Raw genomic sequence first — 40,549 nt, 5'->3', positions numbered from 1 at the left:
GTGTTGCTCGGTGAGGTCGGCGAAATCGGTCGAATGCACCTGGAAGGCAGCGTTGTTGACGAGCACGTCGAGCCTGCCGAAGGCCTTCAGCGTCCGCTCCACCGCCTTGTGGCAGAAGGTCCGCCTGGCCACGTCGCCGCGCATGATGATGCAGCGCCTGCCTTCGGCCTCGACTGCCTGCTTTGTCGCCTTCGCGTCGCGATCCTCGCTGAGATAGGCGATGGCGATATCCGCCCCTTCCCGGGCGAACAACACGGCAACTGCGCGGCCGATGCCGGAATCGCCGCCGGCGATCAGCGCCACCTTGCCTCCCAATTTGTTCGACCCCTGCCAGAACGGCGCGTCGTAGAGCGGCGCGGGCTCGATCGCCCATTCCTCGCCGGGTTTGGGATGATGCTGCTTCGGGAAAGGCGGCACCGGGTATTCCCGTGCGCCGGCCTGCATGGCGCCTTGTGATTTGGATTTGCCGTTCGACTTGGCGCGATCGGTCGCGTCGACCTTGCGTTGCACGCTCCGCTGCTTGCTGGCCGCCTGCTCGGAGGTGGATTTGGTCCGCGGGGCCGATTTCATCGGTGTGGCGGAGTCGGTCATCCTGGCGGATTTCGTCGGCATCGGTGTCTCCTTCGCTTTCGAGGGACAACGCACGCGAACAGAAAAGGTTGGCCTCGCTCCGAAGCTGCCGGCTCTCAATCCGGACATCGGTCGCGACATCCGTCGGGACCTCAATCATGGCCGCCACAACCGCCGGCGCCGCTCGCCGGGACAGCGATCAGTAGGAGCAGGTTTTTTGACCGCCACGGGCCGGCTGAATGCAACTACCCGGCGGCAGCTTCGTTTTATGCGATCTCAAACAGGCGGTAGCACCATGAAATCCTTTCGGACCGATAATCCCCTTGGCGGCGGCGCCGACCGCGGACCTCTTCGTCGGGGCCGCCCGGCCTGCGTGCGAATGGCTAGGACGGTGAAAGAGCCTTGAGCAGATTCCTGCCCCTCACCATCCACTTCGTCAACGGCGGCACGATGATGGTGTCGTCGATCGCTGACGCCAAGAATGCGCTTGGTCGGAAATGGAAGAGCAAGGACTCACCAGCCTATCGCAAGGCGGTTCGGCTGGTGGAAGACGCGACCAACGGGATTTGCCGGCCGGCAATCGCCTTTGCCGCCTTCAAGAAGGCGGCCGCCGAGCAGGGTCTGCTGGAGCATGCGGGTCCCAGTGCAGCGCTCAGCATGCTCGACCAACTTTCGTCCCGCAACGGCAAGGGCACGCCGAAGTAACGCTCGCGCACCTCGGCTCGTCATCCCGGCTTCAAAAAATATTTCGCGGGAACATCGGTCGATCCCACCGGTTTTGTTTGGTCAAGAAAGTCGAACGAAGGAGACGTCGATGGCAAAGAAAAGTTCGTCCGGCGCGGCGAACGGCTTGGAAAGCCTGTTCGTGGATGGCCTGAAAGACCTTTATTATGCAGAGAAAAAGATCCTGAAGACGCTGCCTAAGATGGCCAAGGCGGCGCAGTCACAGGAAGTGGGCGCGGCCTTCGAAAAGCATCGCACCGAGACTGAAGCTCAGGTCGACCGGCTCGAGCAGGTTTTCGAAATGCTGGGCAAGCCGGCGCGCGGCAAGACGTGTCCCGCGATCGATGGCATCATTGAAGAGGGTTCGGAGATCCTCGAGGAATACAAGGACGAGCCGGCGCTCGACGCGGGCCTTGTGGCTGCCGCCCAGGCGGTCGAGCATTATGAAATAGCGCGCTACGGCACGCTGATTGCCTGGGCGGAGCAACTGGGCCTGAAAGACGCCCTCCCCTTGCTGCGCGACACCCTCAAGGAAGAATCCGCTACCGACGAGACACTTAGCAAGCTCGGCGAAAGCGGTGCGAACAAGCGGGCCATGCAGGCGGCCGCGTAAGGCGCCCGATAAACGCTTATTCGCATGCCAAAAGTCGACTTGGCGACGCGGCCCCGGTCTCTTTGACCGGGGCCGCGATTACGGGGCCCGCCTCCTCGCGAAACGCTGCAAGTTTTTTCAGCGGAGCGGTCGCCTTCTTGGCGTCGCGCCCGCCTTCAGTTGATTTCTTGCCGGTGCCCAGCGCCAAGGACAGGATAAACGGCTGCATTTCGGTGCAGTTCATCCGGCACACTATCCTCAGGCTGGCTTGGCGGGAAATTTCGTCAGGGTGAAAGTCCGGAGTTCAACATTGGAAAAAGCATTCAATCGGCTCGCGGAGAATGTCGCCCATGCCGCGGGTCGTGCATGGGCCTTCGTCTTGTGCGTGGTTTCGGTGGTCCTCTGGGCCATTGCCGGCCCGGCCTTTCATTATTCCGAGCAGCTGATCATCAACACCGCGACGACGATCGTTACTTTCCTGATGGTTTTCCTGATTCAAAATACCCAGAATCGCGACGGCGTGGCCATTCAGGCGAAGCTCGATGAGCTCATTCGCTCAGGCCGCGCAAAAAACGACTTCATCGGCATCGAGCATCTCACGGAAGCGGAGGCCCAAGAATTCATAACCAGGTGTGCCCAAACCAAGACCGCCAGCAAGGGGACGATCGCATCTCATGTCGAAAGCCGCCCTGCCTAAAACATATCCACCGAAAGTCGAAACCGGCTTCGGGACCAAGACGTGCGTGACAGGCTTTAGTCGCCACGATGCTTGTTGTGGCCGCTTTCCTGATTCTTGCCGCGAAGGATGTTGCGATCATCGGGGTCGACGAGGTCGGGCGTGTCGCTCCTGAGGTCCGAACCTTTCCGCCGCGCTTCGCGCTCCGCGGCCGGCTGCTTCAGCTCCGCCTTGGCGTCGAATTCCTTGGGCGCGTTCTTCGTGTTCTCACGTTCTTCCAGGATGCGCACTTGCTGGTCATGGGTTCTGCGTCCGCTCATCGGTTCCTCCTGTTCTTTCGTCGGTAACGGCAGTTGGACTCGATCGTTCCGAACATGCGCAAGGCGTTTCGGGTGCCTGAAAGTCAGGGCGCCAGATGACCTAATCACGCGGGAAATCGAAACCGACTGCGAGGTGTCGAGGAGGTGATCCGGTCGATCGAGGAACGCTGCTGAGGAGCCGCCATTCCTGCGCTAAGCGTTCCAGATCGACTGGAGGGCGCAGCTTCCCGTCGGGCCGTGGATGAGCGATCCCGTCTGCCGCGAAGATCCTCGTTGTAACCGCTCAGACGAAAGACGCGGCAACGCAAGCCCCGCCAGAGGAACATTGGCAGACGGCGGCCGTTCTCAGCTCGAAGGAGGCGGCTCATGAGTGCAACCAAGGAGTTCTTTCGAAGCTGGCTCGAGGAGAACGTCGGGAACTTGCCTGCCGACACACAAGTCAGCGTTCCGGTGCTTGTGCGACAGTTCGAGCAGGACGCCGACGCCGCGGGCTACGGGCACGAGGTTCGCGAGGAGGAAATCGGCAATATCGAAGATGCAATCGAACGGGCGCTCGACATGACGGCCGAGCAGGAGGACCCGACAGAATCAAATCATCGGAAAGAGACCTCGCTTGCCCCGGTCATTGAAGCTCTCGAGGAGTCGGAACCGGCACAGGCGGAAGACCATGAGGATCGGGACTGACCAACTGCCGCACGGGATAGCCGGAACAAAGAAACAGCTCGCCTGTTGGGCTGCTTGTGAACAGATCGGCACGTGATCCGCCGACGTGGCAGGCCAGATAGGTAAGTAAGCCAATGACGAAGCATTCTGCAAAGGACGATCCGTCCAAACTGGGATCGGACAGTGACCGGGCGAGCGAGCAAGGCACAAAGCGAACAGATAAGCGTCTGCCGCAGGAAGATCCTGTCGAGGGCGCGCGTGACACGGTGGAACGCGAGCTTGAACGGCAAGATCGACCGGTCGACGCTGAGGGAAGAGAGCGCGAACGCAGGGCTCTCCAGGAACAGGTCGATGAGGAGACGAAGCTGCCTCAGAAGGGCTCGGCCTGAAAGCTCCTTCTTTGGAAGCCAGCGCCTGGGTACATCCGCCGCTTCTCTCAACAGCGGCTTGTGCCATGGCTCCGTAGCAGCACGGGATCATGCCTGACATCGCCACGTTCAACGACGTGGTCCTCCTCCTTGCCGCGGCAGCGGCCGGGCTTGCCCTCTACAATGGCCTGCGGGCGCGGCGGGCGTTACGCGGCCGACGTTTTGGACGCTTCGTCGAAGTCGACGGAGCGCGGCTGCACCTGATCGAGGATGGCCAGGGCATGCCGCTGTTGTTGCTGCATGGCAACGGCTCTTCGGCCGAGGATTTCACGACAAGCGGCATCGTCGACAAAGCGGCCGCAGACTATCGTGTTCTGGCTTTCGACAGACCAGGCTTCGGCAGGAGCTCGCGCCCGATCGGCAGGATCTGGTCGGCCGCCGCGCAGGCCGATCTGATCGATGCCGCGGCCGCCAAACTCGGAATTGGACGCTATATTGTTCTTGGCCACTCTTGGGGTGCCGCCGTTGCGCTCGAGATGGCGCGACGGCGCCCTGGGCGCGTTGCCGGGGTCGTGCTTCTCTCCGGCTACCACTATCCATCGCCAAGGTTCGAACTCGCCCTGTCGGGGTTGCCGATCTTGCCTTTGATCGGAACGGCCTTCCGCCACACCTTGCTGCCGCCGCTGGTCAGGCTTGGCTGGGCTTGGTCAATGCGAAAGATATTTGGCCCGGCGGCGATCTCGGCGGCATTCACCGCAACGACGAGGGAGTTGGCGAGCCGCCCCTCGCAACTGCGGTCGATCGCGGCGGAGTCCTTCCTGATGTGGATCGCAGCGGCGTTTGTGACGCCTCGGCACAACGACATTTCCGTTCCTGTTGGGATAATCGCCGGCGCCGGCGATCAGCTTTTCGACGCGCCGGCCGAGGCGTTTCGGCTGCACGCGGATCTCGCAAACTCGGTAGTCGATATCGTCCCCGATGCCGGGCATATGGTGCACCTGTCAGCCCCGCAGGCGGTGCTCGCCATGATCGACAAGATCGCTGCCCTTTCGACCACCGAGGACGCGCAGCGGAGCGACCGATAAGCGGCAGTGCCGTGCAACCGGCCTACGGCGGGGAACCTTCCGATCCACGCCGCTTTATCTCCATGTTCGAAGCAGCAGCAGTGAGAGGAAGCATTGCGCAGCATCGCTCGGCGAAAACTGCCTTTACTGCAGGTGCTTGCACTGACACTTGCTTCCTGCTCCTCGTCTGAAACCGTCGAACAGCAATCGAAGCGTGCCGCCTCGACCGCGCAGGCGGCGGTGCTGGTCACCGATGCCTGGCTCTCCGGCGCCGCGCCGTCCCACTACGCGTCCTCTGCCCTACAATCCTTCGCCGAGACACTCGCCGATGCCGGCCGGCAAGTGGAATCGGCCTCGCCGTCCGATCCTGCGACGCGAGACACGCTGAAGGCGGCGATCAGCCGGCTGTCCACCGCGGCAAGCGGGGCCGACAGCGCGGTCGAGGCCGGACAGCAGGCGCAGGCCAGCCGGGCACGCAACGAGCTTCGCGCCGCGCAGGCGGATCTCGCCACGGCCTATCGCGGCTATTTCGCGCCGCAACGATGAAGAAGCTGCTGGAAATTTCGCTTGGCGTCGTGACCAGCGTTGGTGGCTTCCTGGAGGTCGGTTCGATGGCGACAGCGGCGCAGGCAGGCGCCCTGTTCGGCTTCCAACTCATCTGGGCGATCGTGCTCGGCACCATCTGCATCATCTTCCTGGTCGAGATGGCCGGTCGCTTCGCCGCCGTGAGCCATCACACCATCGCCGACGGCATCCGCGAACGCTTCGGCTTCAATGCTTTCCTTTGGCCGCTGCTTGCAGTCCTGCTGGTCAATTTCCTGGTCCTCTCGGCAGAAATAGGCGGGGTTGCCATTGCTGCCGAGCTTGCCACCGGGATCGGCTTTCAATGGTGGGCATTGCCAGCGGCTTTCCTCGCATGGCTGCTGCTGTGGAAAGGCACGTTCGGCCTCATCGAGAAAGGCGTGTCGATGCTTGGCCTGATCACGCTCTGCTTCGTCGTCGCAGCGGTGATGCTAAAGCCCGAATGGAAACAGGTGGCTGCCGGTGCCGTGCCCAGCCTGCCGCAACACGATACGGCGAACTACTGGTTCATGGCCGTCAGCATCCTCGGTGCTTCCATCTCGCCCTACCTTTTCATGTTTTATTCCTCGGGCGCGGTCGAGGATCAATGGGACAAGAGCTATCTCGGCACCAATCGGGCGATTGCCGGTCTCGGCATGAGCTTCGGAGGAACGATCTCCGTGGCCGTGCTGATCGTGGCCGCGCTTGTGCTCGGCGCCCATGGCGTGAACCATGTGGACGACTACAACCAGCTCCCGCTGATGCTGATCTCGGTGTTCGGCTTCTGGGGCTTCGTCCTTTTCGTCGCATCGCTCGGCATCGCCTGTTTCGGAGCCGCTCTGGAAGTGGCGCTGCAGCAGGCTTATCTCGTCGCGCAAGGGTTCGGCTGGATCTGGGGCGAGGATCTCAAGCCGCGCGACGATCCCGGCTTCAGTCTCGTCTACACGCTCACGCTTTTTCTTGCAGCCGTTCCGATAGCGCTTGGTCTCGACCCGCTGAGGCTCACCATCTTCTCAATGGCGTTGACCGCCGCCAGTCTGCCGCTGACGGTCGTGCCGTTCCTCTTCCTGCTGAATGACGAGCGCTATGTCGGCCAGCACCGCAACGGCGTCATCTCCAATGCCGCCGTGATCTTCGTCATCGCGCTCGGCTTCGTGCTGGCGGTGGTGACTATTCCCCTGCAGATATTCGGAGGCACCTGATGCAGCTGCTGCGCGATATCCTGGACAAGCAGGTCGTCGACCGCGAGCAGGTCAAGATCGGCAAGGTGGATGGACTGGTCGCCGAGCTGAGGCAGGGCAAGCCGCCGAGGGTCGTTGCGGTCGAGCTTGGCGCGATTGCGCTGGCCCGACGGCTTGGCGCTCGGCCTGGGCGATTAACGGCGCGGCTGGCCGCAAGGCTGAGCGGGAAGCAGCAGGCACGGCCGCATCGCATCGCTTGGACCAAGGTGCGCGACATCGGCGTCGACATCGAATTCGATATCGACGTGCGCAGGACCAAGATCTTGGCCTGGCAGAGCTGGCTGCGCGATCGCATCGTCGGCCGAATCCCGGGAGCCTGAGGATGGCAAATGTGAATCTCGAGCATCTGGCTGGCCGGCGCGTTCTCACGCAGGGCGGCAGGAGCATCGGCCATATCGAGGAGGTCATCGCCGAGCAGGACGACGACGACCTCGTCGTCACCGAATTCCATGTCGGCATCTTCGCAGCTTTTGAACGCCTGTCGGCCTCGGCCATCGGCACCGCATTGCTCGACTTTTTCGCGCTGCGCTGCCGCGAGGGCCTCTACCGCATACCTTGGGACAAGCTCGATATCTCCGATCCGGCGCAGCCGCGGCTGCTCTGTTCGGATGACGAGCTTGCCGGCTTCGGAGGCGCCGATCGGGGTAAGTAGCTACTTACAAAAAATCCTGGTCGCGAAAGGGAACATCGCGGCCAGCGCGAAGTTGGAACAGGCAAGGAGGAGCCTGCGCCATGAACAGTGTCATCTATCTTATCGGTCTCATCGTGGTTGTGCTCGCGATACTCTCCTTTCTCGGCTTTCACTAGGAGGCGTCATGCAGCGCGAAAATAATCAGGGCCGCGAGCCGGCCGACTTCGCCAAGGCGAAGACCGAAGTTTCCGATCGAGTTAAGAAAGAAACCCAAAGCGCCGGCGAAGCGCTCCACGATGCCCGCGACGAGGTCGCTCGCAGGGCAGTCGACTATGCGTCGGAAGCACAGGAGGTCCTGTCGGAGAGGGCCGAGGAAACGCAGCGCGACATCGGATCGAGCCTGGCGGCATTCGGCGGCGCTCTGCGTGCGGCAAGCGACCATCTGGCAAACAGCGACCAGAGCTCGGCGTCGAATTTCATGCGGGATGCGGCAGGCGGACTGGAGAGGCTGTCCTCCTCGTTGAAGCAGAAGCCCTTCGGCGAGGTGCTTGAGGAAATTCAGAACTTCGGCCGCCAAAATCCCGGCACTCTGATCGCTGGTTCGGTGCTGGCAGGACTGGCGCTCGGACGGTTCATAAAGGCTTCTCCCCCGGAAACACGCCGCGCGGGGCAGAGCGCAGCGACGCCACGGAAGACTGGTAGGGAAACGAGCAGGCAGACTGGTGCGCAGGCGAGCGAGCCATGGGATGACGCGACGACCAATTGGGGCGTCGACGGCGGCGCTCCCAGGAAGGCAGCGGAGCTAAAGAAATGAACACTCAAGACAACCAAAGCCTCGGCACTCTGGTCGCCGATCTGGCACAGCAGGTGAGCACGCTGGTGCAAACGGAGGCCAGACTCCTGCGGGCGGAGCTATCCGAGAGCGTGACTAAAGCGGAGGCCGGCGCCGTCGGGGTTCTGGGCGGCGCGGTATGTCTTCTCGCCGCGCTGATAGTGCTGCTGCAAGCGCTCGTCATTGCCCTGACCCGCCTCGGCCTGGGCGCCGGCTGGTCCGCCTTGCTCGTCGGAGTGGTCGTTGCCGTGCTGGGTGTCATCCTCCTGCGGACCGGCATGGCGAGCATGTCGCCCTCCGAGCTCGCGCCGGACCGTACGCAGGAGCAACTGAAGCGTGACGCGAACGTAATCAAGGAACAAGCGAGATGAGCGACAAATCCGCAGCCGAACTCGAACGCGAAGCCGAGGCCACGCGCGCAAGGGTGGTAGCGACCGCCGAGTCCATTCGAGGCAAGATGACGCCCGGCCAGCTCTTCGATGAGTTCACCGGTATTTTCAGCCGCGGTGCAGGCTCCGACATGCTCCACAACCTGAAGGCTCAGGTGCGAGACAATCCTCTGCCACTGACTGTAATCGGCGCCGGTCTGGCCTGGCTGATGCTGGGCAGCGGCGCTTCCGCCGCCGCGCCCGGCTACGCGACCCGTCGCGGTTCCGACGGGCATGACGGCACACCCACGGCGGGAACCGGAGCCATGACTTCGGACACCTATGCCTCTGTCGGCGACATGGCCAGCGGTGCGGCCGGCACTGTCTCGGGAATGGCCAGCAGTGCGGCCGGCACCATGTCTGACATGGCCAGCAGCGCAGCCGGCAGCGTATCTGGCATGGCAAGCGGCGCGGCGGAGACGCTGACGAACTCGGCGACAGCCACCGCCGACATGGCGACGAGGGCCACTCGTTCCGCGCAGCAGTTGATGGAGGATCAGCCTCTGGCAGTTGCTGCTGTCGGTCTCGCGATCGGAGCGGCGATCGGCGCGATGCTGCCCCACACGCAACTCGAAGACGAGCGGCTCGGCGGCTATCGCGAACAGCTTCGCGAAAGGGCCGAGGACGCGCTCGAGAAGGGCGTCGACCAGGTGAAGCAGGTTGCAGCCGAAGCCTACCAGGCGGCCAGCGAGGAAGCAGGACGGCAGGCGTCGAGTGAAGGCACGCTCGCTGACAAGGTCAGCGATGTCGTCAAGTCCGCTGCCGACAAAGCCGAGCAGGCGGTGCACCGGAGGCTGTCCGATACCGAACCGTCGACAACGAACAAGTCCTGATCTGAACAGACCGGATCGGTTTGCAATCGCGTTCGAGGACCATTTCGGGTCGGGCACGTCTGGTGAACCATTCGAGCCCGACCCGTTGGATGGCTGTGGGTAGAAGCCGCGCCACAGGCTCGGGCGCGCCATCGCGGCTCTCTCGCCGGAGCGAGCCTTTTTAGCTTTTTGGGGATGGCTCCGCGAAACTTCCCCTGCAGACAGCGTAAATCCTCGCCAAGATTCCTGCAGCATCGCCACCAACGCACACCGACTGCATTGGACGTTGATCCCATTTGTTCGGTGAATAACTGGCGGCGCCCAGTCTCTGCACGGTCATACCTGCCGCCGGGCCGTCCTCCAATACGACGATCGAACCGGATCGGGTGGCGAATAAGTGCGGGTCGGTCAGGTAGACTGCGGCGCTGCAGTCGTGCACAAGCATACCCGCTTCGCCCCATTGCAGGTAGAAGTCGATGTAGCCTTGGGACAGTGCGGCTACCATTTGCATGGCGGCATCGGCACCTTCCGAGGCCGCGGCGAGATCCTGTCGCGTCATCACCGTTCGATTTGTGAGATTGAGCGGAACCGCGGTCACTTTCCACGAGGCTGCAAACACTCGATCGGCTGCCTTCGGATCTGCATAGATATTGGCCTCGGCAACGGGCGACACATTGCCAGGGACTTCGAACGCGCCACCCATGACGACGACGTCCTGCACCAGATCTGCTATCGCCGGATCGGCCTCCAGTGCCCGCGCCAAGTTGGTCAGGCCTCCGACAGCAAGCAACCGCACCTGACGCGGATTCTGCCGGACGGTATCGACGATGAATCGCGCGGCAGTGTCCTTCTCCTCCCGCGCTTCCTGGGCAATAGGATAATCCCCCAGCCCGTTCGCGCCATGAACATGGACAGGATAGGGGTGCGGCGCCCCGGACCAGTTTAGCGGAACGGAAGCACCGGCGTGAACGGGCGCTTTGATCCCCCAAGCCTCGGCGAGGAATCTGGCATTGCGCGTTGTAACCGATATCGATGCGTTGCCGAAGACAGTTGTGATGCCGAGCAGTTCGATGTTCGGATGACGGTGCAGGTAAAGCAGCGCGAGGGCATCATCTACGCCAGGATCGGTATCAAAAAGAATTCTCTGCTTTGTCATGTCTCTATGGTCACGCTCTTTCCCACACTGCCGCCAATTATCTTAGCCAGCCTTCTTCGAGAGGCGAGGCCGACAGAATCGTGGCTCCGAGTGTCACCACCGAAGGGTATCGTGAATATGTCGCCGGGTGACGCGCTTGGCGCGTTTCTCGTCGGCGCGCCGGTCTCCTCGCCGCCCGGTGGGGACCGCGAGGCCGACATCGCTGTCCTCAAAGGGCGCTGCGGTCCGCCCAAAAGATGACACGGCGCTCCCTACCTCAGCGGAGGAGCCCGTTGCGCTCGAAGTCTTCCCAGCCGCGCAGGTTGGAGTGGACTGCCTCGCTTTGGCTGTCGTCGGTTGCGGCCGCGCCGCGGCTCTTTTGCGAGCGCTTGAGCGCCGCCTTTGCAGCGGCTCGGCGTCGGTTCTCGGCGGCTCTCGCAGCGTCTTCCTCGCGCCAGACCGCTACAAGGTCACGGTCGAGCACATCCTCGATCAGGCGCGGATCAAAAACGTGGAAGGTGATCTTCCTCGCGCGGCCACGCAGTTTCACCGTCCGCGTCCCGGCGCTCTGCAAGCGGCCGGCCTTGAGCCAGCGGTGACGCTCGCCCGCCGAGATCGTCAGAATGTCCTCGACCTCGCGAGGCATGACGGGCAGGTCTTCGATGTCCTGCATGGCTTTGGACACGATCGCCGATGCGGCCTCAACATTGGCATGGGAGCCCTCCGGCAGACGCAAGGTAAGCACCCGGGACTCGCTATGGAGCAGGCTTCTCAAGTCCGTCGGAAGGCGAGCGCGCATTTCAAGAAAAATGCCCCTCGCCCGCACCGACGATCCAAGCGTCGCCGCCGGGGATAGCGGCCACTCTGCAACCAGCCGTGCAGTCGAATCGATTTTTCTGCTCGCGGGCATCCCTTTAAGTAAGAGTCCTGCCCTGCGAACTCAACGCGAAGCGAGCCTGCACCGGTCTGCAGCAACCGCTGTTGCATCGGGCAGGATCGTCGGACAAGGCGCTCGTTCGGCACTCTGGACAGCGGTGAAATGGAGCGAATTGCCAAATAGCGAGTTAGGCTGCCTAGACGGGAGAGACAACAATGAATCCCAAAGCCGCCCCAGAGGACCAGGGCTACGCCACTCCGACCACGCCGGCGGCGGAAGGCCTCGCCCCTGCCCTGGCGCGGAACATCGAGGCACTGGTCGAGAGGCGGAAGCGCGATGCCAAGGCAGCATCGCTGGAGCAGCGCGCGGCGGCGGCAATCAGCAGGTTTGCCGGCAGCATGATGTTCGTCTACATCCACCTCGCCTTCTTTGGCGGCTGGATCGGCCTAAATTTCGGGATCGTGAACTTTATAAAACCCTGGGATCCTTCTCTGGTTATCCTGGCCATGTTCGCCTCGGTCGAGGCGATCTTTCTCTCAACGTTCGTACTGATCAACCAGAACCGCATGGCCGCCCAGGATGATGCGCGGGCAGACCTCGATCTGCAGGTGAGCCTGCTCAACGAGCATGAGACGACCAAGCTCATCAAACTGGTCGAGGAGATCGCGAAGCGCCTGGATGTTCCGACGGAAGCAGACAATGAGTTGAAGGAGCTGAAGCGCGACGTGGCGCCTGAAGCGGTCTTGGACAAGATTAAGGAGGCAACGGGTCAAGCGACGGTCGACTGACCGATCCGTATCCACCGGACGCCAGCAGAAGCTGCTGATCTTGAGGCCTGTCGCGCACTCCATGCTCCCGCCGGGCGCCGCCATCATCCCGCCTGCGCAAATAGCTGGGAGACGCCCGAACGCCATTTGCCAGAGCTGGTTTATACCGCATGGGGAAGTCATGGCGGACGCGCTCGGACTGAGTGTGCCCCATCTCAATCGCGCAATTCAGCATTGCGTGTCGAACAGCTCATCACCAGCAACTCGCGCGTCCTACATCTGACTGACCTCGCGGGCCTGCAAGGACTCGCTCAGTACGAGCCGATGGCTCTTACCCCAATCCCAATTCTGAAGCATCAGATCGACGCCCCGAGCGCGTCATTGGGCGTGACTCACCAATGGATTTATTACAGCCGCACAGGCATACTATGGATCGGGCGCGCAGTGGTTGAAAATGATTGCGCCGCGTTATGTTATTTACAGGCTGCGCCGGTCCCTGTCGCTATCGTTTGTGGCGTTGGCATCCGGCTGGAAACGACTGCGAAAAAGGAGGCAGCTCTGGTCCCACAAGAACGGGACATCCTTTGCGTCATTGATTTTGCGATTTGAGACCGGCGACGGGCCCATCATTTGCCCGCTTGCCGAACAGGGAGGAAAGCAATGGACGGAGAATCGCGTTCCCAATCAAGGCGAAAGTTTCTGAAGACGAGTGGACTTGTCGCTGGGCTAACGGCGACGGCGGTCACCGCGCCCTGGGTTCGAAGGGCCGGAGCCGCAGACGCAATCACCTGGAAAATCCAAACCTCGTGGCCGGCGGGTGTCGGACTTGAAACCTTCCAAAACTGGTGTGGCACCATCAAGGAAAAAACCGGAGGCCAACTCGAATTTCAGCCGTTCAAGGCAAAGGATATCGTTGGTGACTTCGAACTCCTCGACGGGGTGAAGAACGGCGTACTGGAAGCGATGAACTCGTTTTCACTTTATTGGGCCGGCAAGCTTCCCGCTACGGCGTTCCTGTCCTCTTACACGTTGGGGCTACGCTATCCGCACGAATGGGATATCTTTTTCTATTCAAAAGGTGGTCTGCAGGCCGCGCGCGACCTTTATGCGAAACAAGGCCTTTACTACGTCAACCGCATTCATCACGGCCCGAACATCATCCACTCAAAGACACCGATCCGCTCAATCGAGGATTTTAGGGATCTGAAACTGCGCGTACCGGGCGGCATGATCGCCGAAACCTTTGCGAAAGCCGGTGCCAAGACGACGTTGCTGCCGGGCGGCGAGGTGTTCTCCGCGCTGGAAAAGGGCACGATCGATGCCGCCGACTACACCGGTCCGGCCGTAAACTGGGCCCTCGGTTTCCAGCAGGTGACCAAGTACATTTCCATGGGTCCAGCCGGTCTGATGTCCGTATACCAGCCCGTCGACCTGATGGACTTTGCCGTCAACATGAATGTCTGGAACCAACTCCCGGACAACCTCAAGAAGTTCGTGGAAGACGAGATCCAAGTCTATTCCAATGCCCATTTCGGCTCGATCCAGAAGGCCGACATGGAGGCTTGGCAAAAATTCCTTGATGCCGGCATTGAAATCAATCGGCTTGGACCGGAGGACCTCCAGAAGTTCCAGGAAATCGCGGTGCCCATCTGGTTCGAGTGGGCCAACAAGGACAAGGACGCAGCGCGCATCTTCAAGTTGCAGCTCGAGGTCATGGAGAACCCGACAGTCGGTTATGTCACTCCGGACATGTACCAGGGGCTGACCATCAACCTGTGAACCCTCTTTTCGCCCGTCCTGAGCCGGACGGGCGCTCGCTCCTGCAGCAGGCGTTCGCCGATGCCTTCCCTAACATTTGTGCTGCCGCACTGGCTCTACTGGTTAACCCTCGCGGTCTTTCCGCTGGCCGCCGTTCATTTTGTCCATCGAGAACGGGCACAGCGTGATCCCGGCCGTCCAAACCTGTTTCTTGCCTATCTGTTCCTGGTCACAGCCGGCTTCCTCGGCATGCACCGCTTCTATCTGAAGAGCAGGTGGGGATTCATTTTTATCCCGTTCTTCATCGCGGTACTTTGGACAAGCACCCAGGTGCGCGATGGACGCGAGGCAGTTTCACTCGCGCGATCCCAGAGCGAGCACGCCGAGAGACTGTTGCCGCGTGCCAAGGCAGATACGGCAGCCAACAAGCAGGGGGCTGCCGATCGACTTGCAAAAGCTGAGGCTGAGGCCGCGGCGGCGCGCAACAATCTGACGGCGGCCGTTCACGGGCTCGAGTGGGACAGCAGCATCAGCCGGATTGCGGGACTTCTGCTCGGTCTCATTATTGTCGGCGACGCCCTTCTCATACCCGGTCTTGTGCGGCGCGCCCGCGCCCGTGAGACTGGGCGCGCCGCAACCCACCATGAGATCGTCGTCGATGTGCCCGCGACGCCCGTCAAACAGCCTCTTGCGCCATTTAGGCCGGTCGACTGGCTTGTAAGAGTGACAGGCGAGTTCGTCGCCTATTGGTCGGTCCTCGCGGTCATGGCGTACTATTACGAGGTGGTCGCCCGCTTCGTTTTCAACTCCCCTACCAACTGGGTGCACGAGAGCATGTTTCTGATGTTCGGCATGCAATACATGCTGGCTGGGGCCTATGCCTATCGCGATGAGACCCATGTCAGGGTCGACATCGTGTACAGCCACCTCTCCGAGCGTGGCCGGGCGATCTGCGATATCATCACCTCGGCATTCTTTTTCCTGTTCGTGGGTACAATGCTCGTTGCCGGCTGGCGTTTTGCCAGCGACGCGATGGCGGTGGGCGAGAGTTCTTTCACCGAGTGGGGTATTCAATATTGGCCGGTGAAGCTGGCGATTCCTGTTGGCGCCGCGCTGCTGCTGCTTCAAGGCGTGTCTCGCCTGATGCGTGACATCGCGACCGCAACAAGAAGGCTCCGCTAAGCCATGGGTCTCGAGCTTCCAATCCTGTGGCTGAGCATCCTCATGTTCGGCGGACTGGGCGTTCTTTTATCGCTCGGGCTGCCAATGGCCTTCTGCACGGGCAGCCTCGCCGTTCTCTTCCTCTTCTTATTCGGTAATGCGGCCATGCTGAACATGCTGCCGTCGCGGATTTTTCCCTTCATGACGGATTATCAGCTCTCGGCGGTGCCGCTTTTTATCTTCATGGCCGCGATCCTTCAGAAAGCGGGGATCATCGAGGAACTGTTTGACGTCGTCTATAAATGGCTGGGTGGGCTGAAAGGCGGACTTGCCTCGGCCACCATAATCTCGTGCACCCTGCTCGCAGCAATGGTTGGGGTCGTCGGTGCGACGGAAGTGACAATGGGCATGATCGCTCTGCCAGCGATGCTCCGCCGCAACTACGACGCAAAGCTCGCCTGCGGCTCGCTGCTCGCCGGAGGAACGCTTGGCATCCTCATACCGCCTTCGGTGATGGCGATCGTCTACGCCGTCGTCGCGCAACAGTCGTTAGGCGAGCTTTTGATCGGGTCGGTATTCCCAGGGCTGCTGCTGTCGGGGATGTATGTCGTCTATGTCACGGCGCGCTGCTACATCAACCCCAAGCTCGGCCCGGCTTTGCCGCCGAGCGAGCGCATCGGCTTTGGGGAGAAGCTGAGGCTTCTGCGCCGCACGTTCATGCCCATTCTGCTCATCCTGCTTGTGCTCGGGGTCATCTTCCTTGGCATAGCAACGCCTGTTGAAGCCGCCGGCATCGGCACATTCGGTGCTTTCATCGTCTGCGCCGCCCATCGCCGCCTGACTTGGGACACGATCCGGGAAGCCGGCGTGGCGACCCTCAAGGCGACTGCGATGGTGATGTGGATATTCTTCGGAGCCACCATGTTCGTCGGCTTCTTCATCCTGAAGGGCGGGCAGAACTTCGTCGCCGAATCCATTCTCGGAACTGGATTCGCGCCTTACGGCATTCTTGTTCTGATGATGATCATCCTGTTCGTCCTGGGCATGTTTCTGGACTGGGTGGGCATTCTCCTTCTCACCGTACCGATATTTCTGCCCATCCTTAAGTCCCTCGAGTTCGGCGGTACGTTCGGCTTAGCCGGTGTGGCTCCTGAAGACGTGCCGCTGTGGTATGGCGTCATTTTCATGGTCAACATGCAGATGGCATTCCTGAGCCCACCGTTCGGCTATTCACTGTTTTACTTGAAGAGTGTCGCGCCACCGGAGATATCGATGGCGACGATCTTCCGATCCGCCGTTCCCTTCTTATTCCTGCAGGCAATCGGAGTAGGGTTGTGCATCGTGTTCCCCTCGATCGTCATTTGGCTGCCGAAGCTCATGTACGGAGGCGGTTGACCGCACACGTCTTTGGCGGTTCGACGCCTCAACAATCGAAGGTTCAGCGCGTCAGAGGCGCCGCTCGCCTGCAGAAGCTGCTGATCTTGAGGCCTGTCCGCGCACTCCATGCTCCTGCCGGGCGCCATCATCCCGCCCACGCAAATAGCTGGGCGACGAGACATCCCGCTTTGGATTGCGTATCTTGACGTTCAGCTTTTCCTGAGCCTGCCGTCTGGTCGACTTGGTGTTTGGACAAACTGAAGAGCGACAGAGTTGTACGGCCCCAATGTATGGGTGGTCAGCGGGCACTTCGCCGGCTTCGTGTCCTCACCTGCAACGCAAAGCAGTTTAGCATCCGAGGATAGCGCTATGTCGATCGGCACGGGGGTCAGGTTGGCCGCCAGCACGCGGATCGTGTTGCCGCGACGAAAGGCAATTGCTGCCACGCCTGGCCAATCACTCGAAATCCGATAGCGTTCGACGCCGGCGGCCTCAGCGATTTGGGCATGGACGGCTTGCAAAGGTCGTCGGGAGCCGTCCTCGTTCAAGAGACCGAAGGGGCCAGTCGGTGCTGCCAATATCAACCGCTCGGCGGCGGTCTCAGCGGCCCGGGCCGCGACGCCGACGGCAAAGGCGGCACCGAACAATGCCCGCTGACGCGGGTCGGTGCCGGCGGCGGGCACCCGGGTATTTCCGGGATTGGCTGCGACCGCCTCACCATAGGGATTGTGCCGCAAGCCGATCGTGCAAGGCCCAAGCCAGATCGGCTTTCCGGGACACAATTGCCGTGCTGTCTCCATGACTGCAGGATAAACGGTCAGGGTTTCCATGACCGACTGCTCATCGGCGGCATGCACGATGGCGCTGTTGCCGAAGAAGACGAAATCCGCATCGTCGGTCGGCGGGTTGCGGTTGAATTCGGTGAATAGGGAGGGCGTACCAGCCCCAATCGGACAAGCGAGACCGACAGCCCGCAATGCCTGCACGATCTCGTCAATCGGTCGCTCACCGTTCGGCAAATGGTTCGAGGGGCGTGTCTTGAATTCGCGCCGTGGTGAAACCAGAATGGCGCTCGGTTCGACGCCCGCCAAGCGAACCATAGCTGCAAGACCCTGGGCCTCGACCCCGGGGTGGATCGCATCAAAGATCGCCTCGACCGCCAGCCCGCCGCCAAGCGCGTTCGCAAGCTCGGCCGCCTTTTCCAGCACGCGTTGATCATGCCCGCGCGCGCTGTCGAAGCGCAGTATGATCTCCGGCACCGGGCCAAGCGAAGCCGCGCCGGCGATGGCTGCCGGCAGTTGGTCGGGATCGACGAACAGCGCTATCGACGACATCCGCCCGGCAGGTCCGCCAAGGGTCAGGGTTGCTGGACTGCTGATAGCCGGTCCAGGCGCCGATGTCTCGGCGCGCACGGAAACCGTGACGCGCTGTATGTCCTTCACACCTTTGCCGATGACATAAGGTCGGGGCTTTGAGAGCGGCCGCACATAAGTCTTGAACGAGGCGTCCGTCCAGTTGCGCTGGTCCTCCATCTCGAAGGCATCGCCTTCCATGGCGACGGCGCAGACCAGGCCGGGTGCTGGCTCGTGCGTCAGCGCTGAAATGTCGAAGGCAGGCTGGTCCGGGCTGATCAATTTGGGAAATGTCGTCTCCTCGATGCTTCCGTCGCTATGCCGGATGGTCAGCCTTTTGCCCGCCGCCTCTGAAGGATGAAGCACCACGAAACCGGTGCGGTTGGTGGGAAAATCGGTGAGCGCCACGCCATCCGCTTGCAAGGTCAGCTCGCCCGAAGCGTCGCCACGAATCTTCATGCGATAGGCGAAACGTCCCTGCGGGCCGGCGCAGAGTCCGTCATAGCGAAGCTCGAACGACGTGCCGTCCTCGGAAATGCGCATGTTGGACAGTTCGGCCTTGTAAGTCCCCCAGGACGCATCGCGCGCAAGATAGTTGATCGCCCGAACCACCTCCACGCCGGCAAAACAGATCGTCCGCAGATTGCCGTCCTCGAGAACGGCGGTCAGCGGTCCGGCGGCAAGAAGCCTCCGTTGCGGAAGCGGCTCGTCGGTGCCGTAAAGCGCAAGGAGATCTTGAGGTCTGTAAACTCCGCCCTATGGAAACCGACCCGGAATCATCCGCACGCAAAGCTCCCCCGGCTGTTCGCTGGGAGGACCTGGCCGACCTCATCCTCATCATTGCCCGTGAGATTCAGTTTCGCGGTTACAGGGACGAGAGAGCGCTGTCGCTGTCACAATCGGAGGGCATGGTGATGCGCCACCTGGTTGCGCACGCTTCCGCAACGCCCAGCCAGATCGCGACGGCGACCGGGCTGCAGCGCACCAATGTTTCCACCGTGCTGCGCGACCTGGAAGGCAAGGGGCTGATCGAGCGCCATGTCGACCCGCAAGATCGCCGGGGCGTCAGCGTCCATCGCACCCGGCGGGGAGCCCACAATTACGCCCTGGTGCGCAAGGAGTGGGCAACTGCCGTATCCGAGGCCGCCGGCGGCGACACACGCAAGCTCAATGCCGCGCTTGAGCTTCTCAGGTCCATCGAAGCCGGCCTGACCGCAACGCGACCGATAGACAGCGACGGTCCGGGGCGAATGTCCGCCCGCCGCCGGAACGTCTAGTGCCGAACGGCGCGTGGAGACAAGCAATCTCGACCGCAACTCGGTAGCGGCCAGCCCTGTATCTCGTAAGGCTGCAGGCCGTCAGGACATCTTCAACAAGCGCACGCCCTTAGCAACATGCTCAGGTAATACCCCCCAACCTATGCAATCCAGGAGCGCCTCACGAAGGTCGAAATCGGGTCTCAGTGGTCGTGCGCACCATGCTCCTGCAGCGAAAGCCCAAAAGTCCGCACCAGGTCGCTGACCTGCTCCGGTGACAGATAGCGGGGGTTGAGGCCGCGCAGAAGCAGATAGAGCTTTGCCGTTTCCTCCAGCTCTTCGGTAGCGAATACCGCTGCCTCGAGCGTCTCGCCCGCGACAACGGGACCATGGTTGGCGAGCAGCACCGAAGAGTAGCGTCCAGCGAGCCCTTTGATTGCATCGGCTACCGCAGGGTCTCCGGGACGGAAATATGGCACCAAAGCCGTCTGTCCGGCGCGCATGAGATAGTACGGCGTCATTGGCGGCAGGACCGACTTGGGATCGATCTCGGGAAGCATGGTGACGGCCACCGCATGGGTTGAGTGCAGGTGCACAATCGCACGCGCTGCTGCCCGCGTCTCGTAGAGGGCGGTATGCAGGGGGATTTCCTTGGTCGGCGCATCGCCCGCGACGAGCCGCCCTTGCGCATCGAGCCTGGCAAGGCGAGCCGGATCGAGAAAGCCCAGCGATGCGTTGGTCGGCGTCACAAGCCAGCCGCCGTCATCGAGCCGCAGACTGATATTGCCCGATGATCCCGGTGTCAGCCCGCGCTCGAATAGGGAACGGCCGAAGCGGCATATCTCTTCGCGAAGTTTGGCCTCGCTCATGTTGTGGCTCCCTCGATCAGTTCGAACCCGAGATCGATCTTCGTCGGCGGCCCGTCGGAGCAGACCAGCCGGGCGCCGGTCTCTCCGACCGCGACGCGTGGCGTCCGGATGGTGGAAAGCGGTTGCGGCGCCGCGCGGGCGACGTCCAGGCCGTTATAGCCGAAAATCGCCAACCGGCCGGGGATGGCGATGCCGCGGGCAAGGCAATGGAAATAACCGCCAATCGCCATGTCGTCGTTAGAGAAATAGACGGCATCGAGATTGGGGGCGCGCCCGAGCAGCCGGCCGAGACCCTCGCGCCCGGCCTCGATCGACGAAGATGAGGGAATGATTTCTTCCGCGGCGACTTCAAGGCCTGCCTCTGCGAGCGCCGAGCGAAATCCGGCGAACCGTTTGGCGGCGCGCAGATCGCGGCTGAGATCGTGGCCCACATAGCCGATGCGCCGATAGCCGCGCGAGACCAGATGACGCGCGCTCGCGCCTCCCGCCTCGCGGTTGGAATAACCGACGACGATGTCGATGCCATCGCCATCGGAATCGAGCAGTTCGGCGACCCTGATGCGGGCGTGCCTGAGCATGGCCACGGTACGCTCGGTGTGTTCGAGCCCGGCCACCATCATGCCCGCCGGACGCCAGCTAAGCAGCGACTCGACGAGGGTTTCCTCGCGGCCCTGTTCGTAGTCCGTCACCGCGACGACAGGTTGGAACCCGGCGCCCACCAGCACCGTGTTGGCGCCGCGCAGCATGTCCGGAAAGACGATGTTGCTGAGCGACGGTATCACGATCCCGACCAGCTTGGAGCCGGTCGAGGCCAGCGTGCCGGCGATGCGGTTCGGCACATAGCCGAGGCTTCTCGCGGCATTGAGGACGCTCTCGCGTGTCTTGGCCGAAAATGAACCGTGCCCGCGCAACACGCGCGAGGCGGTGCTCTCGCCGACGCCGGCCGCGCGTGCGACATCGGTAAGGGTCGTCGTCCCCGTCGGCGTGCCGTCGGCCAGCTCGTCGGCCACTTTCGATCTCCCCGCTGGAGCGCGACGTCGCACTGGACCGTCCTCGCTTCCGTCCATCTCTTTTGCCATGTCGCGGCAACCTTTTCAAACAATTGTTGGCAGCGCTGCCACTTTTTCGTTGGCAGCGCTGCCAATCCATGTTATCCGGTTACGCAAGCGCTGCCAAAACCGCCACCGGCGGGGCGCGCTGACACCCCATTCACAGTCAAGGGAGGAACCAATGACCGTGCTTACACCTGCGCTACCGGCGCAAGCCGTAGCTGAAATCGAAACGAGGAGGACCGCCTACAGCAAGGTCTTCTGGCGCATCGTGCCGTTCCTGATGCTGTGCTACGTCGTTGCCTATCTCGACCGCGTCAACATCGGCTTCGCCAAGCTGCAGATGTCGGCCGACCTCGGCTTCAGCGAGACCGTCTACGGCCTCGGCGCCGGCATCTTCTTCATCGGCTATTTTCTCTTCGAGGTGCCAAGCAACGTCATTCTTCACAAGGTCGGCGCGCGCATGTGGATCGCGCGCATCATGATCACCTGGGGTTTGATCTCAGCTGGCTTCATGTTCGTCACGTCCGCGCCGACATTCTACCTGTTGCGCTTTCTGCTGGGCGTCGCCGAAGCCGGGTTCTACCCGGGGATCATCCTTTTCCTCACCTACTGGTATCCCTCGCATCGCCGGGCCAAGATCATCGCGGTGTTCATGTCCGCGATCCCGGTCTCTGGCATATTGGGCAATCCTCTTTCCGGCTGGATCATGGATTCGTTCGATGGCGCCCACGGCCTCGCCGGATGGCAATGGATGTTTCTTATCGAGGCGGTTCCAGCCGTCCTTCTCGGCATCGCTGTCTTGTTCTTCCTCGACAACGGCATTCGTCAGGCCAAGTGGCTGAGCGAAACGGAAAAGCAGGCCCTGGAAGAGGAGATCGCACGCGAGGAGCGTCACAAGGAGAGTGGGCATTCGGTAGCCGGTATCTTCCGCGATCGCCGAGTTTGGCTGATGTGCCTGATCTACTTCACCTTCGTGATGGGCCAGTACGGGCTGACCTTCTGGATGCCGACCCTGGTCAAGGCGACCGGCATCACCGGAAACTTCAATATCGGACTGATCAGCGCGATCCCCTTCATCTGTGCCGTCGTGGTCATGAATCTGTTCGGCCGCAGCGCTGACAGGCATCGCGAGCGCCGTTGGCACCTGGTCGTTCCGGCACTGCTCGGGGCCGTCGGTTTCGTCGTCGCGGCCGCCAGCTCGAATCTGACGATCGCCATCGCCTTCCTGTCCGTTGCAGCGGCCGGAGCGATCACCTGTGCGCCGCTGTTCTGGTCGCTGCCGACGTCATTTCTCGCCGGGACAGGTGCCGCGGCAGGCATTGCGCTCATCAATTCGGTCGGCAATCTGGCCGGCTTTGTTAGCCCGTATCTCGTCGGCTACCTGAAGGATTTGACCGGCGCAACGCAGGTCGGCATGTATGCGCTCGCCGCAATCCTGGTGCTCGGCGCGGTCCTGGTGCTGACGACGCCACCCAAGCTGGTCAATCGCTAAACCGGATTGCGTTTCGAATAAGGATCTCCGTGATGACCGTTTATGATCGAAGCAAGGAAAACCCCGCCGGAGCAAGGACGAACCGGGCCGCCCTGATCGGCATCGGTTCCATGGGACTTGGCATGGCCATGTCGCTCAGGCGGGCCGGGTTTGAAGTGGCTGGCTTCGACGTGGACGCCGCGGCCATCGCCCGGCTCGTCGACGCGGGCGGTCGAGGCGCGGCAAGCCCCGCCGAGGCCGCTGAAGGTGCCGACGTCGTCGTGTCGGTGGTCGTCAACGCCGCGCAAACGGAGGCCATCCTGTTCGGTACGAACGGCGTCGCCGAAACCATGGCCGAGGGCGCGGTTTTCGTCTCCTCGGCCACGATCGATCCCGATGCGGTGCGCCGCCTTGCCACGCCGCTCGAAGCGACGGGACGGCTCTATCTCGACGCGCCGATCAGCGGCGGGTCGGTGCGCGCCGCCGAGGGTGCGCTCACCATTCTGGCCTCCGGCAGCCCTGCCGCCTTCGCCAGAGCGCGGCCGGCACTGGATGCAATAGCCGCCAACGTCTATGAACTCGGTGACGAGCCGGGCGTTGGTGCAGCCTTCAAGATGATCAACCAGTTGCTTGCTGGCGTGCATATCGCGGCGGCCAGCGAAGCCATCGCATTTGCCGCCCGGCAAGGGCTGGACATCCGCAAGGTCTACGAGGTGATAACTGCCTCCGCAGGCAATTCGTGGATGTTCGAGAACCGGGTGCCGCACGTGCTGGACGGCGACTACACACCGCGCAGCGCGGTCGACATCTTCGTCAAGGACCTCGGCATCATTCAGGATATGGCCCGCAGCGCCAAATTCCCGGTGCCGGTGGCCGCAGCCGCGCTACAGATGTTCCTGGCGACCTCGGCGGCTGGAATGGGCCGGGACGACGACGCATCCGTCGCCCGGCTCTACGCAAAGATCACCGGCACCGAACTGCCTACAACCCGCAAACCTAGCCAAACCGGCCTGACATCGGCCTGAGGAAGACTGGATCGCCCATGCCCCGCTTTGCCGCCAACCTGACAATGATGTTCAGCGAGTGGCCGTTCCTGGATCGGTTCCAGGCGGCCGCCGATGCCGGCTTCCGTGCGGTCGAATTCCTGTTTCCTTACGAGCACACGCCCGAGGTGATCGGCGAGCGACTTCGCAGATACGGTTTGACCCAGGCTCTGTTCAATTTGCCGCCTGGCGATTGGGCCGCCGGCGAGCGAGGACTGGCCGCCTTGCCCGATCGGTTCGCCGAGCTTCAGGCCGCCGTGGCATCTGCCCTTCCCTACGCGGAGGCCACGGGCGTGAAGCACCTGCATTTGATGTCGGGGCTCGCCGCTCGCGGGGACAGGGCGGCCATGGATGCCTATCGCAAAGCGATCCTCTGGACCGCCGGCAAGCTTGCCGATCGCGGCATCGATCTGGTGATCGAACCGATCAATGGTCGCGACATGCCGGGCTATTTCCTCAATGACTTCGACTTTGCCGAACAGCTCATCGGCGAACTGGCGCTGCCCAACCTCAAGCTGCAGTTCGATGTCTACCACCGCCAGATCCTGCATGGCGATGTCGTCATGGCGTTGCGCCGGCTGCTGCCGATCATTGGCCATGTCCAGATAGCAAGCGTGCCCTCCCGCCATGAGCCGACTTCGGAAGAGCTCAACGACCGGTTCATCTTCGCGGAACTGGACCGGCTGGGCTATGATGGTTTCGTCGGTTGCGAATATCGGCCCAGCGGCACGACACTTGAGGGGCTCGGCTGGTTCGCCCCCTTTGCCGGCGAGCCCCTTCCCCAGGCTGGCATCGGAGTTTCGCCATGAGCCTTGCCCTCGGCGCAATTGCGGACGACTACACAGGCGCGTCCGACCTGGCCAACACGCTCGCCAAGGAAGGTCTTCGCACGGTTCAAACCATCGGCATTCCGGCCGCAGGTCTGGATCTTCCCGAGGTCGACGCGGTTGTCGTCTCGCTCAAGATCCGTTCGGTTGCGGCAGCGCAGGCGGTGGAGCGCGCTCGCGCGGCCGACCAATGGCTGCGCGCCCGCGGGGCAGCGCATGTGATGTACAAGATCTGCTCGACCTTCGATTCCACCGATGCCGGCAATATCGGCCCGGTGCTGGACGCCTTGCGTCACGACGTGGATGAGAAATCGGTTTTGGTGACGCCGGCCTTTCCGGAAACCGGCCGAACCGTCTACCAGGGGAATCTTTTCGTCGGCGCGGTGCCGCTCAACGAGAGTCCGCTCAAGGATCACCCGCTCAATCCCATGCGCGATGCCAATCTGGTGCGCGTACTCGCCCGGCAGAGCATGGCAGCGGTCGGGTCGGTCGACCTCGCGACGGTCGCGCGCGGCGCAGACGCGATCCGCGCGCGCAACGCGGCGCTTTCCCAAGATGGAGCCGGAGCGGCAATCGCCGACGCCGTCTTTGAGAGCGATCTTGAAGCGATCGGCGCGGCAGCCTTGGCACAACGCCTGTCGGTCGGAGCGTCCGGCCTGGGACTGGGTCTCGCCCGCGGCCTGGTCGCCGCCGGCACCGCGCGGCGCCATCAACGGACGGTGCTGCGGGAGCGGCCGGTCGAGGGGCCTGCGGCGTGCCTCGCCGGCAGCTGTTCGCGGGCGACACTGACGCAGATTGCCCGCGCCGAAGAGACGATGCCGGTGCTGAGGCTCGATCCGGAAAGGCTGATGAGCGGAGTGGCGGAGACGCACCGTGCGCTCGCCTGGGCCGCCGCCCGCTTGGCCGATGGCCCCGTCCTCATCGCCAGCAGCGGATCGCCCGAGGTGGTTTCGGCGCTGCAGGCGCGGCATGGACGCGACGCTGCCGGTCATGCGATCGAGCAGTCGTTGGCGACCATCGCCGAAGGTCTGGTCGAACTCGGCGTGCGCAGGTTGGTCGTGGCGGGCGGCGAGACGTCCGGCGCCGTCGTGGACCAGCTTGCCATTGCCGCCTTCGAGTTGGGCCCCGAAATCGCCGCGGGTGTCCCAGCGCTGCGTGCACTCGGCAGCCCGCACGGCGAGCTGCTGCTTGCCCTGAAATCAGGCAATTTCGGCGGCGACCGTTTCTTCGCCGACGCCTTGGCCGTTTTGGCATGAGACGGAGTCTTGGCTGTACAAGAATAACTGAGAAGGTCGCGCCAGGGTCGAATGCAGCGATGGATTGCGAAGAGGCCGCTCCTTTTTGGGTCGAAGAAGGTGACGGTCAATCTCGTTAGCACCGATCGCCGCCAGCGGCGCGCCGGGCCGCCGCAGTGGTGCCCTCGAGCGGCAATTCGCCCCTTCATAAATTCGTAGATGAAACAGGGGGGCTTTGTGTAATGCCACTCTCTGGAAAAGGATGGAAAATGTCCAAGATCCCCGGCAAGACCGAAACGATCGAAAACGCGGAATCCGCTACTTACGAGCCGTACAAGGTTACCGAGCAGGTTCGCGCTGTCGCCGAACAGGGCATTGAGCAGGCGAAGGAAGCATTTTCCAAATTGGAATCGAACGCCGAGACGACTCAAAAGGCTTTTGAGTCGACCCTTGAGGTGGCCAAGACCACCCGCAACGAGGTGTCGCTGAAGACGATTGCAGCTCTGCAAGCCAATGCCGAAGCCGGCTTCGCTCACCTGGAAGCACTGGTTGCCGTGAAGTCGCCGTCCGAGTTCTTCGAGCTGCAGGCCGCTTTCGTGAACAAACAGATCGACACTTCCGTCGAGCAGGCCAAGACCCTGCAGGCGGTGATGTTGAGAGCCACCGAAGACGTATCCATGCCGATCAAGGATGCCTTCGAAAAGGCCTTGAAGAACCTCAAGGCCGCTTGACTGCTCAGGCAATCCGAGACCGGAGGTCGCCGACCTCCTCTGCTCGTTACGACATCAAGACCGGCACCTTCGCGCCGGTCTTCTTCCATTCGGCCGGCGCCCTTTTGCACGAACCTCATCCATCGGCCAAGCATCGCTTTTCCAAACAGTTGGCTACGGAAAGGCGCGCAGAGACGAAGGCCCGAAATCGGGACGAGGACGCCGCTTTGGTCCTGCAGCTACTTGACCATTGATCGTTGCAGCCCAGTGCCGGCGATTTCTCCGGGGCTGCTTTCGAAGTCGAAGAGCCTTTGGGTCGCAAGCGCCGCGGCGCCACGCGCCCAGGAATCGTCTGCCCAATCGGGTGTAATCGGTGGCGGGTTCCACATGGCATAACGCTTCAATGCATCGCGCATTGGCCCGAACAGATAGTCGCCAAAGGTGACGGCTTCGCCCCCGCCGACAATCACTTCCGGATCGATGATATTGCAGAAACCGCCCAGGTATCGTCCAATCCCCTCGCCTGCCTCCTGCAGCAGGTCTATGGCTGCCCGGTCTCCAGTCTTGGCCGCGTTCAGCATGTCGTGGCGCGTCACTTCACCAGCGAGTCGCCTGGCCTCCTTCCATCGCCGCACCAGGGCCGGTTCCGAGAAGAAGGTCTGCAGGCAACCGCGCCTGCCACACTCGCATGGCGGCCCGTTCGGATCGTATGTCGAGTGACCCATCTTGCCCGCGGCGCCATTCGCGCCGTGATGGACAGAGCCATCGATGACCACCGCGCAGCTGATGCCGGCCCCGATGGCCAGGGCCCCGACGGTGCGATGATGCCGGCCAAGTCCGAACAATTGTTGCGCGAGCGCAAATGCGTTGGTGTCGTCGTCCGCCCAGACGGGTACGCGCACGCGTTCGGCAAGCATCGCAGCGATCGGCACATCGGCCCAATTGAACCGGTGGCTCAACCGGCAGACACCGTTATCGATGACGCCTGGTACAGCGATGCCGATCCCGCTGAGCTGGGCGCCTTTCGGTGCCCTGCGGTCGGAAACCAGCTCCTCGACTGCCGAGGCGCAGGCCTCCACCGTACTTTGTGGCGACAGATCGGGGACAACGACCTGCTTCGTAACAAGTGGAGTCGTGGCAAGATCGGTCAGCACACAATCGATGCCGCCTACCTTCAGCTTGAGCCCGGCCACAAGCCTGCCGGCGTAGTTTATATTGATCGGGATAGGTCGACGTCCCGGCGCGCCAAGACTCGCCTCCCCTTCCACCAGAATATTTTCCTCGAGCAATTCAGACACGACGAACGTCACCGCCGCGGGGCTGAGGCCCGTAACAGAGGCGATTTCGGCGCGGCTTATAGCACCTTGCCTTCGCAGCAGGTTCAGGATCAGCCGCCGGTTGATCGCGCGGGCCGTTTGCTGATCGCCTTTGAGCTTCATTCCTGCCTCATAATTAATTTTGTAAATTAAGTATTGACCATGCTGACATCCATACGCTACGAATTCGCATGGTTCAATTGGAATCCGGCTGTTCTCAGGGAGGAGATAGAAGCCATGACCACCGACTTTTCCGCGTTAACCACAACAAGGCGCCGTTTCCTCAAGGGCACTGGCGCGGCACTCGCCGCTTCGGCGACTGGTCTTTGCCTCCCGGCCTTGGCGCAGGCTCAGGAAATCACCATCATTTCCAACCTCAGCAATGTCGAGCAACGCCAGATCCTGCAGCGGCTGGCGAGCGAGTATGAGGCAAAATCAGGCACCAAGATCGTCATCAACAACATGGACCACGAGGCCCATAAGACGGCAATCCGCAGCTATCTTGTCGTCGGCGCTCCGGATATCTGCTTCTGGTTTTCCGGCAACCGCATGAAGGCCTTCGTCAACAAGGGCCTTTTTGACGACATCTCCGATCTGTTCGCCAAGGAGAACTACAAGAGCGTACTCGGTGCCACCACAAGCGCGGTCACCGTCGACGGCAAGCAGTATGGCCTGCCGATGGGAGGTCTTCTCTGGGGCCTCTTCTATCGCAAGGACGTCTTCGCCGAAAAAAATTGGACGCCGCCCAAGACCTGGAACGACTTCCTCGCCTTCGGCGAGGCGGCAAAGTCCGCGAAGATGATCCCGATCAGCATGGGCACCAAGGAGCTTTGGCCGGCGGGCGGCTGGTTCGACCACATGAACCTGCGCATCAACGGGCTCGACAAGCACATAGCGCTGATGGACGGCAAAGTTCCCTACACCGATCCGATGTTGACGCCAGTCTTCGACAAATGGAACGATCTGATCAAGGCGGGCTTCTTCTCGCCGAGCCACAGTTCGTTCGGATGGGAGCAGGCGGGTGCTGCCCTAGCGCAAAAGAAGGCGGCAATGATGGACCTGGGCGGCTTCGTTCGATCCGCCTTTCCGGAAGCGGATTTGCCTCAGCTTGCCTACGCGCCATTTCCCGAGATCGTTCCCGGGGTCGCCCGCTACGAGGATTTTTCGGTCAACTCCATCCACGTTCCGGCGAATGCGAAGAACAAGCAGGGTGCGCGCGACTTCCTCGCCTATTTCTACAAGCCGGAAAATCTGGGCGCATTCCTCGCCGCCGAAGGCGCCATCCCGCCTCGCAACGACTGCCCGCCAAGCAAGGACCCGCTGGTCAATGCTGCGGTCGAGGAACTGAAGAAAGTGGTTGGAACATCGCAATATTACGATCGCGACACCGATCCGGACATGGCCCAGGAAGGGATGGCGGGGCTGCAGGAATTCATGGTCAAGCCTGAGCGACGTGAGCAGATCCTCAAGCGCCTCGAAAAAACCCGCAAGAGAATCTTCGGTTGATCCTCCCTGGCTGACGGGCGCCGCCTTTCGGCGGCTCCCGTCTCTCTTTTTTCGGATGGAACGCCATGCCTCCTGTCTGGCGCAGAAATCGTCATTGGTTGACGCCGGTACTTTTCCTGCTGCCGGGCCTCATCCTGTTCGGCTCGGTGATCCTTGCCGCCTCCATCGAGACGGTCTGGATTTCGCTGCACGACTGGGATGGGATTGGCGCCAAGACCTGGGTCGGGCTCGCCAACTATGTCGAACTGGCCGACGATCCGCAGTTCTACGTCTCGCTCAAGAACAACGTAATCTGGCTGCTGATCTTCATGCTGGCGCCGCCGACCGGCCTGGCGCTTGCGCTGATCGTGAATCAGCAGATCCGCGGCATGCGCATCCTCAAGTCGCTGTTCTTCGTGCCGCTTGTGCTGGCGACCGTCACCGTCGGTGTCGTGTTCGGATGGGTCTATGATCCAAACTTCGGGTTGCTGCAGCTTCTCTTCGGCGCCTTTGGCGGTACCGCCCCGGCGCTGCTTTCAGACGAGACCTTCGTCACCTTCGCGGTAGCCGCCGCCGGTCTATGGCCACAGATCGCGTTCTGCATGATCCTGTTCCTGGCGGGACTGAACAGCCTCAACGACGATCTGATCGCCGCCGGACGCGTCGACGGTGCGCGCGGCTGGCGCATGTTGCGCCATGTCGTCCTGCCGCAACTGTCGCAGGTCGGCTTCATCGCCATCGCGGTGACGGTGATCGGTGCGCTGCGCTCCTTCGACTGATCGCGGTCATGACCAGTGGCGGCCCCTATGGCTCGTCCACCGTGCTCGCCTACCAGATGTATCAGGAGTCGATCTTTTCCTACCGCTTTGGCTACGGCGCCGCGATCGCCACCGTGCTGTTCGTGATCATGATCGTCTTCATCGCCTGGTATCTCAGTGGCCTCATCAAGGCCGAGCGGAGCAACGCCTGATGTACCCGCGCCCCATTCCCGAAAACGCCAGGATCCAGCGAGCCCTCTATCTAGGTGGTGTAACCCTGGTCGTGATCCTGTGGCTGCTGCCTCTGCTCGCCGTGATGCTGACCTCGATCCGTTCCAACGAGGAGCTGATGGCCGGCAACTATTGGGGCTGGCCGCAGAAATTCAGCCTGATCGACAACTACAAGGCGGTTTTCGACCAGACCGCCATGCTGCGCTTTTTCCTGAACAGCCTGCTGATCACCATTCCGTCCGTCATCGGCGTTCTCATCCTGTCGACACTGACCGGCTTCGTCTTGTCGCGCTACCAGTTCCGTGGCTCCAACCTCATCTTCGCCCTCTTCGTCGGTGGCAATTTCCTGCCGGCGCAGATCATGATGATCCCGGTCCGCGACCTGATGGTGAGGCTGGGTCTCTACGACACCGTCTATGCGCTGATCGTTTTCCACATTGCCTTCCAGACCGGCTTCGCCACGCTTTTCATGCGCAACTTCATCGCCGCTCTCCCGGGCGAACTGTTCCAGGCGGCGCGCGCCGAAGGCGCCTCGCCGTTCCAGACATTGCGCCACGTGGTTGTTCCGCTGGTCCGGCCTGCACTGGCGGCACTCGCGATCCTCACCTTCACCTTCGTCTGGAACGACTATTTCTGGGCGATCGTCCTTACCCAGAGTGACGCGGTCAAACCCGTTACCGCAGGTTTGAACAATCTGCGCGGCGAATGGACATCGGCCTGGAACATCGTCTCGGCGGCCACGATCTTCGTCGCCCTGCCCCCGGTCGTGATGTTCTTCATGATGCAGAAGCACTTTGTCGCCGGCCTCACCATGGGAGCCGTCAAGGGATGATCCGCGAACCCTGCCGCACCCGACACGCACGGAAAGGCGCCTCGAAATGAGCAGCGTGGAATTGCGAAAAGTCGACAAGCACTATGCCGGCTACCATGCCCTGAAGACGGTCGACCTGACGATCGAAAAGGGCGAGTTCGTCGTCATGGTCGGCCCCTCCGGCTGCGGAAAGTCGACATTGCTGAAGACGATCGCCGGGCTGGAAACCATCAACTCCGGCCACATCGTGATCAACGGGCGCGACGTCACCAGGGAAGAGCCCGGCGACCGCGGCATCGCAATGGTCTTCCAGTCCTATGCACTCTACCCACACATGACCGTCGCCGAGAACATGGGCTTCGGCCTGCGGATGGCCAACCGGCCCAGGACCGAGATCGACGCTGCCGTCAAACGCGCAGCACGGATCCTGCGTCTGGAGGAGCAGCTCGACAAGCGCCCGAAGCAATTGTCGGGCGGGCAGCGCCAGCGCGTCGCGATCGGTCGCGCGATCACCCGCTCGCCCGAGGTGTTCCTGTTCGACGAGCCGCTGTCGAACCTCGATGCCGCGCTGCGCACTCAGATGCGAGTGGAACTTTCGAGCCTGCACGCGCAGCTTGGATCGACGATGATCTACGTCACCCACGACCAGGTCGAGGCGATGACCATGGCCGACCGGATCGTGGTCCTCAACAAGGGCCGGATCGAGCAGGTCGGCTCGCCGCTGGAGCTCTACGCCAACCCTGCCAACATTTTCGTCGCGGGCTTCCTCGGCGCGCCACGCATGAATTTCATCGAAGCGAAAGCAGTGAGCGTCGAGGCATCCAGCGTCTCGGTAGCCGCCGCCGGCCTCCCTGCCATCACCTTGGATGGTATCGACGCCGGCGGCCTTTCGGCTGGTGATGCCGTGACCATCGGCATTCGTCCGGAGGCCCTGCGTGTCGTCGAGCCAAGCGACGACGTAATGCCGGCCTTCTCCAGCCAGGTCCGTCTGGTCGAGCAGTTGGGGCGCGAAACTGTCCTCTACGTCGACGGCTCTCCGCTTCAGACGACCAATTCCGACAGCGGCACCGGCAATTTCACGCTTCAGCTCAACAAGGTTTCTACCCTCGGCGTCGGCGCCGCGTTGCAGGTCGGCTTCGAAGCCGGCGACGCCTACCTCTTCGGCCCCGATGGCCGCACGCTCACGCCAAGAAAACCCGTCGCCTCGATCTGAACCTCGAAATTTCGAAAGTCCCATACGCATGAACCGCAAAGAGCCCGCTCCGCTATCCGTATGGCGGCCCCTCAATCTTGACCGCTTTCTGCTCGGAGCACCTCATTACCCCGAACATGTCGACGAAGGCTGCTGGCAGCGTGACGCCGAGCGCATGGCCGCCGCCGGCGTCAACACGGTGCGGATGGGAGAGTTCGCCTGGCACATTTTCGAGCCCCGCGAAGGCAAGTTCGAGTTCGGCCTGTTCGATCGGGCGATCGAACTTCTCGGCCGAGCGGGGATCGACACGATTATGTGCACGCCGACGGCCACCCCTCCCCGCTGGCTCACCGTCAACTACCCCGAAGTGCTGCGCGTTGACATAAATGGGCGGGCCTCGAGCCACGGATCGCGCCAGCATGCCGACACCACAAGCCCGGTATTCCGCGCCCACAGCCGCCGCATCACCCGCGCCATGGCCGAGCATTATCGGGACAACCCGCGTGTGATCGGGTGGCAGACGGACAACGAGCTCAACACCACGGTGTCGGAATGGTTCGCGCCTTCGACAAGGCTGGAGTTCCAGAAATACCTGCAGAAGGCCTACGGCACCATCGAGGCGCTGAACTTCGCCTGGGGCGGCCACTTCTGGGCGACGGCCTACGACGATTTCTCGCAGATCGACCTGCCGAGACCGCTCATGCCGTCCTACCCCAGCCCCGGCCATGTGCAGGACTACCATCGCTTTCTGGCCGCAGCGACCGCCGCCTTCCAACATGACCAGGTCGAGATCCTGCGTGCCGCCAATCCGGACTGGTTCATCTTCCACAATCTTGGCCAGCTTGCCGACATCGACTTCCGCGGTCAGTTCGGACAGGATCTCGATTTCATCGGCTTCGACATCTATCCGATGCTCTATGACGAGATGCGCCGAACCGGCGGGCATGCGGCGACCCAGGCCCTCCATCTCGACATATGCCGCGCCTATTCCGGCAACTTCATCGTTCCGGAGCAGGCCTCAGGCTTCGGCAGCCAGCCCGGCTTCTCGACGATGACGCCGGAGCCCGGCGAGATGCGTCGCATGGCCATGACCTCGGTGGCGCGCGGCGCCGACGGTGTCATGTTCTTTCGTTGGCGTCCCGCGCATTTCGGCGCCGAGATCTACTGGATGGGCGTCATCGATCACGACGACGTGCCGCGCCGCCGCTATGACGAGGCAAGCCGCTTCTTCCATGAGATCGCCGCCGCGAAGGAGCAGATTCTTGGCACCGCAGTGCGCATGGACCTCGGCATCGCCGGCGCGGACTTCGACAACCAGGAGGCTCACAAGACCTATCCGATCGGCCTCCCCAGTCCGCTCGAAGACGCGACGCTGCTTCATCGCCACTGCTATCAGAACGGCATTGCATGCGGGTTCATTCATCCCGAAGACGATCTTTCGCGGCTCAAGGCGCTCTACGTCCCGCATTGGGTGATGTGGAAGGATGAATGGAACGAGGCTGTCGAAACATTCGTCCGCAACGGCGGTACGCTGATCCTGTCGGCATTGAGCGCGACGAGGGACGAGAACAACCACATCATTCGCGAGCAGGCGCCCGGCAAGGCCCTTGCAGCCCTGAGCGGCGTCAGGGTGGCGGAGTTCGGCCGCGTCGTTCCCGAAGGCGGCAGCGGCCTGTTTTCGCTGTTTCGTCCGGCTCCGATGGGCGCCTATGCACCGCCGCCGCTCCCGGCCTCGTCCGCGGAACGCAAATACCTGTTCACCCTTGGCAATGAAGAATTCCAGGCTGCGCATTTGTACGAGGTGCTTGATGTAGCGCCTGACACCGAGGTGCTCGGCATCTGGTCGAACCGCTTCGCCGCCGGCTCTCCGGCAATTACCGCCCGCAAGGTCGGGCAAGGTCGGGTTGTCTATGTCGGCACGTATCTCACGCCGCAACTGACGGAGAAGCTTGTCGATGTCGTGCTGGCCAAAGCCGGTATAGCGCCTTTGCTGCCCGACCTGCCTGCCGGGGTGGAGGTCTCTGTCAGGGAAGCCGACGACCGCCGGCTGATGTTCGTGCTGAACACCACGGAAGTCGCCGTGATCGTACCCAACGTCCCAAAGGGCCTTGACCTGCTGACGGGCAAGGCCGTTGAAGGAACGCTGCAACTCGACCCTTACGGCTGCGCAATAACTCGGTCCTGAACAAATCGAACCAGCGTCCGTGGACGCCGAACAGATGCTCTTCGAGGCGAAAAATGCGTTCTTCAATCCGCCGCCACAAGGGATCGCAAAAGCGTTTCCTTGGCGGATGACAAGTGGGCCCCGACTGCCAGCTCGACGCGCGCCGGGTCGTGGCTCAATGGGCGTCGATGTAAGAGATGCTCGATCAAAGCTGCGTGGCTGCGCCGCTTCTCGTCGCTTGTTCGAGGCTGGAGAAGTCATGAAGTCGAGTTGACAGGATAGCGTCGCATCGTCCAACCTAGGCGCCTCACCAGGGGAGTCCCGGCAAGGGGCTGAGATACTGCTAATAGCGCGCAGTGACCCGTTGAACCTGATCCAGTTCATACTGGCGTAGGGACGGTGCGAAGCTTCGCGGGTCGGCAATCCGGCTTCGGCATTCGGGCAGTGCCCGCATCCTAAGCGAAGCGTCACTTCCTCCTCATCGCGTGGACTGGGTCTCCGTGCACTCGAGCAAGGAGGCTCACTCATGAATGCCCACACCCCGACCGTCACCGTCGGCGAATTGCCCGCTTCGAAGAAGGTCCACAAACCCGGTCAGCTCCACCCGGAGCTGCGGGTGCCGATGCGCGAGATCTCGGTCCACCCGAGCGCCGGCGAGCCGCCGGTCACGGTCTATGACTCGTCCGGTCCCTACACGGACACCGCGATGAAAACCGACATCGAGCGTGGCTTGCCACGGCTGCGCGAGGCATGGATCGAGGCGCGCGGAGACGTGGAGCGCTACGAGGGCCGCACGATCAAGCCGGAAGACAACGGCTTCGTCTCAGCCGATCGCCTGACGCCGGAATTCCCGGTTCGCAACAGACCGTTGCGCGCGGCCGGCGGCCGCGCCGTCACACAGCTCGCCTATGCGCGCGCCGGCATCATCACGCCTGAGATGGAGTTCGTCGCCATCCGCGAGAACCTCGGCCGGGAGCAGTTGCGTTCGAAACTCCAACGCGAGGGCGAAAACTTCGGCGCCGCGATCCCCGATTTCGTCACGCCGGAATTCGTGCGCGACGAGGTGGCGCGCGGCCGCGCCATCATCCCGTCCAACATCAACCACCCGGAAAGCGAGCCGATGATCATCGGCCGCAATTTTCTGGTCAAGATCAACGCCAATATCGGCAACTCCGCCGTCACCTCGTCGATGGCCGAAGAGGTCGAGAAGATGGTGTGGGCGATCCGCTGGGGCGCCGACACGGTGATGGACCTCTCGACCGGGCGCAACATCCACAACATCCGCGAGTGGATCGTGCGCAATTCGCCGGTGCCGATCGGCACGGTGCCGATCTACCAGGCGCTTGAGAAGGTCGGCGGCGTCGCCGAGGAACTGACCTGGGAGGTGTTCCGCGACACCCTCATCGAGCAGGCCGAGCAGGGCATGGACTATTTCACGATCCATGCCGGCGTGCGCCTGCCCTATATCCCGCTCACCGTCGACCGCGTCACCGGCATCGTGTCGCGCGGCGGCTCGATCATGGCCAAATGGTGCTTGCATCACCACAAGGAGAGTTTTCTCTACGAGCATTTCGAGGAGATCTGCGACATCGCCCGGGCCTATGACGTGGCGTTCTCGCTCGGCGACGGCCTTCGCCCCGGCTCGATCGCCGATGCCAATGACGCGGCCCAGTTCGCCGAGCTGGAAACGCTCGGAGAGCTCACCAAGATCGCCTGGTCCAAGGACTGCCAGGTGATGATCGAGGGCCCCGGCCACGTGCCGATGCACAAGATCAAGCAAAACATGGACAAGCAGCTCGCGGTCTGTGGCGAAGCGCCGTTCTACACGCTCGGGCCGCTCACCACCGACATCGCGCCGGGCTATGACCACATCACATCGGGCATCGGCGCGGCGATGATCGGCTGGTTCGGAACGTCGATGCTCTGCTACGTCACGCCGAAGGAGCATCTCGGCCTGCCCGACCGCGACGACGTCAAGACTGGCGTCATCACCTACAAGATCGCCGCTCATGCCGCCGACCTCGCCAAGGGCCATCCGGCCGCCCAGGTCAGGGACGACGCGCTGTCGAGGGCGCGCTTCGAGTTCCGGTGGGAGGACCAGTTCAACCTGTCGCTCGATCCGGAGACGGCGCGCGCCTTCCACGACGAAACCCTGCCGAAGGAGGCGCACAAGGTGGCGCATTTCTGCTCCATGTGCGGTCCCAAATTCTGCTCGATGCGGATCTCGCACGACATCCGCGCGGAAGCGCAGAAGGAAGGGCTCGCGGCCATGGCTGCGAAGTACCGCGACGGCGGCGATCTCTATATGCCGCTCGACAGCACCCCCGAGCGCACGGACACGCCATGAAGGTGCTCATTCGCGGCGCTGGCGTTGCCGGATTGACGCTCGCGCACGAGCTGGCAACGCGCGGCGCCGATGTGACCGTGGTCGAGAAACGGCTAGAGATCGCCGGCAATGCCTCCTGGCAGGCTGGCGGCATGCTCGCGCCCTGGTGCGAGCGCGAGAACGCCGAAGCGACCGTACTGACGCTCGGACGCGGCGCAGCCGACTGGTGGGACGCCGCCTTGCCCGGCCATGTCGCGCGCCGCGGCACGCTGGTGCTGGCGTCTGCCCGCGATGCCGGCGAACTCGACCGCTTCGGCCGCCGCACATCCGGCTTCAGGCAGTTGGACGCCAGCCAAATCGCGGCACTCGAGCCGGCGCTCAAGGGCCGGTTCGGGCGCGGGCTGTTCTTCGCTGAGGAAGCGCATCTCGACCCACGGACGGCTCTGCTTTCCCTGCGCGACAAGCTGCGCGGGATGGGCGCGCGCGTCGAGTTCGGCCGCAACTCGGCGCCGGCATCTCAGGATATTGAGGTGGACTGCACCGGCAGCGGTGACAGGCGACCGGAACTGCGCGGCGTGCGCGGCGAGATGCTGATCCTGCGAACGCACGAGATCTCGCTGGCCCGCCCGGTGCGGCTGCTGCATCCGCGCGTCTCCGTCTATGTCGTGCCCCGCGCGGAAAACCTGTTCATGGTCGGCGCGACGATGATCGAGTGCGATACCGAAGGCCCGATCACCGCGCGCTCGACCATGGAGCTGCTCGGCGCCGCCTATGCGCTGCATCCGGCCTTCGGCGAAGCCGAGCTGGTCGAAACCGGTGTTGGCGTGCGTCCCGCATTCACCGACAACTTGCCTCGCGTCGAGCGCGACGGGGGGAATATTCGCATCAACGGCCTCTACCGCCACGGCTTCCTGCTCGCGCCGGCCATGGCGCGGCGGGCAGCCGACCTCATCCTGGGATCCTGGAGCAAAGGAGTTTGCCCTTGAAGCTCACCGTTAACGGCCAAGCCCATGAAGTCGCAGCAGAAACACTTGCCGCGCTGCTCAGCGAACTCGATTTCCAAGGCGGCTGGCTGGCAACCGCGCGGAACGGTGACGTCGTACCGGCCAGGGAACGGGACCGCTGCCGGCTCACCGATGGCGACCGCATCGAAATCCTCTCGCCGATGAAGGGAGGCTGATCCCATGCTCGAGTTCCATGGACAGAAACTCTCGTCCCGCCTTCTGCTGGGCACCGCGCTTTACCCCTCGCCTGCCGTCATGGCGGAGGCGGTGAAAGCGTCCGGCACGGAGATCGTCACCGTGTCGCTCCGCCGCGAAACCTCAGGCGGCAAAGCCGGCGGCCAGTTCTGGTCGCTTGTCCAGTCGCTCGGCGTTCGCGTGCTGCCCAACACCGCCGGCTGCCACTCGGTGGTGGAAGCGGTCACCACGGCGCGGATGGCGCGCGAGGTGTTCGGCACTGACTGGATCAAGCTCGAAGTGATCGGCAACCACGATACGCTGCAGCCCGACGTATTCGGATTGGTGGAAGCCGCAAGGATCCTTGCCTCTGAAGGCTTCGAGGTGTTTCCCTACACGACCGACGACCTCATCGTTGCCGAGCGCCTGCTCGACGCCGGCTGCAGGCTCTTGATGCCCTGGTGCGCGCCGATCGGCTCCGCACGCGGGCCGCAGAACCCCGATGCGCTGCGAAGCCTGCGCGGCCATTTCCCCGGCATTCCGCTGATTGTCGATGCTGGCATCGGCCGGCCCTCGCATGCCGCGGCCGTGATGGAGCTCGGCTACGACGCGGTGCTGCTCAACACCGCCGTCGCCAGGGCCGGCGATCCCGTTGCCATGGCGGCGGCCTTCGGCAAGGCGGTCGAGGCCGGCCGCGAGGCCTATTGCGCCGGCCTGCTCGAGCCGCGCGACATGGCCGTTCCCTCCACCCCCGTCATCGGCATGGCAGCATTCTCATGAAGCTCGATCCGTTTTACCTGATCGTCCATTCCGCCGCTTGGATCGAACGTCTGGTGCCGCTCGGCGTGAAGCTGGTGCAGCTGCGCATTAAGGACCAGGACGAAGCTTCGCTGCGCCGAGAAATTCGCGCCTCGAAGGCAGTCTGTGACAGCCACGGCTGCCAGCTCATCGTCAACGATTACTGGCGTGTTGCGATCGAGGAAAATTGCGATTTCGTTCACCTCGGCCAGGAAGATCTGGCGGAGGCTGATGTGAAGGCGATCCGCAGGGCGGGCGTGAGGCTGGGCCTCAGCACCCACGACGGCGCCGAACTCGAAACAGCGCTCCAAGCCGAGCCGGACTATGTCGCGCTCGGACCGATCTACCCGACCATTCTCAAGGCGATGAAATGGGCTCCGCAGGGGCTGGACCGCATCGCCGCCTGGAAGCAGCGCTTAGGCGATATTCCGCTTGTGGCCATCGGCGGGCTCACCGTCGAGCGCGTTGCCGGTCTCTTCGCCCACGGCGCCCAAAGTGCGGCGGTCGTCACCGACATCGCCCGCAACACGCACCCCGAGGCGCGGACAGCTGAATGGCTGGCGGCGACAGCCCAATGGCGTTGACGCCGCATGTGCTGATCGTCGCCGGCTGCGATTCAAGTGGCGGCGCGGGAACAGCCCGAGACGTCGAGACCGTATCCGCCTTTGGACTGCGCAGTTGCCTCGCCGTCACGGCCGTGACCGTCCAGACGCACTCGGCCGTCGAACACATCGAGCAGATGCCGCCGCAGCTTATCGCCGCCCAGATGCGCGCTGCCTTTGCTGCCAATCCGGTCGCAGCGGTCAAGATCGGCATGCTGGGGACCGCGGCAGCCATTGAGGCGGTCGGCTCTGTCCTGGCGGCCCATCCGAAGGTGCCGGTGGTCCTCGACCCTGTGCTTGCCTCGACCTCGGGACGCGGGTTGCTGGAGGACGATGCCGTCGACGTGTTGCGCCGTGATCTGATGCCGCTCTGCCGGCTCGTGACCCCCAACCTGATCGAGCTCGCAAGGCTGGTGGGAGCAGACCCTGCGAAGGACGAAGAAGGCGCGTGCGTTCAAGGCGAGGACCTGTTGGCGACGGTGCGGACCGCCGTGCTCGTCAAGGGCGGGCACGCGCACGGAGATCAAGCGAATGACGTTCTCATGCAGCCGGACCGTCGCGCAGTTCGGGTCGAAGCGCCTCGCGTCCATCGGGGGATGCGTGGCACCGGCTGCGTGCTGTCCAGCGCCATCGCAGCATCGTTAGCTCAAGGTCTGCCGTTGGAGGCGGCGGTACGGGGCGCCAAGACCTATGTTCTTGAACTCCTTCGTGGGGCGCGATGACGTTGAACGGGCGAGCGCAATGCGCATCTTGACCGATTCCCAGGAGGTCAGAGGCGCATGCCCTCCAGGTCCGAGCCGGCGATCTAACAAACCTTGGAGGTCAATGGCATCAACTCGTTACCGTCTGCTATTCACCTCGCTTCATAAGATGCTGCCCCAACAATCTGGAGCAGCGGCCGGAAGCGAGCGGTAACAAGTGGCGGCCCCGAGTTTGGCCTCCAGCATGGGCATGCAGCGCCAGTGTAGGCTTGTGTCGTCCGGGCAATGGTGGTTAGTCACTCGATGGTGCTGCGCCTCCAACTTGACGGGAGCAAACGCGGGGATCGCCTTTTGCCCCAGCCCGTCAACGGGCCCGGAAGTTTCTGGCCTCGCTCAATTTTCGGCAACGAAATCAAAGGTTATGGTGGGCCCGGAGGGCCGTCGTTTTCGACAGGAAATCAATATGTTAGCGGGTGGTTCGCCTACCCGTTTCCCTCGTATTCTCTCGTATGGTCTGGCGAACCGAAAGACGATGGACGAGAATAGTTACTGGCTTCGAGATATCGACGATGGAGCCCTAAGTAGCCAGCCACTTCCTCCTGGTGAATGACCGAAA

At 62.6% G+C, this 40,549-nt stretch carries 42 protein-coding genes, 1 pseudogene and 1 riboswitch; of the genes and pseudogenes, 34 read left to right on the top strand and 9 right to left on the bottom strand.

Features of this window, described 5'->3' with window-relative positions:
- Positions 1-612: SDR family NAD(P)-dependent oxidoreductase (locus EOA79_RS04270; protein ID WP_128292877.1), on the bottom strand; the 612-nt coding region annotated here is incomplete at its 3' end.
- A gap of 360 nt (positions 613-972) precedes the next feature.
- Between EOA79_RS04270 and EOA79_RS04265 the strand changes: the two genes are divergently transcribed.
- On the top strand, positions 973-1,275 hold the full coding sequence (locus EOA79_RS04265; RefSeq protein ID WP_127334768.1) for a DUF982 domain-containing protein: 303 nt from the start codon (positions 973-975) through the stop codon (positions 1,273-1,275).
- A gap of 109 nt (positions 1,276-1,384) precedes the next feature.
- Positions 1,385-1,906: a ferritin-like domain-containing protein gene (locus EOA79_RS04260; protein ID WP_066994822.1), complete on the top strand. Its 522-nt coding sequence runs from the start codon at positions 1,385-1,387 to the stop codon at positions 1,904-1,906.
- Between the two features lie 16 nt (positions 1,907-1,922).
- On the opposite strand, the gene EOA79_RS04255 is transcribed toward EOA79_RS04260, so the two are convergent.
- Positions 1,923-2,129, bottom strand: a complete 207-nt coding sequence (locus EOA79_RS04255) for a hypothetical protein (protein ID WP_095826180.1) — start codon at positions 2,127-2,129, stop codon at positions 1,923-1,925.
- Positions 2,130-2,195: 66 nt separating this feature from the next.
- Between EOA79_RS04255 and EOA79_RS04250 the strand changes: the two genes are divergently transcribed.
- Positions 2,196-2,582, top strand: a complete 387-nt coding sequence (locus tag EOA79_RS04250; RefSeq protein WP_095826179.1) for a low affinity iron permease family protein — start codon at positions 2,196-2,198, stop codon at positions 2,580-2,582.
- Positions 2,583-2,638: 56 nt separating this feature from the next.
- Here EOA79_RS04250 and EOA79_RS04245 read toward each other — a convergent pair whose 3' ends face one another.
- Positions 2,639-2,881 (bottom strand): hypothetical protein, encoded by a 243-nt coding sequence (locus EOA79_RS04245; protein ID WP_095802614.1) that lies wholly within the window; start codon positions 2,879-2,881, stop codon positions 2,639-2,641.
- A gap of 366 nt (positions 2,882-3,247) precedes the next feature.
- Here EOA79_RS04245 and EOA79_RS04240 point away from each other — a divergent pair, with 366 nt between their 5' ends.
- The 10 genes from EOA79_RS04240 (at position 3,248) to EOA79_RS04195 (ending at position 9,502) form a co-directional block, all read left to right on the top strand.
- Entirely contained in the window at positions 3,248-3,565 is a 318-nt protein-coding gene (locus tag EOA79_RS04240; RefSeq protein ID WP_095802615.1) for a hypothetical protein, read from the top strand.
- 113 nt (positions 3,566-3,678) lie between these two features.
- A complete protein-coding gene (locus EOA79_RS04235) occupies positions 3,679-3,933 on the top strand; it encodes a hypothetical protein (protein ID WP_067320542.1) in 255 nt (84 codons plus the stop codon).
- 89 nt (positions 3,934-4,022) lie between these two features.
- Positions 4,023-4,997 (top strand): alpha/beta hydrolase, encoded by a 975-nt coding sequence (locus tag EOA79_RS04230; RefSeq protein WP_095826177.1) that lies wholly within the window; start codon positions 4,023-4,025, stop codon positions 4,995-4,997.
- A gap of 93 nt (positions 4,998-5,090) precedes the next feature.
- Positions 5,091-5,522 (top strand): hypothetical protein, encoded by a 432-nt coding sequence (locus tag EOA79_RS04225; RefSeq protein WP_127239686.1) that lies wholly within the window; start codon positions 5,091-5,093, stop codon positions 5,520-5,522.
- On the top strand, positions 5,519-6,739 hold the full coding sequence (locus EOA79_RS04220; RefSeq protein WP_095826176.1) for a divalent metal cation transporter: 1,221 nt from the start codon (positions 5,519-5,521) through the stop codon (positions 6,737-6,739). Before EOA79_RS04225 ends, EOA79_RS04220 begins: the two co-directional genes overlap by 4 nt.
- Entirely contained in the window at positions 6,739-7,098 is a 360-nt protein-coding gene (locus tag EOA79_RS04215; RefSeq protein ID WP_067320534.1) for a hypothetical protein, read from the top strand. Before EOA79_RS04220 ends, EOA79_RS04215 begins: the two co-directional genes overlap by 1 nt.
- A 2-nt stretch (positions 7,099-7,100) precedes the next feature.
- Entirely contained in the window at positions 7,101-7,430 is a 330-nt protein-coding gene (locus EOA79_RS04210; RefSeq protein WP_095826175.1) for a hypothetical protein, read from the top strand.
- Entirely contained in the window at positions 7,396-8,223 is an 828-nt protein-coding gene (locus tag EOA79_RS04205) for a hypothetical protein (RefSeq protein WP_245322510.1), read from the top strand. The genes EOA79_RS04210 and EOA79_RS04205 overlap by 35 nt, the downstream gene beginning before the upstream one ends.
- Positions 8,220-8,612, top strand: coding sequence for a phage holin family protein (locus EOA79_RS04200; protein ID WP_066994794.1), 393 nt, complete (start codon positions 8,220-8,222; stop codon positions 8,610-8,612). Before EOA79_RS04205 ends, EOA79_RS04200 begins: the two co-directional genes overlap by 4 nt.
- The gene (locus EOA79_RS04195) at positions 8,609-9,502 is read left to right on the top strand and encodes a DUF3618 domain-containing protein (RefSeq protein ID WP_095826173.1); all 894 of its coding nucleotides are present in this window, start codon (positions 8,609-8,611) and stop codon (positions 9,500-9,502) included. Before EOA79_RS04200 ends, EOA79_RS04195 begins: the two co-directional genes overlap by 4 nt.
- Positions 9,503-9,662: 160 nt before the next feature.
- Here EOA79_RS04195 and EOA79_RS04190 read toward each other — a convergent pair whose 3' ends face one another.
- Both EOA79_RS04190 and EOA79_RS04185 read right to left on the bottom strand, forming a co-directional pair.
- Entirely contained in the window at positions 9,663-10,637 is a 975-nt protein-coding gene (locus tag EOA79_RS04190) for a nucleoside hydrolase (RefSeq protein ID WP_095826172.1), read from the bottom strand.
- 256 nt (positions 10,638-10,893) lie between these two features.
- A complete protein-coding gene (locus EOA79_RS04185; protein WP_095826171.1) occupies positions 10,894-11,526 on the bottom strand; it encodes a hypothetical protein in 633 nt (210 codons plus the stop codon).
- 182 nt (positions 11,527-11,708) lie between these two features.
- On the opposite strand from EOA79_RS04185, the gene EOA79_RS04180 reads away from it, so the two are divergent.
- The 4 genes from EOA79_RS04180 (at position 11,709) to EOA79_RS04165 (ending at position 16,574) form a co-directional block, all read left to right on the top strand.
- Positions 11,709-12,281 carry a DUF1003 domain-containing protein gene (locus tag EOA79_RS04180; protein ID WP_095826170.1) on the top strand — a complete coding sequence of 191 codons (573 nt, stop codon included), beginning with the start codon at positions 11,709-11,711 and terminating at the stop codon, positions 12,279-12,281.
- A 639-nt stretch (positions 12,282-12,920) separates the two neighbouring features.
- Positions 12,921-14,039: a TRAP transporter substrate-binding protein DctP gene (gene dctP, locus EOA79_RS04175; RefSeq protein WP_067320507.1), complete on the top strand. Its 1,119-nt coding sequence runs from the start codon at positions 12,921-12,923 to the stop codon at positions 14,037-14,039.
- A 60-nt stretch (positions 14,040-14,099) separates the two neighbouring features.
- Positions 14,100-15,200: a TRAP transporter small permease subunit gene (locus EOA79_RS04170; protein ID WP_067320504.1), complete on the top strand. Its 1,101-nt coding sequence runs from the start codon at positions 14,100-14,102 to the stop codon at positions 15,198-15,200.
- A gap of 3 nt (positions 15,201-15,203) precedes the next feature.
- On the top strand, positions 15,204-16,574 hold the full coding sequence (locus EOA79_RS04165) for a TRAP transporter large permease subunit (protein ID WP_095826168.1): 1,371 nt from the start codon (positions 15,204-15,206) through the stop codon (positions 16,572-16,574).
- Between the two features lie 191 nt (positions 16,575-16,765).
- On the opposite strand, the gene EOA79_RS04160 is transcribed toward EOA79_RS04165, so the two are convergent.
- Complete coding sequence (locus EOA79_RS04160; protein ID WP_179293681.1) at positions 16,766-18,520, bottom strand: hypothetical protein; 1,755 nt, start codon at positions 18,518-18,520, stop codon at positions 16,766-16,768.
- Between the two features lie 146 nt (positions 18,521-18,666).
- Between EOA79_RS04160 and EOA79_RS04155 the strand changes: the two genes are divergently transcribed.
- Positions 18,667-19,185 carry a MarR family transcriptional regulator gene (locus EOA79_RS04155; protein WP_095826167.1) on the top strand — a complete coding sequence of 173 codons (519 nt, stop codon included), beginning with the start codon at positions 18,667-18,669 and terminating at the stop codon, positions 19,183-19,185.
- 182 nt (positions 19,186-19,367) lie between these two features.
- Here the strand turns inward: EOA79_RS04155 and EOA79_RS04150 are convergent, their stop codons facing one another.
- Both EOA79_RS04150 and EOA79_RS04145 read right to left on the bottom strand, forming a co-directional pair.
- On the bottom strand, positions 19,368-20,033 hold the full coding sequence (locus EOA79_RS04150) for an aldolase (RefSeq protein WP_095826166.1): 666 nt from the start codon (positions 20,031-20,033) through the stop codon (positions 19,368-19,370).
- Positions 20,030-21,043, bottom strand: a complete 1,014-nt coding sequence (locus EOA79_RS04145) for a LacI family DNA-binding transcriptional regulator (RefSeq protein WP_245322509.1) — start codon at positions 21,041-21,043, stop codon at positions 20,030-20,032. Before EOA79_RS04145 ends, EOA79_RS04150 begins: the two co-directional genes overlap by 4 nt.
- 220 nt (positions 21,044-21,263) lie before the next feature.
- Between EOA79_RS04145 and EOA79_RS04140 the strand changes: the two genes are divergently transcribed.
- The 5 genes from EOA79_RS04140 (at position 21,264) to EOA79_RS04120 (ending at position 26,392) form a co-directional block, all read left to right on the top strand.
- Entirely contained in the window at positions 21,264-22,577 is a 1,314-nt protein-coding gene (locus tag EOA79_RS04140; protein WP_067320488.1) for an MFS transporter, read from the top strand.
- Positions 22,578-22,609: 32 nt separating this feature from the next.
- Entirely contained in the window at positions 22,610-23,581 is a 972-nt protein-coding gene (ltnD, locus tag EOA79_RS04135) for an L-threonate dehydrogenase (protein ID WP_095826164.1), read from the top strand.
- Positions 23,582-23,598: 17 nt separating this feature from the next.
- Entirely contained in the window at positions 23,599-24,408 is an 810-nt protein-coding gene (gene otnI, locus EOA79_RS04130) for a 2-oxo-tetronate isomerase (RefSeq protein WP_127334767.1), read from the top strand.
- Positions 24,405-25,682, top strand: a complete 1,278-nt coding sequence (gene otnK, locus EOA79_RS04125; protein WP_095826162.1) for a 3-oxo-tetronate kinase — start codon at positions 24,405-24,407, stop codon at positions 25,680-25,682. Before otnI ends, otnK begins: the two co-directional genes overlap by 4 nt.
- A gap of 248 nt (positions 25,683-25,930) precedes the next feature.
- Positions 25,931-26,392, top strand: a complete 462-nt coding sequence (locus tag EOA79_RS04120; RefSeq protein ID WP_095826161.1) for a phasin — start codon at positions 25,931-25,933, stop codon at positions 26,390-26,392.
- 218 nt (positions 26,393-26,610) lie between these two features.
- Here the strand turns inward: EOA79_RS04120 and EOA79_RS04115 are convergent, their stop codons facing one another.
- Positions 26,611-27,810, bottom strand: a complete 1,200-nt coding sequence (locus EOA79_RS04115) for an ROK family protein (RefSeq protein WP_095826160.1) — start codon at positions 27,808-27,810, stop codon at positions 26,611-26,613.
- A gap of 114 nt (positions 27,811-27,924) precedes the next feature.
- Between EOA79_RS04115 and EOA79_RS04110 the strand changes: the two genes are divergently transcribed.
- The 11 genes and pseudogenes from EOA79_RS04110 (at position 27,925) to EOA79_RS04060 (ending at position 39,954) form a co-directional block, all read left to right on the top strand.
- Complete coding sequence (locus tag EOA79_RS04110) at positions 27,925-29,193, top strand: ABC transporter substrate-binding protein (RefSeq protein ID WP_095826186.1); 1,269 nt, start codon at positions 27,925-27,927, stop codon at positions 29,191-29,193.
- A 65-nt stretch (positions 29,194-29,258) separates the two neighbouring features.
- Positions 29,259-30,142 (top strand): annotated as a pseudogene (locus EOA79_RS04105) (sugar ABC transporter permease).
- The gene (locus EOA79_RS04100) at positions 30,142-30,993 is read left to right on the top strand and encodes a carbohydrate ABC transporter permease (RefSeq protein WP_095826158.1); all 852 of its coding nucleotides are present in this window, start codon (positions 30,142-30,144) and stop codon (positions 30,991-30,993) included. Before EOA79_RS04105 ends, EOA79_RS04100 begins: the two are co-directional and overlap by 1 nt.
- A gap of 46 nt (positions 30,994-31,039) precedes the next feature.
- Positions 31,040-32,185: a sn-glycerol-3-phosphate ABC transporter ATP-binding protein UgpC gene (ugpC, locus tag EOA79_RS04095; protein ID WP_127334766.1), complete on the top strand. Its 1,146-nt coding sequence runs from the start codon at positions 31,040-31,042 to the stop codon at positions 32,183-32,185.
- 28 nt (positions 32,186-32,213) lie between these two features.
- Positions 32,214-34,349 (top strand): beta-galactosidase, encoded by a 2,136-nt coding sequence (locus tag EOA79_RS04090; RefSeq protein ID WP_128292875.1) that lies wholly within the window; start codon positions 32,214-32,216, stop codon positions 34,347-34,349.
- A 281-nt stretch (positions 34,350-34,630) separates the two neighbouring features.
- Positions 34,631-34,743, top strand: a riboswitch (TPP riboswitch).
- Between the two features lie 111 nt (positions 34,744-34,854).
- Positions 34,855-36,675, top strand: a complete 1,821-nt coding sequence (thiC, locus tag EOA79_RS04085; RefSeq protein WP_095826155.1) for a phosphomethylpyrimidine synthase ThiC — start codon at positions 34,855-34,857, stop codon at positions 36,673-36,675.
- Positions 36,672-37,640, top strand: coding sequence for a glycine oxidase ThiO (thiO, locus tag EOA79_RS04080; protein WP_095826154.1), 969 nt, complete (start codon positions 36,672-36,674; stop codon positions 37,638-37,640). Before thiC ends, thiO begins: the two co-directional genes overlap by 4 nt.
- On the top strand, positions 37,637-37,834 hold the full coding sequence (thiS, locus tag EOA79_RS04075; protein WP_095826153.1) for a sulfur carrier protein ThiS: 198 nt from the start codon (positions 37,637-37,639) through the stop codon (positions 37,832-37,834). The genes thiO and thiS overlap by 4 nt, the downstream gene beginning before the upstream one ends.
- Positions 37,835-37,838: 4 nt before the next feature.
- Positions 37,839-38,612 (top strand): thiazole synthase, encoded by a 774-nt coding sequence (locus EOA79_RS04070; RefSeq protein WP_095826152.1) that lies wholly within the window; start codon positions 37,839-37,841, stop codon positions 38,610-38,612.
- Entirely contained in the window at positions 38,609-39,214 is a 606-nt protein-coding gene (locus EOA79_RS04065) for a thiamine phosphate synthase (protein WP_127334764.1), read from the top strand. The genes EOA79_RS04070 and EOA79_RS04065 overlap by 4 nt, the downstream gene beginning before the upstream one ends.
- On the top strand, positions 39,205-39,954 hold the full coding sequence (locus EOA79_RS04060) for a hydroxymethylpyrimidine/phosphomethylpyrimidine kinase (RefSeq protein WP_095826185.1): 750 nt from the start codon (positions 39,205-39,207) through the stop codon (positions 39,952-39,954). Before EOA79_RS04065 ends, EOA79_RS04060 begins: the two co-directional genes overlap by 10 nt.
- The last annotated feature ends 595 nt before the right edge of the window (positions 39,955-40,549 follow it).

The sequence above is a fragment of the Mesorhizobium sp. M1A.F.Ca.IN.020.03.2.1 genome (assembly GCF_004023205.1).
In the GTDB taxonomy this organism is placed as follows: domain Bacteria; phylum Pseudomonadota; class Alphaproteobacteria; order Rhizobiales; family Rhizobiaceae; genus Mesorhizobium.
The sequence above is the reverse complement of the archived record's forward strand: the minus strand, read 5'-3'. Positions and strand labels throughout refer to the sequence as shown.

Coding starts and splice junctions, on each gene's coding strand:
- EOA79_RS04115 (WP_095826160.1), bottom strand. CDS start 27,810: ATGAAGCTCAAAGGCGATCAGCAAACGGCCCGCGCGATCAACCGGCGG.
- otnI (WP_127334767.1), top strand. CDS start 23,599: ATGCCCCGCTTTGCCGCCAACCTGACAATGATGTTCAGCGAGTGGCCG.
- EOA79_RS04140 (WP_067320488.1), top strand. CDS start 21,264: ATGACCGTGCTTACACCTGCGCTACCGGCGCAAGCCGTAGCTGAAATC.
- EOA79_RS04185 (WP_095826171.1), bottom strand. CDS start 11,526: ATGCCCGCGAGCAGAAAAATCGATTCGACTGCACGGCTGGTTGCAGAG.
- EOA79_RS04150 (WP_095826166.1), bottom strand. CDS start 20,033: ATGAGCGAGGCCAAACTTCGCGAAGAGATATGCCGCTTCGGCCGTTCC.
- EOA79_RS04070 (WP_095826152.1), top strand. CDS start 37,839: ATGCTCGAGTTCCATGGACAGAAACTCTCGTCCCGCCTTCTGCTGGGC.
- EOA79_RS04120 (WP_095826161.1), top strand. CDS start 25,931: ATGTCCAAGATCCCCGGCAAGACCGAAACGATCGAAAACGCGGAATCC.
- EOA79_RS04065 (WP_127334764.1), top strand. CDS start 38,609: ATGAAGCTCGATCCGTTTTACCTGATCGTCCATTCCGCCGCTTGGATC.
- EOA79_RS04200 (WP_066994794.1), top strand. CDS start 8,220: ATGAACACTCAAGACAACCAAAGCCTCGGCACTCTGGTCGCCGATCTG.
- EOA79_RS04215 (WP_067320534.1), top strand. CDS start 6,739: ATGCAGCTGCTGCGCGATATCCTGGACAAGCAGGTCGTCGACCGCGAG.
- EOA79_RS04255 (WP_095826180.1), bottom strand. CDS start 2,129: ATGAACTGCACCGAAATGCAGCCGTTTATCCTGTCCTTGGCGCTGGGC.
- EOA79_RS04170 (WP_067320504.1), top strand. CDS start 14,100: ATGCCTTCCCTAACATTTGTGCTGCCGCACTGGCTCTACTGGTTAACC.
- EOA79_RS04060 (WP_095826185.1), top strand. CDS start 39,205: ATGGCGTTGACGCCGCATGTGCTGATCGTCGCCGGCTGCGATTCAAGT.
- EOA79_RS04245 (WP_095802614.1), bottom strand. CDS start 2,881: ATGAGCGGACGCAGAACCCATGACCAGCAAGTGCGCATCCTGGAAGAA.
- ltnD (WP_095826164.1), top strand. CDS start 22,610: ATGACCGTTTATGATCGAAGCAAGGAAAACCCCGCCGGAGCAAGGACG.
- EOA79_RS04260 (WP_066994822.1), top strand. CDS start 1,385: ATGGCAAAGAAAAGTTCGTCCGGCGCGGCGAACGGCTTGGAAAGCCTG.
- EOA79_RS04165 (WP_095826168.1), top strand. CDS start 15,204: ATGGGTCTCGAGCTTCCAATCCTGTGGCTGAGCATCCTCATGTTCGGC.
- EOA79_RS04230 (WP_095826177.1), top strand. CDS start 4,023: ATGCCTGACATCGCCACGTTCAACGACGTGGTCCTCCTCCTTGCCGCG.
- dctP (WP_067320507.1), top strand. CDS start 12,921: ATGGACGGAGAATCGCGTTCCCAATCAAGGCGAAAGTTTCTGAAGACG.
- thiO (WP_095826154.1), top strand. CDS start 36,672: ATGAAGGTGCTCATTCGCGGCGCTGGCGTTGCCGGATTGACGCTCGCG.
- EOA79_RS04110 (WP_095826186.1), top strand. CDS start 27,925: ATGACCACCGACTTTTCCGCGTTAACCACAACAAGGCGCCGTTTCCTC.
- EOA79_RS04100 (WP_095826158.1), top strand. CDS start 30,142: ATGTACCCGCGCCCCATTCCCGAAAACGCCAGGATCCAGCGAGCCCTC.
- ugpC (WP_127334766.1), top strand. CDS start 31,040: ATGAGCAGCGTGGAATTGCGAAAAGTCGACAAGCACTATGCCGGCTAC.
- EOA79_RS04155 (WP_095826167.1), top strand. CDS start 18,667: ATGGAAACCGACCCGGAATCATCCGCACGCAAAGCTCCCCCGGCTGTT.
- otnK (WP_095826162.1), top strand. CDS start 24,405: ATGAGCCTTGCCCTCGGCGCAATTGCGGACGACTACACAGGCGCGTCC.
- EOA79_RS04190 (WP_095826172.1), bottom strand. CDS start 10,637: ATGACAAAGCAGAGAATTCTTTTTGATACCGATCCTGGCGTAGATGAT.
- EOA79_RS04090 (WP_128292875.1), top strand. CDS start 32,214: ATGAACCGCAAAGAGCCCGCTCCGCTATCCGTATGGCGGCCCCTCAAT.
- thiC (WP_095826155.1), top strand. CDS start 34,855: ATGAATGCCCACACCCCGACCGTCACCGTCGGCGAATTGCCCGCTTCG.
- EOA79_RS04220 (WP_095826176.1), top strand. CDS start 5,519: ATGAAGAAGCTGCTGGAAATTTCGCTTGGCGTCGTGACCAGCGTTGGT.
- EOA79_RS04240 (WP_095802615.1), top strand. CDS start 3,248: ATGAGTGCAACCAAGGAGTTCTTTCGAAGCTGGCTCGAGGAGAACGTC.
- EOA79_RS04195 (WP_095826173.1), top strand. CDS start 8,609: ATGAGCGACAAATCCGCAGCCGAACTCGAACGCGAAGCCGAGGCCACG.
- EOA79_RS04180 (WP_095826170.1), top strand. CDS start 11,709: ATGAATCCCAAAGCCGCCCCAGAGGACCAGGGCTACGCCACTCCGACC.
- EOA79_RS04235 (WP_067320542.1), top strand. CDS start 3,679: ATGACGAAGCATTCTGCAAAGGACGATCCGTCCAAACTGGGATCGGAC.
- EOA79_RS04210 (WP_095826175.1), top strand. CDS start 7,101: ATGGCAAATGTGAATCTCGAGCATCTGGCTGGCCGGCGCGTTCTCACG.